The 53,868-nt window shown below is 63.7% G+C and carries 64 protein-coding genes and 1 pseudogene (2 of these 65 only partly in view); 27 read left to right on the forward strand and 38 right to left on the reverse strand.

The window, feature by feature from the left end; all coding sequences use genetic code 11:
* From EJ067_RS25855 to hemF, 5 genes are all read right to left on the reverse strand, one after another.
* Positions 1-512 carry the 5' portion of a S8/S53 family peptidase gene (locus EJ067_RS25855; protein WP_126088013.1) on the reverse strand. The gene continues 469 nt to the left of window position 1, outside the view, so only the first 512 of its 981 coding nucleotides appear in the window; its start codon is at positions 510-512; its stop codon lies off the left edge, out of view.
* An 87-nt stretch (positions 513-599) separates the two neighbouring features.
* Positions 600-1,178, reverse strand: coding sequence for a hypothetical protein (locus EJ067_RS25860; RefSeq protein ID WP_126088014.1), 579 nt, complete (start codon positions 1,176-1,178; stop codon positions 600-602).
* A gap of 372 nt (positions 1,179-1,550) precedes the next feature.
* Positions 1,551-1,736, reverse strand: a complete 186-nt coding sequence (locus EJ067_RS25865; RefSeq protein WP_126088015.1) for a DUF1059 domain-containing protein — start codon at positions 1,734-1,736, stop codon at positions 1,551-1,553.
* Between the two features lie 253 nt (positions 1,737-1,989).
* Positions 1,990-2,442: a DUF1344 domain-containing protein gene (locus tag EJ067_RS35535; protein ID WP_245468042.1), complete on the reverse strand. Its 453-nt coding sequence runs from the start codon at positions 2,440-2,442 to the stop codon at positions 1,990-1,992.
* 50 nt (positions 2,443-2,492) lie between these two features.
* A complete protein-coding gene (gene hemF / locus EJ067_RS25875) occupies positions 2,493-3,407 on the reverse strand; it encodes an oxygen-dependent coproporphyrinogen oxidase (RefSeq protein ID WP_126088016.1) in 915 nt (304 codons plus the stop codon).
* Positions 3,408-3,528: 121 nt separating this feature from the next.
* On the opposite strand from hemF, the gene EJ067_RS25880 reads away from it, so the two are divergent.
* On the forward strand, positions 3,529-3,786 hold the full coding sequence (locus EJ067_RS25880; RefSeq protein ID WP_126088017.1) for a hypothetical protein: 258 nt from the start codon (positions 3,529-3,531) through the stop codon (positions 3,784-3,786).
* A 63-nt stretch (positions 3,787-3,849) separates the two neighbouring features.
* Here EJ067_RS25880 and soxR read toward each other — a convergent pair whose 3' ends face one another.
* Together soxR and EJ067_RS25890 are read right to left on the reverse strand one after the other, a co-directional pair.
* Positions 3,850-4,293, reverse strand: coding sequence for a redox-sensitive transcriptional activator SoxR (soxR, locus tag EJ067_RS25885; protein WP_126088018.1), 444 nt, complete (start codon positions 4,291-4,293; stop codon positions 3,850-3,852).
* A gap of 148 nt (positions 4,294-4,441) precedes the next feature.
* Positions 4,442-4,900, reverse strand: a complete 459-nt coding sequence (locus EJ067_RS25890) for a tRNA (cytidine(34)-2'-O)-methyltransferase (RefSeq protein WP_126088019.1) — start codon at positions 4,898-4,900, stop codon at positions 4,442-4,444.
* 428 nt (positions 4,901-5,328) lie between these two features.
* On the opposite strand from EJ067_RS25890, the gene EJ067_RS25895 reads away from it, so the two are divergent.
* From EJ067_RS25895 to EJ067_RS25910, 4 genes are read left to right on the forward strand one after another with little or no spacing between them, the layout of a single operon-like run.
* Entirely contained in the window at positions 5,329-5,769 is a 441-nt protein-coding gene (locus EJ067_RS25895; protein ID WP_245468043.1) for a hypothetical protein, read from the forward strand.
* Between the two features lie 25 nt (positions 5,770-5,794).
* On the forward strand, positions 5,795-7,675 hold the full coding sequence (locus tag EJ067_RS25900; protein ID WP_126088021.1) for an ABC transporter ATP-binding protein: 1,881 nt from the start codon (positions 5,795-5,797) through the stop codon (positions 7,673-7,675).
* Positions 7,672-9,555 (forward strand): ABC transporter ATP-binding protein, encoded by a 1,884-nt coding sequence (locus tag EJ067_RS25905; RefSeq protein ID WP_126088022.1) that lies wholly within the window; start codon positions 7,672-7,674, stop codon positions 9,553-9,555. The genes EJ067_RS25900 and EJ067_RS25905 overlap by 4 nt, the downstream gene beginning before the upstream one ends.
* Positions 9,556-9,563: 8 nt before the next feature.
* Positions 9,564-9,875, forward strand: a complete 312-nt coding sequence (locus EJ067_RS25910; RefSeq protein ID WP_126088023.1) for a DUF6665 family protein — start codon at positions 9,564-9,566, stop codon at positions 9,873-9,875.
* On the opposite strand, the pseudogene EJ067_RS25915 reads toward EJ067_RS25910, so the two are convergent.
* A pseudogene (locus tag EJ067_RS25915) lies at positions 9,876-10,207 on the reverse strand (cupin domain-containing protein).
* Between the two features lie 372 nt (positions 10,208-10,579).
* Here EJ067_RS25915 and petA point away from each other — a divergent pair.
* The 5 genes from petA to EJ067_RS25940 all read left to right on the forward strand — a co-directional run bounded on the left by petA (position 10,580) and on the right by EJ067_RS25940 (position 14,865).
* Positions 10,580-11,080, forward strand: a complete 501-nt coding sequence (gene petA, locus EJ067_RS25920; RefSeq protein ID WP_245468348.1) for a ubiquinol-cytochrome c reductase iron-sulfur subunit — start codon at positions 10,580-10,582, stop codon at positions 11,078-11,080.
* 16 nt (positions 11,081-11,096) lie between these two features.
* On the forward strand, positions 11,097-12,398 hold the full coding sequence (locus EJ067_RS25925) for a cytochrome b N-terminal domain-containing protein (RefSeq protein WP_126088025.1): 1,302 nt from the start codon (positions 11,097-11,099) through the stop codon (positions 12,396-12,398).
* A 20-nt stretch (positions 12,399-12,418) separates the two neighbouring features.
* On the forward strand, positions 12,419-13,276 hold the full coding sequence (locus tag EJ067_RS25930; protein ID WP_126088026.1) for a cytochrome c1: 858 nt from the start codon (positions 12,419-12,421) through the stop codon (positions 13,274-13,276).
* 141 nt (positions 13,277-13,417) lie between these two features.
* Complete coding sequence (locus EJ067_RS25935) at positions 13,418-14,113, forward strand: phosphatase PAP2 family protein (RefSeq protein WP_126088027.1); 696 nt, start codon at positions 13,418-13,420, stop codon at positions 14,111-14,113.
* 206 nt (positions 14,114-14,319) lie between these two features.
* Positions 14,320-14,865, forward strand: a complete 546-nt coding sequence (locus EJ067_RS25940; RefSeq protein WP_126088028.1) for an adenine phosphoribosyltransferase — start codon at positions 14,320-14,322, stop codon at positions 14,863-14,865.
* Between the two features lie 130 nt (positions 14,866-14,995).
* Here the strand turns inward: EJ067_RS25940 and EJ067_RS25945 are convergent, their stop codons facing one another.
* The 6 genes from EJ067_RS25945 to EJ067_RS25970 form a co-directional block, all read right to left on the reverse strand.
* The gene (locus EJ067_RS25945) at positions 14,996-15,466 is read right to left on the reverse strand and encodes a MaoC family dehydratase (protein ID WP_126088029.1); all 471 of its coding nucleotides are present in this window, start codon (positions 15,464-15,466) and stop codon (positions 14,996-14,998) included.
* Complete coding sequence (locus EJ067_RS25950) at positions 15,463-15,924, reverse strand: MaoC family dehydratase (protein WP_126088030.1); 462 nt, start codon at positions 15,922-15,924, stop codon at positions 15,463-15,465. Before EJ067_RS25950 ends, EJ067_RS25945 begins: the two co-directional genes overlap by 4 nt.
* Before the next feature lie 191 nt (positions 15,925-16,115).
* The gene (gene corA / locus EJ067_RS25955; protein ID WP_126088031.1) at positions 16,116-17,090 is read right to left on the reverse strand and encodes a magnesium/cobalt transporter CorA; all 975 of its coding nucleotides are present in this window, start codon (positions 17,088-17,090) and stop codon (positions 16,116-16,118) included.
* 163 nt (positions 17,091-17,253) lie between these two features.
* Positions 17,254-18,357 (reverse strand): redox-regulated ATPase YchF, encoded by a 1,104-nt coding sequence (ychF, locus tag EJ067_RS25960; protein WP_126088032.1) that lies wholly within the window; start codon positions 18,355-18,357, stop codon positions 17,254-17,256.
* 95 nt (positions 18,358-18,452) lie between these two features.
* Positions 18,453-19,175 (reverse strand): aminoacyl-tRNA hydrolase, encoded by a 723-nt coding sequence (gene pth, locus EJ067_RS25965; RefSeq protein ID WP_126088033.1) that lies wholly within the window; start codon positions 19,173-19,175, stop codon positions 18,453-18,455.
* Positions 19,176-19,195: 20 nt separating this feature from the next.
* On the reverse strand, positions 19,196-19,840 hold the full coding sequence (locus EJ067_RS25970; RefSeq protein WP_126088034.1) for a 50S ribosomal protein L25/general stress protein Ctc: 645 nt from the start codon (positions 19,838-19,840) through the stop codon (positions 19,196-19,198).
* Positions 19,841-20,246: 406 nt separating this feature from the next.
* Here EJ067_RS25970 and EJ067_RS25975 point away from each other — a divergent pair, with 406 nt between their 5' ends.
* The 6 genes from EJ067_RS25975 (at position 20,247) to EJ067_RS26000 (ending at position 25,807) form a co-directional block, all read left to right on the forward strand.
* On the forward strand, positions 20,247-20,912 hold the full coding sequence (locus tag EJ067_RS25975; RefSeq protein WP_126088035.1) for a glutathione S-transferase family protein: 666 nt from the start codon (positions 20,247-20,249) through the stop codon (positions 20,910-20,912).
* 238 nt (positions 20,913-21,150) lie between these two features.
* Complete coding sequence (gene msuE / locus EJ067_RS25980; RefSeq protein ID WP_126088036.1) at positions 21,151-21,708, forward strand: FMN reductase; 558 nt, start codon at positions 21,151-21,153, stop codon at positions 21,706-21,708.
* A 37-nt stretch (positions 21,709-21,745) separates the two neighbouring features.
* On the forward strand, positions 21,746-23,110 hold the full coding sequence (locus EJ067_RS25985; protein WP_126088037.1) for an LLM class flavin-dependent oxidoreductase: 1,365 nt from the start codon (positions 21,746-21,748) through the stop codon (positions 23,108-23,110).
* 24 nt (positions 23,111-23,134) lie between these two features.
* Entirely contained in the window at positions 23,135-23,983 is an 849-nt protein-coding gene (locus EJ067_RS25990; protein ID WP_126088038.1) for an ABC transporter permease, read from the forward strand.
* 46 nt (positions 23,984-24,029) lie between these two features.
* Positions 24,030-25,028, forward strand: a complete 999-nt coding sequence (locus EJ067_RS25995; RefSeq protein WP_126088039.1) for an ABC transporter substrate-binding protein — start codon at positions 24,030-24,032, stop codon at positions 25,026-25,028.
* A 17-nt stretch (positions 25,029-25,045) separates the two neighbouring features.
* Entirely contained in the window at positions 25,046-25,807 is a 762-nt protein-coding gene (locus tag EJ067_RS26000) for an ABC transporter ATP-binding protein (protein ID WP_189510102.1), read from the forward strand.
* A gap of 17 nt (positions 25,808-25,824) precedes the next feature.
* On the opposite strand, the gene EJ067_RS26005 is transcribed toward EJ067_RS26000, so the two are convergent.
* The gene (locus tag EJ067_RS26005; protein WP_126088040.1) at positions 25,825-26,265 is read right to left on the reverse strand and encodes a MarR family transcriptional regulator; all 441 of its coding nucleotides are present in this window, start codon (positions 26,263-26,265) and stop codon (positions 25,825-25,827) included.
* A gap of 146 nt (positions 26,266-26,411) precedes the next feature.
* Between EJ067_RS26005 and EJ067_RS26010 the strand changes: the two genes are divergently transcribed.
* Positions 26,412-27,275 (forward strand): alpha/beta hydrolase, encoded by an 864-nt coding sequence (locus EJ067_RS26010; RefSeq protein ID WP_126088041.1) that lies wholly within the window; start codon positions 26,412-26,414, stop codon positions 27,273-27,275.
* Between the two features lie 83 nt (positions 27,276-27,358).
* Here EJ067_RS26010 and EJ067_RS26015 read toward each other — a convergent pair whose 3' ends face one another.
* Positions 27,359-28,273: an alpha/beta hydrolase gene (locus EJ067_RS26015; RefSeq protein WP_126088042.1), complete on the reverse strand. Its 915-nt coding sequence runs from the start codon at positions 28,271-28,273 to the stop codon at positions 27,359-27,361.
* A 254-nt stretch (positions 28,274-28,527) separates the two neighbouring features.
* Positions 28,528-29,772, reverse strand: a complete 1,245-nt coding sequence (locus tag EJ067_RS26025; protein WP_189510104.1) for an MFS transporter — start codon at positions 29,770-29,772, stop codon at positions 28,528-28,530.
* 126 nt (positions 29,773-29,898) lie between these two features.
* Between EJ067_RS26025 and EJ067_RS26030 the strand changes: the two genes are divergently transcribed.
* Positions 29,899-30,783, forward strand: coding sequence for a helix-turn-helix transcriptional regulator (locus EJ067_RS26030; RefSeq protein WP_126088044.1), 885 nt, complete (start codon positions 29,899-29,901; stop codon positions 30,781-30,783).
* On the opposite strand, the gene EJ067_RS26035 is transcribed toward EJ067_RS26030, so the two are convergent.
* From EJ067_RS26035 to lgt, 6 genes are all read right to left on the reverse strand, one after another.
* Positions 30,780-31,715: a ribose-phosphate pyrophosphokinase gene (locus EJ067_RS26035; protein WP_112098911.1), complete on the reverse strand. Its 936-nt coding sequence runs from the start codon at positions 31,713-31,715 to the stop codon at positions 30,780-30,782. The genes EJ067_RS26030 and EJ067_RS26035 overlap by 4 nt on opposite strands.
* Before the next feature lie 165 nt (positions 31,716-31,880).
* Positions 31,881-32,492, reverse strand: coding sequence for a hypothetical protein (locus EJ067_RS26040; protein ID WP_126088045.1), 612 nt, complete (start codon positions 32,490-32,492; stop codon positions 31,881-31,883).
* Between the two features lie 54 nt (positions 32,493-32,546).
* Positions 32,547-33,698: a Xaa-Pro peptidase family protein gene (locus EJ067_RS26045; protein ID WP_126088046.1), complete on the reverse strand. Its 1,152-nt coding sequence runs from the start codon at positions 33,696-33,698 to the stop codon at positions 32,547-32,549.
* The gene (pgeF, locus tag EJ067_RS26050; RefSeq protein ID WP_126088047.1) at positions 33,698-34,486 is read right to left on the reverse strand and encodes a peptidoglycan editing factor PgeF; all 789 of its coding nucleotides are present in this window, start codon (positions 34,484-34,486) and stop codon (positions 33,698-33,700) included. Before pgeF ends, EJ067_RS26045 begins: the two co-directional genes overlap by 1 nt.
* An 88-nt stretch (positions 34,487-34,574) precedes the next feature.
* On the reverse strand, positions 34,575-35,642 hold the full coding sequence (locus tag EJ067_RS26055; RefSeq protein ID WP_126088048.1) for a class I SAM-dependent methyltransferase: 1,068 nt from the start codon (positions 35,640-35,642) through the stop codon (positions 34,575-34,577).
* Positions 35,639-36,493, reverse strand: a complete 855-nt coding sequence (gene lgt, locus EJ067_RS26060) for a prolipoprotein diacylglyceryl transferase (protein ID WP_126088049.1) — start codon at positions 36,491-36,493, stop codon at positions 35,639-35,641. The genes EJ067_RS26055 and lgt overlap by 4 nt, the downstream gene beginning before the upstream one ends.
* A 133-nt stretch (positions 36,494-36,626) precedes the next feature.
* Here lgt and EJ067_RS26065 point away from each other — a divergent pair, with 133 nt between their 5' ends.
* The 3 genes from EJ067_RS26065 to EJ067_RS26075 all read left to right on the forward strand — a co-directional run bounded on the left by EJ067_RS26065 (position 36,627) and on the right by EJ067_RS26075 (position 38,122).
* On the forward strand, positions 36,627-36,929 hold the full coding sequence (locus EJ067_RS26065; RefSeq protein WP_126088050.1) for an accessory factor UbiK family protein: 303 nt from the start codon (positions 36,627-36,629) through the stop codon (positions 36,927-36,929).
* A 314-nt stretch (positions 36,930-37,243) separates the two neighbouring features.
* The gene (locus EJ067_RS26070; protein ID WP_040970944.1) at positions 37,244-37,744 is read left to right on the forward strand and encodes a YbjN domain-containing protein; all 501 of its coding nucleotides are present in this window, start codon (positions 37,244-37,246) and stop codon (positions 37,742-37,744) included.
* Positions 37,745-37,762: 18 nt separating this feature from the next.
* Entirely contained in the window at positions 37,763-38,122 is a 360-nt protein-coding gene (locus tag EJ067_RS26075) for a tRNA-binding protein (protein WP_126088051.1), read from the forward strand.
* On the opposite strand, the gene EJ067_RS26080 is transcribed toward EJ067_RS26075, so the two are convergent.
* On the reverse strand, positions 38,119-38,721 hold the full coding sequence (locus tag EJ067_RS26080) for an alpha/beta fold hydrolase (protein ID WP_126089745.1): 603 nt from the start codon (positions 38,719-38,721) through the stop codon (positions 38,119-38,121). The genes EJ067_RS26075 and EJ067_RS26080 overlap by 4 nt on opposite strands.
* A 61-nt stretch (positions 38,722-38,782) precedes the next feature.
* On the opposite strand from EJ067_RS26080, the gene EJ067_RS26085 reads away from it, so the two are divergent.
* A complete protein-coding gene (locus EJ067_RS26085) occupies positions 38,783-39,262 on the forward strand; it encodes an Lrp/AsnC family transcriptional regulator (protein WP_126088052.1) in 480 nt (159 codons plus the stop codon).
* 82 nt (positions 39,263-39,344) lie between these two features.
* On the opposite strand, the gene EJ067_RS26090 is transcribed toward EJ067_RS26085, so the two are convergent.
* From EJ067_RS26090 to EJ067_RS26110, 6 genes are all read right to left on the reverse strand, one after another.
* A complete protein-coding gene (locus EJ067_RS26090; protein ID WP_245468044.1) occupies positions 39,345-40,232 on the reverse strand; it encodes a hypothetical protein in 888 nt (295 codons plus the stop codon).
* Positions 40,233-40,587: 355 nt separating this feature from the next.
* The gene (locus EJ067_RS26095) at positions 40,588-41,610 is read right to left on the reverse strand and encodes a glycosyltransferase family 1 protein (RefSeq protein WP_126088054.1); all 1,023 of its coding nucleotides are present in this window, start codon (positions 41,608-41,610) and stop codon (positions 40,588-40,590) included.
* Positions 41,598-41,759 (reverse strand): hypothetical protein, encoded by a 162-nt coding sequence (locus tag EJ067_RS34740; RefSeq protein ID WP_189510106.1) that lies wholly within the window; start codon positions 41,757-41,759, stop codon positions 41,598-41,600. Before EJ067_RS34740 ends, EJ067_RS26095 begins: the two co-directional genes overlap by 13 nt.
* Before the next feature lie 96 nt (positions 41,760-41,855).
* Positions 41,856-43,271: an ATP-binding protein gene (locus EJ067_RS26100; protein WP_126088055.1), complete on the reverse strand. Its 1,416-nt coding sequence runs from the start codon at positions 43,269-43,271 to the stop codon at positions 41,856-41,858.
* Between the two features lie 52 nt (positions 43,272-43,323).
* Positions 43,324-44,043: a response regulator transcription factor gene (locus EJ067_RS26105; protein ID WP_059188911.1), complete on the reverse strand. Its 720-nt coding sequence runs from the start codon at positions 44,041-44,043 to the stop codon at positions 43,324-43,326.
* On the reverse strand, positions 44,030-44,563 hold the full coding sequence (locus EJ067_RS26110) for a MarR family transcriptional regulator (protein ID WP_168247656.1): 534 nt from the start codon (positions 44,561-44,563) through the stop codon (positions 44,030-44,032). Before EJ067_RS26110 ends, EJ067_RS26105 begins: the two co-directional genes overlap by 14 nt.
* A 260-nt stretch (positions 44,564-44,823) precedes the next feature.
* Between EJ067_RS26110 and EJ067_RS26115 the strand changes: the two genes are divergently transcribed.
* From EJ067_RS26115 to EJ067_RS26125, 3 genes are all read left to right on the forward strand, one after another.
* On the forward strand, positions 44,824-45,717 hold the full coding sequence (locus EJ067_RS26115; RefSeq protein WP_126088056.1) for a branched-chain amino acid aminotransferase: 894 nt from the start codon (positions 44,824-44,826) through the stop codon (positions 45,715-45,717).
* A gap of 146 nt (positions 45,718-45,863) precedes the next feature.
* Complete coding sequence (locus tag EJ067_RS26120; RefSeq protein WP_126088057.1) at positions 45,864-46,172, forward strand: hypothetical protein; 309 nt, start codon at positions 45,864-45,866, stop codon at positions 46,170-46,172.
* A 250-nt stretch (positions 46,173-46,422) separates the two neighbouring features.
* Positions 46,423-47,064 (forward strand): MBL fold metallo-hydrolase, encoded by a 642-nt coding sequence (locus EJ067_RS26125; RefSeq protein ID WP_126088058.1) that lies wholly within the window; start codon positions 46,423-46,425, stop codon positions 47,062-47,064.
* Between the two features lie 127 nt (positions 47,065-47,191).
* Here EJ067_RS26125 and EJ067_RS26130 read toward each other — a convergent pair whose 3' ends face one another.
* From EJ067_RS26130 to EJ067_RS26140, 3 genes are all read right to left on the reverse strand, one after another.
* Positions 47,192-47,599, reverse strand: a complete 408-nt coding sequence (locus tag EJ067_RS26130; RefSeq protein WP_126088059.1) for a BA14K family protein — start codon at positions 47,597-47,599, stop codon at positions 47,192-47,194.
* A gap of 188 nt (positions 47,600-47,787) precedes the next feature.
* The gene (locus EJ067_RS26135; protein WP_006202521.1) at positions 47,788-48,000 is read right to left on the reverse strand and encodes a cold-shock protein; all 213 of its coding nucleotides are present in this window, start codon (positions 47,998-48,000) and stop codon (positions 47,788-47,790) included.
* Positions 48,001-48,238: 238 nt separating this feature from the next.
* Positions 48,239-48,451 (reverse strand): cold-shock protein, encoded by a 213-nt coding sequence (locus tag EJ067_RS26140; protein ID WP_006202520.1) that lies wholly within the window; start codon positions 48,449-48,451, stop codon positions 48,239-48,241.
* Positions 48,452-48,914: 463 nt separating this feature from the next.
* Between EJ067_RS26140 and EJ067_RS26145 the strand changes: the two genes are divergently transcribed.
* Entirely contained in the window at positions 48,915-49,307 is a 393-nt protein-coding gene (locus tag EJ067_RS26145) for a Kazal-type serine protease inhibitor domain-containing protein (protein WP_126088060.1), read from the forward strand.
* Between the two features lie 188 nt (positions 49,308-49,495).
* On the forward strand, positions 49,496-51,130 hold the full coding sequence (locus EJ067_RS26150; RefSeq protein WP_126088061.1) for a tetratricopeptide repeat-containing sulfotransferase family protein: 1,635 nt from the start codon (positions 49,496-49,498) through the stop codon (positions 51,128-51,130).
* Between the two features lie 288 nt (positions 51,131-51,418).
* Here EJ067_RS26150 and EJ067_RS26155 read toward each other — a convergent pair whose 3' ends face one another.
* From EJ067_RS26155 to EJ067_RS26175, 5 genes are all read right to left on the reverse strand, one after another.
* On the reverse strand, positions 51,419-51,772 hold the full coding sequence (locus EJ067_RS26155) for a DUF1428 family protein (protein WP_126088062.1): 354 nt from the start codon (positions 51,770-51,772) through the stop codon (positions 51,419-51,421).
* 184 nt (positions 51,773-51,956) lie between these two features.
* A complete protein-coding gene (locus tag EJ067_RS26160; protein WP_126088063.1) occupies positions 51,957-52,376 on the reverse strand; it encodes a glyoxalase/bleomycin resistance/extradiol dioxygenase family protein in 420 nt (139 codons plus the stop codon).
* Positions 52,377-52,521: 145 nt separating this feature from the next.
* A complete protein-coding gene (locus tag EJ067_RS26165; protein ID WP_126088064.1) occupies positions 52,522-52,704 on the reverse strand; it encodes a hypothetical protein in 183 nt (60 codons plus the stop codon).
* A gap of 82 nt (positions 52,705-52,786) precedes the next feature.
* Positions 52,787-53,185, reverse strand: coding sequence for a nuclear transport factor 2 family protein (locus EJ067_RS26170; protein ID WP_126088065.1), 399 nt, complete (start codon positions 53,183-53,185; stop codon positions 52,787-52,789).
* A gap of 134 nt (positions 53,186-53,319) precedes the next feature.
* Positions 53,320-53,868, reverse strand: partial view of an ABC-F family ATP-binding cassette domain-containing protein gene (locus EJ067_RS26175; protein WP_126088066.1) — the end only. Its footprint extends 978 nt past the window's final position; the window shows 549 of its 1,527 coding nt (coding positions 979-1,527); the start codon falls outside the window, past its right edge; it ends in the stop codon at positions 53,320-53,322.

Raw genomic sequence — 53,868 nt, forward strand, 5'->3', positions numbered from 1 at the left:
GAAATGATCGACGCCTCCTCCGGCGCCCAGCCGATCTGGTTCACGCCGTAGCCGGCGCTGGCATACATGCCATAGCTGAGGTTGAGTACGTTGCGGCCGCCCGCCAGCGCAACGACCGAACCAGTCGAGAAATCCTTGGAGCGGATGGTCGCCGCGGGAGCGATCATGCTCGCTTCCTCGCGCGTCCATTCGCCGTGCCGCTGGTATTGCGTGCCGATGCCGAAATTGCCGGAGAAGCGCGATGAACTGCTGAAGTCGTCGACGATGGTGATGGTGACGCCCTTGCCCTTGTAGCCCGCAGCCCATGCCGCGCCGACGTCGGGGCTCATCCAGCTCTGCACCGCTTGCGTCGTTCGCGCGGCCTGTATCTTTGCGCTTACGCAGATGGAGCCGGCGCCGTGGCACAGCGCCGCCGTCTGGTCCGCGTCGAGGGCTTCCTGCGCCGACGCCAGGCATGCCGGTAGAATGGTGAGTGCCGCGGCGATGCCGAACTTCCAGAAATTACCAGTCATGGTCTTACTCCCGGTCAAGCAGGAACGAGGACGGACGATTTGCGAATGCGGAAAGCAGGAAGACCTCGCATGCTGGCCTCCCGGCGGTCAGAAAGTAACACGATAGTTGAGCCACAGGCGCAGCCTCTCGGGTGTTGCGTTAACCAGGTATTTCAGGGTTTCCTCAGGCGCCGTCTCGCCGGCCGCGAGCCGGCAGTTGACGCTGTAGGTGCCCAGATCCCCGTAGTCGGCCACGCAGGGCCTTTCGGTCAGGTTGCCGCCGAAGGTCGAGGTAACCGAAAGAGACAGCGTGCTGTTCGGATTGGGATGTGTCTGGGTAAGGAAGCCAAGCTTAAGGCTCGGCGCAATGCGGTATTTCTCGCCTTCTTCCCCGGTTCCTACGCCCCACAGGATGCCGTTGTTTTCAGTGAGTTGCGTGAGAAAGTCGACGTGAAGGTCGATCCAGGTCGAGCGGTACCATCGATTGAACGAGACCCAGGTCCCATCCTGCAACTCGTAGCCGCCAGTGCCGAGGCCCCTTGCGCGGTCGCTGAGCCATGACCCCTGGTGGATGTTGACAAGCGACGTGGTCATTTCCTGCGCGATTGCCGGCGATGCGCCGAGGAACGCGCACAACAGAAGCGTTGCTGCGCCGGAACCGCTTCGATTGTCGGACTTTTCGCGCATGCGCGAAGCACCCCGCCCCACCGGATCCGGACAGCGCCTTGTGGCAAGCGCCCCTCGGGCAACCGACTGTGACCGGATCATGCGCTCGACGTTCGCACGGAGAACGTTACCGTGGGGTTATCCAAGCTGATACGAATATAAGTTTTTGCTTGAATTCGGCGAAGCAGGGCCGTCGCCGGCGGTCGGGACGCAAGCGAAGCGAGATGCGCTTGGTGCGTTTCACCGTTTCAGGGAAACGGTGAAACGCCCTATCTCCTTGTTTTTACGCAATTCCGGACGGAAAACCGCTCACACTTTTCCTGGAATTGCTCCAAAGGCTGCATTCCGCTCGCCGTCTTTGCTGGTGGTCGCACGAAATGGCGACCGGATGCCTCAGGCCGCGTCGCGGACCTTCTGGATACGCGAGCGGATCGCCTCGATCATGGTCTCGCGGATGATGGTTTCGCCGTGGGTCTCGCGCATGTGCTCGACGGCACGGTGCATGACTTCCGCCTCTTCCTCGGCGCGCGTATGCCAGTCACAGCCAGGGACGAGCGTTCCGCATTGGAATTCCTTCATGGGTTTTCCTTTCCTCGCTGCGTGGCGGTTCAGCCTCGACCGCTCCAGCTATTGTTGCGCAATCCCGCGTGGAAAACCGCCGGGCACTTTTCCCGGAATTGCTCATGTGGACAACCATAACACATGTCGCCGGCTTCGGTTGCGTCAAGAGTCGCGCCGTTCGCAAGCCGGTCGAAGTGCCGACGAAACAGAAAGGCGGAGCTGTGCTGCTCCGCCTCCTTGTTGCCTGATCTCGCTAAAGCCCGACGGGCCGTCACTTCATGATCTTGACGGCCTCGGCAATCTTGTTCTTGCCGCTCACATCCCAGGAAACGCGGACCTTCTCGCCCGGCTTGATGCCCGGATCCTTGAAGGCCTTGGACAGCGTGAAGGTCGATCCGTTGTCCAGAACAAGGCTCATGGCCGTTCCATCAAAGCTCTTGACCGTGCCCGTGGTGTGCTTGACCGCGGCGAACGCGGCGCCACCGGAGGCGAGAAAGGCAGCGGCTGCTGCCGTCACAATAAGCTTGCGCATGGCATGCTCTCCTGGAGTGCGGGCACCGTATGGGAAGGCACCCCTCTCGATCAGGGCCGTCCGGACGCGTCGGGTCGCGGCCCGTGGCAGATGGACCGCCGGCGCATCCCGACCCGGCAACCTTAAATAGATCAATTTTTTCAAAAGGATATTAGACGAAAAAGAAATCGAAGCCGCCACATTGGCCGCCATGTTTCGGCGAATGGGACATCAATGCGGCCGGCGTCCCGCTCACCGGATTTTTACGGCCATCTTACCTCGGGCGGCAGGCTGGACAGGATCGAGGCGACATTGCCGCCGGTCTTCAGGCCGAAGATGGTGCCGCGATCGTGAAGCAAATTGAATTCGACGTAACGGCCGCGCCGGATGAGCTGTTCGTCGCGGTCGCCGTCGGTCCAGTTCTGGTTGAAATTGCCCCGCACCAGATGGGAATAGACGACCAGGAAAGAGCGCCCGACGTCCTGGACGAAATTGAAATCGGCGTCCCAGCCGCCTTTGTCCTCGTCCGAATGCAGCCAGTCGAAGAAGATGCCGCCGACGCCGCGCGGCTCGTCGCGGTGCGGCAGGAAGAAGTACTCGTCGCACCACGCCTTGAATTTCGGGTGATCGGCGACCGCGGCGTTCTTCTCGCAGGCGAACTGCATGGCGCGGTGGAAGGCGAGCGTGTCGGGGTCGTCCTGGGTACGGCGGCGATCGAGAACCGGCGTCAGGTCGGCGCCGCCGCCGAACCAGTGGCGCGTGGTCACGACCATGCGCGTGTTCATGTGCACAGCCGGCACGTTGGGGTTCCAGGGGTGCGCGATCAGCGAAATGCCGCTCGCCCAGAATTGCGGATCCTCCTCGGCGCCCGGGATCTGCTTCCTGAATTCCGGCGAGAATTCGCCGTGGACGGTCGAGGTGTGCACGCCGACCTTCTCGAAGACGCGGCCGCGCATCATCGACATGGTGCCGCCGCCGCCTTTGCCCTCGTCGCGCTCCCAGGGCGTCTTCTCGAAATGACCGGGCGACCATGAGGACAGAGGTCCCTGAAGCTCCTGCTCGATCTGCTCGAACGTGGCGCAGATGCGCTCGCGCAGCGCCTCGAACCAGAGGCGGGCCTTCATCTTCTTCTGCTCGATGTCGGCCGGCAGCCCCACCGGGAGGTCAGGTCGTTCCAATTGCGTCTCCAGCCACGGGCTCGCTTGCCCGACAAATGACTCGTTTTTTCTGCGCGCGATCCCTAATCTCTTAAAGGAAAGGGTCAAGCCCCGTCTGACCAAGGCGCAAAGGAGTTCCTTCGTGCGCACCCCGGCAAGACCGCCGCTGGATGGCTTGAGGAAGAGGCTGGAGCGCTCGCGGGCCGAGCGCGAAAGAGAGCCGCGCGACGGCTTCCTGCGCGAGACCTTCGTCCTGCCGCGCTCGGACGCCCGCCTCAAGGCCAAGGAATGGTTCGAGCGCTTCCCCAAGCAGGCCTACTGGACCGAGATCGAAAGCTGGTTCGAACGGCCGGGCGACGTCATCGAGTTCACAATGCGGCGGCTCCCGGCGGCGGACTAAGGTGTATTGATATTCAGGCGATGCCGGCCTGACCTGAATCTCGACACACCTTGATGCGTACCGTCAGGGCACCAGTAGCCGCCTCGCGCCAGTACCCTCCCGTGCCAGCCGGTCTTCCTTGTTCCTCAGCGGGCACTTGTCGATCGACATGCAGCCGCAGCCGATACAATCCGTCAGCCCGTCGCGCAGCTTCTTCAACTGGGCGATCTTGTGGTCGAGCCCGTCGCGCCAAGCCGTTGAAAGCAGATTCCAATCCTCGCGCGTCGGGGTGCGGCCCTCGGGCAGGGATTGAAGCGCCGCGGCGATCTCGGCGAGCGAGATGCCGACCTCCTGGGCGACGCGGATGATCGCCACCCGCCGCAGCACGTCGCGGCTGTAGCGGCGCTGGTTGCCCGCGGTGCGATGGCTGCGGATCAGCCCGCGTGCCTCGTAGAAATGCAGCGCCGACACCGCCACGCCGCTGCGCATGGCCACCTGGCCGACCGTCAATTCCCGTACCGAAGCCATCTCGCAGTTTCCGCTTGACCTCAAGTTGGGTTGAGCTTGTAGCGAGGAAATCCTGACAAGGCAAATGCAGGAGAAGGCGATGTGCGCCTGGGTGAAAATGACGACAGAAGCGCAGGCAATCCGCGGCAGCGCGGAAGGGCTATCGATCCTATCCGAGCTGGCGGAGCGCTTCGCCGGCGACCATCGCAACCGACAGCGCGACATTGATGCTGCGCGCGCCCGGGCGCATCGCAATGGTCAGTCGCGCATCCGCCGCCTTGTGAACCTCGTCCGGCACGCCGGCGGATTCGCGGCCGAACAGAAGGATGTCGCCGGCGGCGAAAGCAAACTCCGCATAGGCGGTCGGGGCCTTGGTAGTGAGCAGCACAAGGCGGCGCGCGTTCGCCCTGCGCCATTGCTCGAAGGCGTGCCAGTCGGCATGGCGGGCAAGCGCCGCCATTTCGAGATAATCCATGCCGGCCCGTTTCAGCGCCCGGTCGGACAGCGGAAAGCCGGCCGGCTCGATGATGTCGACGCCGAGATCGAGGCAGGCGGCGAAGCGCAGGATTGTTCCGGTGTTGCCGGCGATATCCGGCTGGTAGAGCGCGATGCGGAGACGATCGTTCATTTCCGCATCCTGCTAATAAGTGGCAGATCGGCCACAGGGATCTCCAGCTTTTGGCGATTTCCGGACTGGCGGGTGGCCATTTTCTGCGAAGTCGAGTATATGCCCAACATCGTCAACCCGAACCGAAGGAGGGAGACCACATGATGACCATGCATTTCCAGCTCCTCTCCGGGGCACTTGTGTGCCCAGCGGCGGTTTCGGTACGACGATTCTTCTGACACTTTAAGACCTCATCGCACCGATTCCCGCCGAACCCAGTTTTCGGCTTTCGAAGGAATCTCGCGATGTTTTTCAAACTGCCAAAGGGGCGCGCCGCCCCATCCGAACGTGTCAACGCGGACGCTGGTCGTCGTGTCGAGACCGACGCTTGCCGTCATGCACTGACCGACGCGTTTCCTGCCTCCGGCCGAATGCTGGAGATCGAGTTCGTGTCACCCTTTTTAACGCATTTGCACATGGAGGACGGACCGATGTTCGATCCCTACAAGATACCGGGTTCAAGAAGCCTGCACGAGCGCAAGATGGCGACCTGGGCGCTGCTGATCGGCGAGACCTACTCGTCGGCGGCGCACGCCGAGACGCGCCGGCGTCCGCATCGCGGCATGCTGCCGGACGTCGATTTTTCGCGGGCCGTGCCCGATCCTGGCCGGCCCTCGCTGGTGCGCCGTATCGCAAGGCTGTTCCGGCCGGGCGAGAAAGCGCGGGCTGGCTCCAACGCGGCCTCAGGATCGTCCGGCGAGCCTGTCGGCGAAAAGCCCGCGGCACCCTATATTGCGCGAAGCAGGGCCGGCGATTCGGATGATTCCGTGTCGCCGGCCCGTCGCGCAGCGCGGCCGAACGGCCTTGCCCATCAATCCCGCGCTGCGTGAGCGCATAGACAGCCGAGTGCCTGGAATGTACCGCTGGTTTGAAAAAAAGCTCGATCCGTTTCCCGCCGCGGAGCCGGCCGAGCCGCCGAAGACGCTGGTCGCCTTCTGCGTGCATTATACGCGCGGGGCCTGGCCCTACATCATGCTGGACGCGATTCTGGTGATGGCGATCGCCCTTGCCGAAGTGTGGATGTTCGGTTTCATGGGCCGCATCGTCGACTGGCTGTCGGCGCAGAACCGACAAACCTTCCTGCAAACCGAGAGCTGGAAGCTGGCCGGCATGGCCTTCATCGTCTTGTTTGCGCTGCCGGGCACGGTCTGGGTGCGTTCGTTGTTCAACCAGCAGACGCTGATGGGCAACTATCCCATGCGCATCCGCTGGCAGGTGCATCGCTACCTGCTCAAGCAATCGATGACTTTCTACCAGGACGAATTCGCCGGCCGCATCGCCACCAAGCTGATGCAGACCGCGCTCGCCGTGCGCGACTGCGTCATGAAGGTTGTCGACGTCCTCAACTACGTGATCGTCTACTTCCTCGGCATGCTGTTCATCGTCGGCTCGGCGGACTTGCGGCTGGCCGCACCCTTGGGCGTATGGCTGATCGGCTATATCGCGCTGCTGCGGTATTTTATTCCACGGCTCGGCAAGGTCGGTGAGGAACAGGCCAATGCTCGTTCGACCATGACCGGTCGCGTCGTCGACAGCTATGCCAACATCCAGACGGTGAAGCTGTTTTCCCACGCGCGCCGCGAGGCGGCCTTCGCCAGGGAGGGCATGGCGGGCTTCCTCGAGACGGTCTACCGCTCGATGCGGCTGGTGACCGTGCTCTACGGCCTTCTCTACATCCTGAACGCGCTGTTGCTGTTTTCCGTCACCGCGCTGTCCCTGTGGCTGTGGCTCGGCGATGCGGTGACGATCGGCGCCGTCGCCGTGGTCATCGGCCTGGTGCTCAGGATGTGGGGCATGTCGCAGTGGATCATGTGGGAGATGTCGGGCCTGTTCGAGAACATCGGCACGGTGCAGGACGGCATCCAGTCGATCTCGCTGCCGCGGCTGGTCGAGGATCGCCCGGACGCCAAGGACATCGCCGTCACCCAGGGCGAGATACGCTTCGAGGACATCCGCTTCCACTACGGCAAGCAGAAGGGCGTCATCGAAAACCTCTCGCTTGTCGTGAAGCCGGGCGAGAAGGTCGGCATCGTCGGCCGCTCCGGCGCCGGCAAGTCGACGCTGGTCAACCTGTTGCTGCGCTTCTACGACCTGGAAAGCGGAAGGATCCTCATAGACGGCCAGGAGATCGCAGGCGTGGCGCAGGATTCGTTGCGCACGCAGATCGGCATGGTGACGCAGGACACCTCCCTGCTGCACCGGTCGGTGCGGGAGAACATCCTCTACGGCCGCCCTGACGCGACCGACGAGATGCTGATCGAGGCGGCGCGGCGGGCGGAGGCGCTCGATTTCATCGACGGGCTTTCGGACCACAACGGCCGCAAGGGATTCGATGCCCATGTCGGCGACCGGGGCGTCAAACTGTCCGGCGGCCAGCGGCAGCGCATCGCCATCGCCCGCGTCATGCTGAAGGACGCGCCGATCCTCATCCTCGACGAGGCGACCTCGGCGCTCGATTCGGAAGCCGAGGCGGCGATCCAGGAGAACCTCTACAAGCTGATGCAGGGCAAGACCGTGATTGCGATCGCGCACCGGCTGTCGACCATCGCCGCTATGGACAGGCTCGTCGTCATGGACAAGGGCCGCGTCATCGAGGAAGGGTCGCATGAGGAGCTCGTCGCCAAGGGCGGGCTCTACGCCCAGCTCTGGCAGCGCCAGTCGGGCGGCTTTCTGCTCGACGACGCGCCCGCCGAGGCTGCCAACGACGTTATCGCCAAGGGTGAAGCCGCGGAATGATGAAGGCCGTCTACCGCTGGTTCGAAAGCTGGGTCTACCCGTTCCGCGAGCCCGCGAATCTTCGGCCACCCGGCAGCGTCCGCGGCTTCCTCTGGCACTATGTCGGACAAGCGAAGCTCGCCTTCTTCGCCATGCTGATCATCGGCGGCATCGCGCCGCTGGTCGAGGCCGGGCTGTTCTATTTCGTCGGGCGGCTGGTGGATATCCTCGACCAGCTTCCCGGCGAGCGCAGCTGGCATGCGCTGTGGGCTGCCGCCGGGCCGGAGCTTCTGTTCATGGGCGCGGTGGTGCTGATCATCCGCACGCTGGTGGTCGGCCTGTCGGCGCTGGTCGACGAGCAGACGATCACGCCGGGGTTCTACAATCTGGTGCGCTGGCAGGCGCACCGGCATGTCTCGCGCCAGTCCTATGCCTTCTTCCAGAACGATTTCGCCGGCCGCATCGCCACGAAAGTCTGGCAGGCAGGGCAGGCGACGGGCGACCTGATGGAGAGCTTCATCGAAGTCATCTGGTTCATGATCGTCTACACGGTGACGACGCTGGCGCTGGTGGCTGGCCTCGACCTCAGGCTGGCGGTGCTGGTGGTGATATGGATCGTCGCCTTCGCCTGGCTGGCCAGGCGCTATTTGCCGGCGATTCGCAAGCATGCCGAGGCGACAGCCGAGGCCGGCTCGATGATCACCGGCCGCATCGTCGATTCCTATTCCAACGTGCAGACGCTGAAGCTGTTCGCCGCCGACGGCGACGACCACTATATCCGCAGCGGCTTCGACATCTATCTCAACGCGCTGCGTCCGTTCACCCGCCGGCTGACCGGCGTGCGCATGGCGCTGACGACGCTTTCCGGCATCATGATCACGTCAATCGCGGTCTTCGCCGTCTATCTCTGGGTGGAAGGCTCGATCACCGTCGGCGCCGTCGCTTTCACGCTTTCTCTCGTCCTGCGGCTCAACATGCTGCTGGGACGGGTGATGATGCAGCTCAACAGCATCCTCAGGAATCTCGGCGTGCTGGAGAACTCCAAGGCGCTGATCACGCAGCCGCTCGGCCTGACCGACGCCCCGGGCGCCAAGGAGCTGGTGGTTGCCGGTGGCCGCATCGACCTCAAGAACGTCACCTTCCACTACGGCAAGGGGGCAGGGGTTCTGGACGGCATCGACCTCGTCGTGCGGCCTGGCGAGAAGGTGGGGTTGGTCGGTCCGTCAGGCGCCGGCAAGACGACTTTAGCCAATCTCATCCTGCGCCTCTACGACCTCGAGCGCGGCAGGATCCTGGTCGACGGCCAGGATATCGCCGGCGTGACGCAGAATTCGCTGCGCGCCAATATCGGCGTGGTCAGCCAGGACACCGCACTCTTCCACCGTTCGCTGCGCGACAACATCAAGCTCGGCATGCCGGACGCTACCGACGCTGAGGTGATCGCCGCAGCGCGCAAAGCCGAGGCGCATGATTTCATCATGAGCCTGCGCGACAACCGGGAGCGGGCCGGCTACGAGGCCTATGTCGGCGAGCGCGGCGTGAAGCTCTCCGGCGGCCAGCGCCAGCGGGTGGCGATCGCCCGCCTTTTCCTCAAGGATGCGCCGATCCTCATCCTCGATGAGGCGACGTCGGCGCTCGATTCCGACATCGAGGCGGCGATTCAGGAGAATCTGGTGAGGCTGATGGAGGACAAGACCGTCATCGCCATCGCCCATCGGCTCTCGACCATCGCCGCGCTCGACCGGCTGGTCGTGCTCGACGGCGGGCGCATCGTCGAAGAGGGCACGCATGATGAGCTGGTGGCGCTCGACGGCCTCTATGCGCGGCTCTGGAAACGGCAGTCCGGCGGCTTCCTGTTCAACGAGGAAAGCGTGCTGGAAGAGACGCGCCCGGCGGAGTAGAACGGCTCATGTCGGTCAGAATGCCCAGCAATCTCGGACGGTCAGGCGCGCAGGAGAGCGCGCTCGATCTGCTCGGCCACGAGATCCTCGCCGAAAAGGCGGCAGCGCTTGGCCGCGCCGGCCAGCGCGTCGAGCAAACGCTGGCGAAGCTGCGCGAAAACGGCGAGGGCGGAGATCGCAACCGGCTGCTCAAGGAGGCCGCGGCGGCCGTCCACGGCTATTTCATCCAGCGCGAGCTCTGCGGCTTTCGCAAGCATGACGCCGTGATCCGCGAATACAACATCCCAAGGGCAGTGCTGGTCAGGCTCGGCGCGAGTTAGCTATTCCAGCCATTCGGTGATGAAGCTGCCATTCTCGTGGATGTCGGTGGTCTCGAGCGGACCAGGGCCGACATTGGTGAATTTGTGCGGCGTGTCGGGCGGGACGATGCCGAGGCCTCGATCTTTTGGTCGCCGACCGTGAATAGGGCGGTTCCGGAGCGGATGATAAAGAGCTCGGCATAGGGATGCTTGTGCAGGCGCGGGCCACCGCCGATGTCCGGCAGGTAGTTGAAGATCAGACAGCTTCTGGAGCCGAAGGCACCGCACTGCAGCTCGCCTTGCCAGCGGTCGGGCGCTTCAGCCCATTTGTCGCGGTCGATGACATGCGCCATGGGCGGAGAATAGACCGGGCCAACGAGTGCTGTCGAGGCGGACAAGCACCCGTTTTCGCTTCCGATTTCGCGCTGTTTCATGGCCTCCGCCGGTCTGCCGGCAGTGCGTCCGAGCAAGCCGCGCCACGCAGCCGCGACAATGTGCCCTTGTGCCTTCACGCGTCTGGACAAAAACGGGCTTCACGCATAAACCGAACTCCAAATGCCGGAGGAATTCGCTAGCCTGTTCGCCATGCGCTGTCGGGCCGGCGCGATTGAGCGGGGACAAGGCTCGGCCGCCGGCACGGAAAAAGGCGAAAGGATCAGGCACCCGTGAGCGCAACCGACATCCACGATCCCAACCGTCGCGATTTTCTCTATATCGCCACCGGCATGGCCGGCGTGGTTGGCGCAGGCGCCGTCGCCTGGCCGTTCATCGACCAGATGCAGCCGGATGCTTCGACGCTGGCGCTGGCTTCAGTCGAGGTCGATGTCTCCTCGCTGCAGCCCGGCAGCTCGCTGATCGTCAAGTGGCGCGGCAAGCCGGTCGTGGTGCGCAACCGGACCGAGAAGGAGATGAAGGACGGCGAGGCCGTCAACCTCAACGATCTCAAGGATCCGATCGCCCGTAACGCCAACCTGCCGGCCGATGCGCCGGCGACCGACGCCAACCGCACCACCCCCGGCAAGGAAGCCTGGATGGTGATGGTGCAGGTCTGCACCCATCTCGGTTGCATCCCGCTCGGCCAGGAAGGCGATTTCGGCGGCTGGTTCTGCCCGTGCCACGGCTCGCAGTACGACACCGCCGGCCGCATCCGCAAAGGTCCGGCGCCGGAGAACATGGCGATCCCGGTGTTCAAATTCATTTCCGATACCAAGATCCTTATCGGCTGAGGCAGGGGACATTTCGATGAGCGAGGGACACTCCACCTACACGCCGAAGACGGGCATCGGACGCTGGGTCGACGCGCGCATGCCGCTGCCCCGGCTGGTCTATGACAGCTTCGTCGCCTATCCGGTGCCGCGCAACCTCAACTACATGTGGACGTTCGGCGGCATCCTGTCGGTCATGCTGGCCTCGCAGATCCTGACCGGCATCGTGCTGGCAATGCACTACACCTCCGACACCACGCTCGCGTTCGATTCGGTCGAGAAGATCATGCGCGACGTGAATTCGGGGTGGCTGCTGCGCTATCTCCATTCCAACGGCGCCTCCTTCTTCTTCGTCGCCGTCTACATCCATATCTTCCGCGGGCTGTTCTACGGCTCCTACAAGGCGCCGCGCGAGCTGCTCTGGATCCTCGGCTGCATCATCTACCTCTTGATGATGGCCACCGGCTTCATGGGCTATGTGCTGCCCTGGGGACAGATGAGCTTCTGGGGCGCTACCGTCATCACCGGCTTCTTCAGCGCCATTCCGCTGGTCGGCAACTGGATCCAGGAGCTGCTGCTCGGCGGCTTCGCCGTGGACAACCCGACGCTGAACCGCTTCTTCGCGCTGCACTACCTGCTGCCGTTCATGATCGCCGGCGTCGTCGTGCTGCACATCTGGGCGCTGCATGTCGTCGGCCAGTCGAACCCGACCGGCATCGAGGTCAAGTCGAAGACCGACACCGTCGCCTTCACGCCCTATGCGACCATCAAGGACGCGTTCGGCATGATCGTGTTCCTGTTCTTGTTCGCATATTTCGTCTTCTACCTGCCGAACTATCTCGGCCACCCGGACAACTACACGGTCGCCAACCCGCTGAAGACGCCGGCCCACATCGTTCCGGAATGGTACTTCCTGCCATTCTACGCGATCCTGCGCGCCATCACATTCAACATTGGGCCGATCAACTCCAAGCTCGGCGGCGTGCTGTGCATGTTCGGCGCCATCGCCATGCTGTTCCTGGTGCCGTGGCTCGACACTTCCAAGGTGCGCTCCGCGGTCTACCGGCCCTGGTACAAGCTGTTCTTCTGGCTGTTCGTGGCCGACGCCGTCCTGCTTGGATGGCTGGGCTCGCAGCCGGCAGAAGGCAGCTACGTGTTCATGGCCCAGATGGCGACGCTGTTCTACTTCGCCTTCTTTCTGGTGGTCATGCCGGTGCTCGGCCTGATCGAGACGCCGCGCAGGCTGCCGAATTCGATCACCGAGGCGGTGCTGGAAAAGAACAAGGGCGGCAGCGGACATCCTGCGCGCGCTGCGGCCGCACCGGAAACCAAGGGCTGAGAATCTAAGGGGATTTGGGTATGAAAAAGATTCTCACCTCGCTGGCGCTGCTCGGCCTGGTGGTCGCGGGAACCGCGGCCATCGCGGCCGAAGAGGAACACAACGCGGCCGCGCCGACGCACTTCCCGATCAACGAGCCGAAGGAAATGAGCTGGAGCTTCGCCGGCCCGTTCGGTACCTATGACAAGGCTCAGCTGCAGCGCGGCCTCAAGGTGTACAAGGAAGTCTGCTCGGCCTGCCATTCGATGAACCTGGTGGCGTTCCGCACGCTGGAAGGCCTCGGCTATTCGGAAGGGCAGATCAAGACGCTCGCCGCCGAATACACCATACATGACGGCCCGAACGATGCCGGCGACATGTTCGACCGCCCGGGCAAGCCGTCGGATCACTTCCCGGCGCCGTTCCCGAACGATCAGGCCGCCGCTGCCGCCAATGGCGGCGCCGCGCCGCCCGACATGTCGCTGCTCGCCAAGGCGCGCGGCGTCGAGCGCGGCTTCCCGCGCTTCGTCTTCGACATCTTCACCCAGTATGCCCAGGGCGGCCCGGACTACATCCACTCGCTGCTCACCGGCTACGATCAGACGCCGCCGGCCGGCATGGTGATCCCGGAAGGCACGCACTACAATCCGTATTTCCTGTCCGGCGTGTCGCTGAAGATGCCGAAGCCGCTCTCGGATGGCCAGGTGACCTATGACGATGGCTCGCCGCAGACTGTCGACCAGTATTCGCGCGACGTCGCCTCGTTCCTGATGTGGGCCGCCGAGCCGCATCTCGAGGACCGCAAGAAGACCGGCTTCCGCGTGCTGGTGTTCCTGCTGCTCTTCGGCGCGCTCGTCTACATGACCAAGCGCAAGGTGTGGGCCGACGTGGCGCACTGAGCCACCGAGGATTGCAGGCTTTGAAAGGGGCGCCGAGAGGCGCCCTTTCGCATTTCACGACAGCGTGAGGGTGACGGCCATGTCACATGGCCGTCACCGCGTCCCGCGATCCTGCCTTGCTCTCACAAAAGGATCGCACCCATGAAAAGATTTGCGCCGTTCGCAGCCGCGCTGCTCATCCTTGTCGCCGGTACCGCCGTCCGCGCCGAGGACGCTCAGCCCTTCGTCACCAGCAAGGACATCGACCTGACGATGATCCTGCCGCCGCCGCCAGCCAACGAATCGGCCGAGACGAAGGCCGAACTCGCCGAGGTGCTGACCCTGCAGGTGACGCGGACGCCCGAGATGGAAAAGCGCGCCATTGCCGATGCCGAGGAAAATGTCTGGCGCTTCGCCAACGTCATGGGGCCGAAGTTCAACAAGGAGATGCTGCCGAAGTTCAGCGCCTTCTTCGATCGCGTGGTTGCCACGGAAGGCGCCGTCGTCGACCCTGCCAAGGACGTCTGGAAGCGGCCGCGGCCGCACCAGCTCAGCGATTTGGTCAAGCCCGTGGTGAAGCTGTCGAATTCCGGCTCCTGGCCATCGGGCCATGCGACGGTCGGCACCATGATGGGCATCATCCTGTCCGACATGGTGCCGGAAAAGCGCGCCGAGATCATGGCGCGCGCGGCTGAATATGCCCACAACCGCGTTGTCGGCGGCATCCACTATCCGTCCGACATCGAGATGGGCAAGATTTCCGGCAGTGTGATTGCCGCGGTCCTCCTCGACCGGCCCGACTTCAAGGCTGAGTTCGAAGTGGCGCGCTCCGAGTTGCGTTCCGACCTCGGCATGTGATCCGTCCGTCACCGACGTTTCTGCAAGGGCGCCTGCGAGGCGCCCTTTTCGATGCGGCGCAAGACCGGGGCAAGGCAGGCGATGCCGATCGTGTGCCGGATGCGCTTGTCTCCCGGGCCCCATCGCGGTAGCCGTTGTTGGTTGCGTTGCGCCGGACGCGTCGACGCCGTTCATACCCGACAGCCGGATACGCGGAGCCTCGCCTCATGAAACCCTCGCTCGAAGACACGCTGCTTGCCGCGATCCGCACTATCCCGGACTACCCGAAGCATGGCATCCTGTTTCGCGACATCACCACGCTGCTTGGCGATGCGCGCGCCTTTCGCCGCGCCATCGACGAGCTAGTGCACCCGTATGCCGGCCTGAAGATCGACAAGATCGCCGGCATCGAGGCGCGCGGCTTCATTCTTGGCGGTGCCGTTGCGCACCAGCTTTCGGCAGGCTTCGTGCCGATCCGCAAGAAGGGCAAGCTGCCCTACGAGACGGTGCGCGTCGCCTACAGCCTCGAATACGGTCTGGACGAGATGGAGATGCACAAGGACGGCGTCTCGCCGGGCGAGAAGGTGATCCTGGTCGACGACCTGATCGCCACCGGCGGCACGGCGGAAGCGGCGGTGAAGCTGCTCAGGCAGATCGGCGCCGACATCGTCGCCGCCTGCTTCGTCATCGACCTGCCGGATCTCGGCGGGCGCCAGAAGCTTGAAGCGCTCGGCGTGCCGGTGCGCACGCTGATCGGGTTCGAGGGGCATTAGTCAGTGGTGAGTAGTGAATAGTGAAATAGTAAATAGTAAATAGTAATTAGTGAAGATCGGTATTCGATGGTGAGCGTCGAATTTATCCGCGCTCACTACTCACTACTCACTACTCACCATTCACCATTCACTACTCCACCTTCACCAGCACGGCGCTGTCGAACTCGATGACCTTGTCGCCGGTCGAATCGAAGCCTTCGGAACGCAGCGTGAGCAGGCTCCAGCCGGGGCGCCCGGCAAGCGGGCGATGGGCGAGCGCGGTGCGCGTGAAGGTCACCGTCTCACCGGCATAGACGGGCTTCAGCCATTTGAGGTTGCGGAAGCCCGGCGAGGGGCCGAATTCGGGCTGCGGTCCGGGACCGGTCCAGCGCACGCCCTCGGTCTCCATGCGCTTTTCGAGGTTGTATTTCATCCAGGTGGCGGCGGTGTGCCAGCCGGAGGCGCAGAGGCCGCCAAGCACGCTCTTCCTCGCCGCCTCCTCATCGACATGGAAGACCTGCGGGTCGTATTTCCTGGCGAACGCCTTGATCTCGTCGGCTTCAAACTTGTGCGAGCCGAGGGTGACGGTTTCGCCGATGAGGAAGTATTCGTCGAGTGTCACGCCGCGGCCTCCCGGGTCAGGAACATGCCGCTGTTCTCAAGCTCGAAGACGCATTCACCGCGCTGGTTGAACAGCTCGCTGCGCATGCTGACCAGGCCGAGCTGAGGCCTCGATTTGGACTGGCGCTTGGCAAGCACGGTGACCGTGCCGGTGAGCCGATCACCGGCCAGAACCGGCTTCTTCCATTTCACGTGCTCAATGCCCGGCGAGCCTTGCGAGGTCGAGTCGAGCAGGAAGGCGTCGCACAGCATGCGCATGAACATCGCGCAGGTGTGCCAGCCCGAAGCCGAAAGGCCGCCCAGGATGCTGGCCTTGCCGGCCTCCTCGTCGAGATGCATCGGCTGGGCATCGAACTCGCTGGCGAATTCGATGATCTCGGCCGCGCTTACAGTCTTGCTGCCGAGGTCGAGCGAGGCGCCCTCGACGAAATCCTCGTAGGCCCAGGTCTTTGCGGTCATGTCGGCAATCCGGTGGCGAATGCGTGAAACCCAAGGTTGGGCACCCCGGATGACGGCCCGAGGCAATTTGGTCAAGTCCTTTCTGGTGAGCCAGTCGATGGGGGTGATTGCGGAGAGGCGGATCCGCTCGCTCTCTGTGTTTCACGCAATTCCGGACGGAAAACCGCTGCGCACTTTTCCTGGAATTGCTTTTAGAGCCACCCGCGGCGGCGGAAATACCAGAAGGGCAGGATCGCCGAGACCACCATCAGGCCGATGGCGAAGGGATAGCCGAACTCCCATTTGAGCTCGGGGATGATGTCGAAATTCATGCCGTAGATCGAGGCCACCAGCGTCGGCGGCAGGAAGATGACGGCGGCGACCGAGAAGATCTTGATGATGGCGTTTTGCTCGATCGAGATCATGCCGAGCGTGGCGTCGAGCAGGAAGGAGATCTTCTGCGACAGGAAGGTGGCGTGATCGGCGAGCGACAGCACGTCCCGCGACAGCGTCTTGATGCGGGCCCGCACATCCTTGCTCATCTTGGCCTGGGCCGCGACATGGGCAAGAAAGCCGGCCAGGCGCTGCAGCGAGATCAGGCTGTCGCGGACGGAGGATGCGAGGTCCTCCTTGCGGCCGATGCCTTTCAAGAGCTCCTGGAAATCGCGGTTGCGCTTCGAGGCCTTTGTCGACCGCGCCTCGAAGATGTCGCGCGAGATCGCTTCCACATCGCGCCCGGCGCGCTCGAGGATGTCGGCAAGCCGGTCGACGATCGCTTCCAGCAGGCCGACCAGGATGGTGTCGCCGCTGGTGCAGCCGGTCGCCACCTTTTCGGCGCGCAGCGGAAAGGTCTTGAAGGCCTTCGGCTCGTGATAGCGGATGGTGATCAGCCGGTTGCCGGCAAGCGCGAACGTCACCGGCGACATCAGCGGGTCGTCGGCCTCGGTCTGGGCCGGCAGCACGGCGGTCATGAAGTAGCCGCCGTCCTCGACATAGAGGCGGCTGGAGATCTCGATCTCTTCCATCTCCTCGCGCGTCGGAATGGCGATGCCAAGCCAGCTCTCGATCGCAGCCTCTTCTTCCTTGGTCGGATTGAAGAGGTCGGCCCAGACGACCCTGTCGCCGTCCGCCGCGAGATCGTCGGTGACGCGCAGGCGATCATTGTCCACGACGAAGGCCTTGATCATCGCCGGGTCTCCCTTGCTGGACCAAAGAGGTTCGTCAGGATTGCATGGGCCTCGAGGAGCCCGCGAGCAGCAGCGGATTAGACCCGCGATCCTGCCAGGTCAAGACGCACGGGCGTGCCCGGCGCAAGGCAGGCCGGCCCTGCGACCGATCCGCCGAGGCTTGTCAGGTGTTGAACTTGAACAGCATGATGTCGCCGTCCTGGACGACATACTCCTTGCCTTCGTCGCGCGCCTTGCCGGCTTCCTTGGCCGCCACTTCGCCGCCCAGCGTGACGAAGTCGTTGTAGGAAATCGTCTGGGCGCGGATGAAGCCGCGCTCGAAATCGGTGTGGATGACGCCGGCCGCCTGCGGTGCCTTGTCGCCTTTGTGGATCGTCCAGGCGCGCGTCTCCTTCGGCCCGACGGTGAAATAGGTGATGAGGTGCAGCAGTTCGTAGCCGGCGCGGATCACCTTGTTGAGGCCCGGCTCGTCGAGGCCGAGCGAGGCAAGGAATTCCATCTCCTCATCGTCGGAAAGCTGAGCGACTTCCGCCTCGATCGCCGCCGAGATCACCACCGTGCCGGCGCCTTGCGCGGCCGCCATTGTGTCCACCGCCCTGGTGTGCTCGTTGCCGGTGGCGGCGTCGGCCTCGGCGACGTTGCAGACGTAGAGAACGGGGTGCGACGTCAACAGGTTCAGCCCCTGCAGGATGCGCAGGTCCTCCGCCGCGATGCCCTTGAGCAGGACGCGCGTCGGCTTGCCGGCCTGCAGCAATTCGAGCGCCGCCTCCATCATCGGCAGCACGGCCATCGCTTCCTTGTCCTTGCCGGCGGCGCGCTTGCGGACTTGGACGATACGGCGCTCGAGGCTTTCAAGGTCGGCGAGCATCAGCTCGGTCTCGACCGTCTCGGCGTCGGCGACCGGATCGATGCGGCCCTCGACATGGGTGATGTCGTCATCCTCGAAGCAGCGCAGCACATGGACGATGGCGTCGACCTCGCGGATGTTGGCGAGGAACTGGTTGCCCAGGCCTTCGCCCTTCGAGGCGCCACGCACCAGGCCGGCGATGTCGACGAAGAAGATGCGGGTCGGGATGATCTCCTTCGACTTGCCGATCGCCGCGATCTTCTGCAGACGCGGGTCCGGCACCGCCACCTCGCCGGTGTTCGGCTCGATGGTGCAGAAAGGATAGTTGGCGGCCTGCGCGGCGGCCGTCCTGGTCAACGCGTTGAACAGCGTCGACTTGCCGACGTTGGGCAAGCCAACGATGCCACATTTGAAACCCATGTTCGTCCGGTCCTATCGGGAATTCGAGATTTGGTGAGGGCTATGGGCGAAAGCGCCAACGATCGTCAAGCCCCGGGCCACGATCGTTTTGGCGCTTACTCCTTGCCGAGAAGTTTCTTCAGCATGGCGGCCATCGGGCCGGTCTCGGGAAGCTTGACCGCCGGCTGCTGCGGGTGGGCCTGGCGGATGTGGCTCTTCGCCTTCGGTTCCTTCGGCGGCGGCCGGTCGTCATCGCCGGTCGGCACGAGCTTGTCGCGCAGCGCGAGCGTGATGCGGTTCATGAACGAACTGTCGTCGCCCTTGGCCAGCAAACCTGCGTCATCGGCGATCGCGTCGAGCAACACGTCGAGCCATTCACGGTCGGCCTTGGCGAAGTCGCCGACGACATGGTCGCGCACCATCTCCTTGACGCCGGGATGGCCGACACCGATGCGCACACGGCGGTAATCCTTGCCGACATGCTGGTCGAGTGAGCGGATGCCGTTGTGGCCGCCGGAACCCCCGCCCACCTTGACCCTGACCTTGCCGGCGGCAAGGTCGATCTCGTCGTAGAAGACGGTGAGGGCGGCAGCGTCGAGCTTGTAGAAGCGCAGCGCTTCGCCGACCGACTGTCCGGACAGATTCATGAAGGTCTGCGGCTTGATCAAGAGGACCTTGTCGCCGCCGAGCGTGCCTTCCGAAATCAGCCCCTGGAACTTCTTCGACCAGGGCGAAAAGGAATGGCGGCGGGCAATCGCGTCCGCCGCCATGAAGCCGACATTGTGCCGGTTGTTCTGATATTTCGCGCCCGGATTGCCGAGGCCTGCAAAAACAAGCATCGTCCACTCCAGGCGGAAAATTACTTCTCTTCGGCCTCGGCGGCCTCAGCTTCAGGCGCCGCTGCTTCTACAGTCTCCTCGGTCTCCGGCTTCATTGCCGCGGAGCCGGCGATGGTCGCGATGGTGAAGTCGCGATCGGAGATCACCGGCTTGACGCCGGCCGGCAGGGAAACCGCCGAGATGTGGATCGAGTCGCCGATTTCGGTGCCGGCGAGATCGACGGTGATGAATTCCGGGATCGCATTGGCCGGGCAGTGGAACTCGACTTCGTGACGCACGATGTTGAGCACGCCGCCGCGCTTGATGCCGGGCGACTTCTCTTCATTGATGAAGTGGACGGGCACGTCGACATTGACCTCGGTGTCCTTGCCGATGCGCAGGAAGTCGACATGGACCGGGAAGTCCTTGACCGGATCGAGCTGGAAGTCCTTCGGCAGGACCTGGATCTTCTTGCCGTCGACATCGATCGTGGCGATCGTGGTCAGGAACCCGCCGCCGTGGATCTTGTAGAAGAGGTCCTTGTAGTTGAGCGCAATCGCCAGGGGGGGCTGCTTGTCGCCGTAAATAACTGCAGGCACTTTACCGTTGCGGCGAACTGCACGGGCGGACCCCTTACCGACCTGTTCGCGCGCTTCGGCCTTGAGCTCGTAAGCCTCGTGGCTCATGGCATTTCCTTTCGCGTGTTATGGAGCGTTCGCGGCGGGCAAGCCCATCCGTAAACGTCGAAAGCCGTCGCGGCCTTGCACGATCTGTCCGATGCGTTTGGCGATCCAAATGCGTCTGGGGATCATGCAGGCCTGGCCGGCCTTCCTCCGCGTTGCCTCCAAGGGTGTCTACGCGGGTGGCGGCTCTATAGCGGAAGGCGGCGAGGGGCGCAAGCCATTGAACCGGAAGCCTTGAGCCAAGGTTTACGCAGACATCTGGCCCGACAGGCGGAGCATAAGCGACGCTTCCGGCCGGTGCAAAGTTGGATCCGCGGGTTGCGCCGGGTTTCCGTCTGTATTCGTCATGTCGCATCAGGCAGGTTTCAATCGTCCTTGACAGGCATTCGAAGGACCTTTGGAGATCCACATGAAACTCTTGTTCAGCCGCAATCCCAATCCTCGCCTCGCAGTCGCCACGGCACGCCATCTTAAGGCGCAGATCGCGTTCGAATTCGCCTCGCCGATGGCGCCGGGGCAGGCCGAGCGCTATCGCGCGCTGAACCCCAATCTGACCTTGCCCATACTGGTCGGCCCGGGATGGAGCCTGTGGGAAGCCGACGCCATCGCCTGCCGGCTCTCGCGCGACATGCGTTCCGATTTCTGGCGCAGCGGCGACGACGAACCCGAGATGATCCGCTGGCTAAGCTGGGGCAAGGAGAACTTCGTCAGAGCCACTGACATGGTGCATTTCGAACGTGGCACGAAACAGCGTTGGGGGCTGGGGCCGATCGACAAGGCCCTGGTCGAGGAGGGGCTGAGGCTGTTCCACACGACGGCTGCCATCCTTGATGTCGTGCTTTCGGAAAGGGAGTGGCTGGCAGGCAATTCCGTCTCCTATGCCGACTTCCGCATGGCGACGTTTCTCGCTTTCAACGATGTCGCCAGGTTGCCGCTCGACGGCTATCCGTCCGTCAACCGCTGGTATCGCCGGCTCGAGGACATCGATGCCTGGCGCGATCCGTTCCATGGGTTGGAGGCGCCGCCACTGCCAACGGTCAACAGCGAGGCCGAGCCGGGCCGGGCACCGATTTGAACGGTCGTTTTTGAAGGACCGCCGCAGCGGCGGTCCTTCATTCCGTAGCGGAAATGGCCGATGGCCGCACCGTCCTGCCGGTGCGAGATGGCCCGCACTCCGCAACCGCTGAACCATCGAACGGCGAGAGGACGCAAACTCAATCCCTCCGCCAGGCTCGTTTTGAAATCTTCTCGCTCATTTAATTCTATAAAATCGGTAGTCTTAATGAAGAAATGCCTGCGAGGAGAGACCGGAAATGACGAAGAAGCTGGTGGTGGGGATATCCGGCAACCTGACCCGGCCGTCGAAGACCAAGGCATTCATAAGCCATATTGCCGGCGAGGTGGCAGGCCGGGTGGGCGCGGCCCCGGCAGTCTTCGACATAGAGGATCTCGGTCCATCCTTTCCTCCGGCGCGGCGCCTCGGCGAACTCGACGCGACCGCCCGCGCGATCGTCGATCAACTGGTCAAGGCCGATGTGCTGGTGGCCGGGTCGCCGACTTTCAAAGGTAGTTATACCGGCCTTTTCAAGCACTTGTTCGATCTTCTCGAGCCATCGTCGCTGCGCGGGAAACCGGTCATTCTGGCGGCGACCGGCGGCGGCGAGCGCCATTCGCTGATCGTCGAGCATCAGCTGCGGCCGCTGTTCGGCTTCTTCGAAGCGCTGACCATGCCGACCGCGATCTACGCCTCCGACAAGGATTTTGCCGACGGCGTGCTGATGTCGGAAGCGATCCATGCCCGCTCCCGGCAGGCCGTTGCCGAGGTGTCCCGCTTGGTTGGCGAAACCCGCAGCGTCGGCCTCGCCGCCTGACTCCGAAGCAGTCGTTTTCCCAACGGAAGGATCAGCCATGACCAAATCCAGCCAGCCCAGACAGATCAAGCTCGGCGCCTTCCTGCCGGGCGGCGGCCAGCATGTCGCGGCCTGGCGCCATCCGGACTCGCCGGCCGACGGCGCGACCAATTTCGAGTTTCACAAAAAGCTCGCGCTGACCGCCGAGCGCGGCCTGTTCGATGCCTATTTCCTCGCCGACAACCTGACGGTGGGGCTCGGCGCCCGCGAAGGCGGCAACGCCAAGATCGCGGGGTTCGAGCCGGTGACGCTGTTCGCGGCGCTGGCGCCGCTGACCACGCATCTCGGTTTCATCGCCACAGCCTCGACCAGCTATGAGGAACCATACACGCTCGCCCGCAAGTTCGCTTCGCTCGATCTTTTGTCGAACGGCCGCGCCGGCTGGAACGTCGTGACCTCGGCCGGCGACGACACGGCGCGCAACTTCAATCGCGACGTGCAGCCCAACCATGCCGAGCGCTATGCAAGGGCGCATGAGCATGTCGAAACCGTCAAGGCGCTGTGGGACAGCTGGGAAGACGATGCCTTCATCCGCGACAAGAAGACGGGCCGCTTCTACGACAAGGACAAGCTGCACGACATCAACCACAAGGGCGAGCATTTCAGCGTCAAGGGGCCGCTCAACGTGCCACGTCCGGTGCAAGGGCATCCGGTGGTCGTGCAGGCCGGGCAGTCCGAGGACGGGCGCGGGCTTGCCGCGGCCTCGGCCGAGGTGATCTTCACCGCGCATCAGAACCTTGCTTCGGCGCAGGAATTCTATCGCGACATCAAGGCGCGCGTGGCGGCGGCCGGCCGCGATCCGGCGCAGGTGCTGATCATGCCGGGCGTGGCGCCCTTCGTCGGCCGCACCGAGGAGGAAGCCAGCGCCAAGTACCGGCAATTGAACGACCTGATCCTGCCTGAGGACGGCGTGGCGCTGCTCAACGCGCTAGCCGGCCAGACGCTCGACCTCAGGGACTATCCGCTCGACGGGCCACTGCCGGTAGCCAAGGAAACCGAAGGCATGAAGAGCCGGCAGGCGCTGATCCGCCGGATCGCCGACGAGCACAATTTCACGATCCGTCAGCTCTACCAGTGGGTGGCAACCGCGCGGGGTCATTACACGGTGATCGGCAGCGCCACCCAGATCGCCGATCAGCTGGAGGAATGGTTCAGCAGTGAAGCCGCCGACGGCTTCAATATCCTGCCGCCCTGGCTGCCCGGCGCGCTCGACGATTTCGTCGACCTGGTGATCCCCGAACTGCAGCGCCGCGGCCTGTTCCGCACTGCCTATGAAGGCAGGACGCTGCGCGAGAATCTCGGCCTCAGGCGGCCGCAGAACCCCTGGACGGCCGCGCGTTCGGCCGTGCTCGCCGCCGAATGATCCTCTGAAAGGAAAGGCAAGACGATGACTTTGCAGGACATCGAACGTCCAATCGGCATCGGCAGGCGCAATGGCGGCAACGGCTTCGGCACCGAGGCCGTGCGGCTGGCCAGTCGCGCCTCGGCGCGGATCCTGTCGCGCTATGGCGTGCTTCTCGGCTTCCTCGCGCTCTGGCAGGTGGCGGCGAGCGCCGACTGGGTCAACGCGGCGGTGCTGCCGCCGATCGCCACGATTGTCGCAGCGCTGTGGAAGGGTCTCGCCGGCGGCAGCCTGCTCGGCGACATCGCCATCAGCCTGCAGCGCGCCGGCCTTGCCTTCGCGGCGGCTGTCGTCGTCGCCATCCCGCTCGGCCTCGTGATGGGTCAGATGCGGGCGGTCGAAACCGCGTTGGACCCGATCCTGCAGCTCTTCCGCCAGACCTCGGCGCTGGCGCTCTATCCGGTGTTCATCCTGCTCCTGGGCCTGGGCGAGGCCTCCAAGGTGTTCGTCATCTTCTGGGCGACGCTGTTCCCGCTGCTGCTCAACACCATCAGCGGGGTCAAGGAGGTCGACCCGAAGCTGCTCGAGATGGCGCGCGTCTACGGCGCCCGGCGGCTGACCATATTCCGCCGCGTCGTGCTGCCGGGGGCCGTGCCCTCGATCTTCGTCGGCTTGAGGCTGGGGGCCACCACTGCGCTGCTGCTCCTGATCGCCTCGGAAATGATCGGCGCCAACAAGGGCATCGGCTTCCAGGTGATGAACGCGCAGTACAACTTCCAGATCCCGCTGATGTTCGCGGCGATTATCATCCTCGCAGCGCTCGGCCTGATCGCCAACCAGGCGCTGGTCGGCCTGCAGCGGCGGCTCTGCCGCTGGAGCAGCGCCGTCGGCTGAGAACCAATCCTTCACCGTGACTCCTGAAACCATGAAAGGCCGGACCATGACCATCACACGCCGTTCGCTTCTCCTGCGTGCCCCGATCGCCGCCGGCATCATCGCCGCGGGCCTGCCTTCGATCGCGCGCTCGCAATCCGCTTCCGTCAAGATCCGCTACCTCGCCAGCCGCGGCGGCATCTCCCCGCATGAGCTCGCCGACGAGCTAGGCTATTTCAAGGGCCTCGGCATCGAGCTCGAAAATGTCGGCTATTCCGGCGGCGGCCCGGAATCGCTGTTCGCGCTTGCCTCCGGCAGCGTCGATCTGGGTTCGGCCGCGACGCCGGCCGTGATCAACTCGATCGCCGGCGGCAACGACTTCGTCGCCGCCTATCCGAGCAACGGCATCAACAGCCAAGTGAAAAGCGTCTTCTACGTGCTCGAGGACAGCCCGATCAAATCGATCGCCGACATCGCCGGCAAGACGATCTCGGTCAACACGCTCGGCGCCCATCTCGACTATACAGTGCGCGAGGCGTTGCGTGGCGCTGGCCTGCCGCCGGATGCCGCCAAACTGATGGTGGTGCCCGGGCCGCAGCTCGAGCAGACGTTGCGCTCGCGTCAGGTCGATGTCGCGGGCCTCGGCTACTGGCAGGCGACCTTCGCAGGCCAGCTGGTCGCCAATGGCGGCGTGCGCGGCGTGTTCAACGACACCGATGTGCTCGGCGAGATCGCCGGCGGTTTCATCGTGCTGCGGCGCGATTTCATCGCCGCCAATCCCGACGCCGCCCGCAACTTCGTCGAGCAATCGGCGCGGGCCTCAGACTGGTCACGGCAAAATCCCGACGAGGCGCGCAAGGTGGTCGCCGACGTCCTCAACAAACGCGGCGAGAATGGCGAGCTGGCGCGCTACTGGACCGGTTTCGGCCTGCGTGAGAAGGCGGCGGTCAGTCACCGCGACGTCGACTTCTGGGTGGCCATTCTCGAGCGCGACGGCCGTCTGCCGAAAGGCAAGCTCAAGGCCGCCGACATCCTCTACCGCCCAGGCGAAACCAAGACCAACTGAGCATGGAGGTGCAAGCGATGGCCACGGTACGCGGCGGTGAGGTCACGATACGCGACCTGTCGAAATCCTTCAGCCTCGGCGGGCGCAAGCTTGCCGTGCTGCGCTCGCTCAACCTCGACATTCGTTCGGGTGAGTGCCTGGTCATCGTCGGCGCCAGCGGCTCCGGCAAGACAACGCTGCTGCGCATCCTGGCCGGGCTGGAGCGGGCCGATGGCGGCGCCGTCGCCATCGGCGGGAGAGAGATCGAGGGCGTCGGCGAGGAACGGGCGGTGATCTTTCAGGAGCCGCGCCTGCTGCCCTGGCTGACCGTGCTCGGCAACGTCGCTTTCGGCCTCGAAGTGCGCGGCGTGCCCAAGGCGGAAGCCGAGGAACAGGCGCGATTCTACATTGCGCTGGTCGGCCTGGCCGAATTCAGTGATGCCTATCCTAGGCAGCTTTCCGGCGGCATGGCGCAGCGCGTCGGCATCGCGCGGGCGCTGACGGTGCAGCCCGAGATCCTGCTGCTCGACGAGCCCTTAGGCGCCCTCGACGCCATGACCAAGATCTCCATGCAGGAGGAACTGGCGCGCATCTGGAACGAGCAGAACGTCACCATGGTGGTGGTCACCCACGACCTTGAAGAGGCGATCTATCTCGCCGACCGGGTGCTGATCCTGCCCAGGGAGAAAGGCGGCGCGGCGCGGCTCATCGATGTCGACCTGCCACGGCCGCGCGAGCGCAGCGAAAGCCGTTTTGTGCGCTACCGCGAGGCGCTGCTGCGCGAGTTCGGTCTACATTAGATCACAGCACGCAAGCGTCAGCCGGCGTCGGCCAAGTCCCCTTTCAACGCATTGCGCAGCGCCTGGACCTGCCGGTTCAGGGCATCGAGCTCGTCCAGCGTCATGCCAGAGCGTTCGATCAGGGTCTCGTTCAAGCAATTGCACTGGACGAGCAGCGCCCGTCCGGCGGCGGTCAGGTCGACCTGCACCTGGCGTTCGTCGGTCTGGCTGCGGTGCCGGGTGACCAGGCCAGCCTGTTCCATGCGTTTCACCAGCGGCGTGATGGTGCTCGATTCCAGGGCGAGCCGCTGCGCGATGCTGCCGACCGACATGCCGTCGGCCTCGCCCAGCGCGTTGAGCACCAGATATTGCGGATAGGTGATCCCCATCTCGTCAAGCATGGGCTTGTAGGTACGATTGATTGTCATGCTGGTGGCGTAAAGCGTGAAACAGAGCTGATTGTCCAAGGGAAGAGGCACGACGCGTTCCTTTTGCCGACTGAGCACTGAATATGTACCACGGAAAATGTTATCGTGATATATATTTTTGTGGACAAGCGGGCTCGATGGCATTACGGATATCGTTATCGCGATATTGCTTATCGCGAAAATAATAGGAGATGGAGATGACTGAAGCTTCGCAGACCAAGGCCGGCTCCGGCAGCGGCACGATCACCACCAAGGACGGAACGCAGATCTACTACAAGGACTGGGGGACCGGCCAGCCGATCGTCTTCCATCACGGCTGGCCGCTGAGCAGCGACGACTGGGACGCCCAGATGCTGTTCTTCCTGGCACAAGGCTACCGCGTCATCCCCCATGACCGCCGCGGCCACGGCCGCTCCAGCCAGACGGACACCGGCAACGAGATGGACACCTATGCCGCCGATGTGGCGGCGCTTGTTTCGCATCTCGACCTCAAGGACGCCATCCATGTCGGCCATTCGACCGGCGGCGGCGAGGTGGCGCGCTATGTCGCGCAATACGGTTCCGGCGGCCGCGTCGCCAAGGCGGTGCTGATCGGCGCGGTGCCGCCGATCATGCTCAAGACCGATGCCAATCCCGGCGGCCTGCCGATCGAGGTGTTCGACGGATTCCGCGCGGCGCTGACGGCCAACCGCGCCCAGTTCTTCCGCGACGTTCCGGCCGGCCCATTTTACGGCTTCAACCGTCCGGGCGCGACGGTGTCGGAGGGCGTGATCGACAATTGGTGGCGCCAGGGCATGATGGGCGGCGCCAAGGCGCACTACGACTGCATCAAGGCGTTCTCGGAAACCGACTTCACCGAGGACCTGAAGAAGATTGAGGTGCCGGTGCTGGTCATGCATGGCGACGACGACCAGATCGTGCCGATCGCCGATTCCGCGCTGCTTGCGATCAAGCTGCTCAAGAAGGGCGAGCTCAAGGTCTACAAGGGTCTTCCGCACGGCATGGCGACCACCCATGCGGACGTGATCAACGCGGACCTCTTGGCGTTCTTCAAGGCCTAGAATCGTCCAGTTGGATAGACAAGGCACCCGCCGTCAGGCGGGTGTCTTTGTACTTTCATCGACAATGTCCGCGGGACAAGTGCCTATCTGGCCAGAAAACCAGTGATCAGCTTGACGGTGGCGTCGGGGTTTTCCTCCATGATCCAATGACCGGAGTTGGGCACGATGCCGCCTGTGACATCGGTCGCAACAAGCCGCAAGATATCGGCCTGCGTGGTGCCGGCGGACTTTTCCCCGCCAACAGCCAGCACCGGCATGGTCAGCTTGCCGCCAGCGGCGAGCATCGCCTGGTTGTCGATCGCGTCCTGATCAAAGGCCTTGAACTGCTCGAAAGCGTCATGCATCGCATGCGGGCGTGCATAGAGTTTGGCATAGTGCTTGCGCGTGGCCTCATCGATCCTCTTCGGGTCGGCCGACAGTTCGTTGTAGAAGCGGTCGAGATAGATGCGCTCGCGCCCCGCGACCAGCCGCTCCATATCCGGGCCACGGAAGTTGAAGTGCCAAAGCAGCGGGCTTTGCTTGATCTTTTCCCACTCACCTATTCCGGGCAGCGGCGCATCGATGATGACCCATTTGGTGATGCGCTTGGGATATTGCGCAGCAAGCGCATAGCCGACCATGTTGCCGATGTCGTGCGTGACCAGATCTGCCTTGTCGATCTTCAAGGCATCCAGCACGCCGGCGATATCGACGGCCTGGTTCTTCTTGGTGTAGCCCGCTTCAGGGTGAGCGGACAGACCCATGCCGCGCAGGTCCGGCACGATGACAGTATGGTCCTTTGCGAGCGCCGCCGCCGCCGCGCCCCACATGTCTCCAGTATCGGCAAAGCCGTGCAGCAGCACGACCGCGGGACCTTTGCCGCCGACGCGCACATAGAGGCTCGTGCTGTTGGTTTCGACGGACTGCGTCTTGAAACCGGGCGGAAAAGGAACGATGCGTGCCGTAGCCGGCAAGGTTACAAGAAGCACGCCCAACACGGCCAACACGATCTTGCGCATATCATTCTCCAGAGACATTGAGTTATCTGCGGCAGCGTCGCCCGCGCACGCGTTTCGAACACTAGAACAGTTCATCGTTTCACGGAAACGCTGAACTGCTCTAACTATTTGTTTTTACGCAATTCCAGACGGAAAACCGTTACACACTTTTCCTGGAATTGCTCTAACAGGCTTTTCACCTGGCGTGTGGGGAGGAATCGATAAGGGCGCGGCAGCTGCCATGCCCTTATTCATGTCCTGAAGATCGGCGGTTTTTAACTGGCAGCCGCGTGCGCCTTCCTAGCTTCATTCATGTTCGGCAGGAACACCGTCAGCAGGCCGAGCAAGGGCAGGTAGGAGCAGATCTGGTAGACGAAGTCGATGCCCTTCAAGTCGGCGATGACGCCGAGCACTGCGGCCGCGATGCCGCCCATGCCGAAGGCGAAGCCGAAGAAGATGCCGGCGATCATGCCGACGCGGCCGGGCACCAGTTCCTGCGCGAAGACGACGATGTTGGAGAAGGCGGACGACAGGATGAGGCCGATCAGCACTGTGAGCACCATCGTCCATTCCAGATTGGCGTAGGGCAGGGCCAGCGTGAAGGGCAGCACGCCGACGATCGAGAACCAGATCATCGCCTTCTGTCCGTAGCGGTCGCCAAACGGACCGCCGAGCAGGATGCCCAGCGCGGAAGCGCCGAGAAACAGGAACAGCATCACCTGCGACATCTGCACCGAAACGCCGAACTTATGGATGGCATAGAAGGTGTAGTAGCTGGAGAGCGAGGCGATATAGGCGTTCTTGGTCAACACCAGAAGCGTCAGCACCGCCAAAGCCCACATGACCTTGCTGCGCGGGAAGGGCGAGACATGGGCCGCCTGCTTGCGGGTGGCCATCGAGGCGCGCAGCCGGCTGTACCAGCCGCCGACCTGCCACAGCACGACGATGCCGATCAGTGAGCCGACGGCGAACCAGGAAATGCTGGTCTGGCCGAACGGCACGACGATGAAGGCGGCGAGCAACGGTCCCATCGCCTGGCCGAAATTGCCGCCGACCTGGAACAGCGACTGCGCCAGGCCGAAGCGGCCGCCGGAGGCGAAGCGAGCGATGCGCGAGGATTCCGGATGGAAGATCGCCGAGCCGATGCCGATCAGCGAGGCGCCGATGAGCAGCAGCCAGTAGTGGCCGGCATGAGCAAGCACCACCAGCCCGACCAGCGACGAGGCCATGCCCCAGGGCAAGGAATAGGGCATCGGCCGCTTGTCGGTGATCATGCCGATCACCGGCTGCAGCAGCGAGGCCGTCACCTGGAAGGTGAAGGTCAAAAGGCCGATCTGCCAGAAATCGAGACCATAATTGTCCTTGAGCAGCGGATAGATAGCCGAAAGCAGCGACTGCATGATGTCGTTGACGCAGTGGCAGAAGCTCACCGCGAGAATGACGGTGAAGGCCGTCGCTTGCGCCGAGATGTTGCTTGCCGTCGCCGGTGCGGCGACGGACGTGGCTGTCGTATCGGTCAAGGCAATGCTCCGTGGTCTTTTTGGCGGCGAGCCGCAGGCAGTCTTGGGACGCTTGCCTTATAGTCTGCTTGAATGGCGACTTCTTTCGTGGTTTGGTCCAATAGTTTCGCAAGTGGGCCACATCCGATGCCGCATGGCCGGGAAATCTTCAGGGGTGACGCCGCCGAGCTCGGCCGGCTGCACGAAAGCCGCTGGCAGTGGCTGGAAGAGGCGGTCGGACCGGCGGTCGCGCTGCCGACCGAATATCCCGACGGCTACCACGTGCCGCTGCATCGCCACAACCGCAGCCAATTGTTGCATGCGCTGGTCGGCGTGGTGCTGGTGACGACGAAGCACGGCCGCTGGATGGTGCCGCCCGACCATGCGATGTGGATACCGGCCGGCATCGAGCATTCCGTCGAGATGCTGGGCGATGTCTCGATGCGCTCGGTCTATGTGGTGCCGGACGCCATTCCCGGACTGCCGGAGGGACTTCGCGTCGTCGGCATCACCGAATTGATGCACAGCCTGATCGTGGAATCGGAGAAGCTGCCGCAGGGCGGCGAGCTCGAAGGACGCGCCGGGCTGATCATGGGGCTTTTGCTGCACGAGATCCCGAACCTGCCGGAACGGCCGCTCGGCCTGCCTTTCCCGTCGGACCCGAAGCTCGCTGCGCTCTGCCGGCGCTTTGTGGCGGCACCGTCGCCGCATGCCACGATCGACGAATGGGCGGATGCCGCGGGCATGAGCCGGCGCTCCTTCACCCGCGCCTTCCATCGCCAGACCGGGCTGTCGCTGTCGACATGGCGCCAGCAGGCCTGCCTGTTCGCTGCGCTGCCGAGGCTCGCCGACGGCGAACCGATCACACGCGTGGCGCTCGACCTCGGCTACGACAGCGTGCCGGCCTTCATCACCATGTTCAAGCGCATGTTAGGCGCCTCGCCGCGCGGCTATATGCGCGGCGCGCGCGAGGCGGGCGAGGGGACAAAGCGGCCGAGCGGTCCGGTCCGTACCGGAACCCCCGCGGTTTAGTCGAACAGGCTCGAGACCGATTCCTCGGTGGCTGTGCGCGAGATCGCCTCGCCCATCAGGTCGGCGATCGAGATGACGCGGATGTTGGGCGCGTCGAGCACGGCCTGGCTCGGCTGGATGGAATCGGTGATCACCAGTTCCTGCAGCTTCGAGCCGGCGATGCGGGCGACGGCGCCGCCCGAGAGCACGCCATGGGTGATGTAGGCGGTGACGCTGGTCGCGCCGTTGGCGAGCAACGCATCGGCCGCGTTGCAGAGCGTGCCGCCGGAATCGACGATGTCGTCGATCAAGAGGCAGTCCTTGCCGGCCACGGCGCCAATGATGTTCATGACCTCGGATTCGCCGGGGCGCTCACGGCGCTTGTCGACAATGGCGAGCTGAGCGTCGAAGCGCTTGGCCAGCGCGCGCGCCCGCACCACGCCGCCGATGTCGGGCGACACCACCACGACGTTGCCGAGCTGCTTGTATTTCGCCTTCACGTCGCGGGCCATCACCGGCACCGAGAACAGATTGTCGGTCGGGATGTCGAAGAAGCCCTGGATCTGGCCGGCATGCAGGTCGAGCGTCAACACGCGGTCGGCGCCGGCGCGGGTGATCATGTTGGCGACGAGCTTGGCCGAGATCGGCGTACGGCCGGAAGCGCGGCGGTCCTGCCTGGCGTAGCCGAAATAGGGGATGACCGCCGTGATGCGCCTTGCCGAGGAGCGCATGAAGGCGTCCATCATGATGAGCAGTTCCATCAGGTGGTCGTTGGTCGGATAGGAGGTCGACTGCAGGATGAAGACATCCTCGCCGCGCACGTTCTCCTGGATCTCGACGAAGATCTCCTGATCGGCGAAACGCCTGACGCTGGCCTTACCCAGCGGAATGTTGAGATAGCGAGCGACCGCTTCGGCCAGCACCCTGTTGGAATTGCCCGCGAAAAGCTTCATGCACCGTTCCTGGTGAAGGATGGAGAGACCAGACAGACTCTCATGAGCCTTTGATGCGGGCTTTTAGCGGCCCGCGCCGGTATTGCAAGCCTCGTGATCGGGAATCCTTCGACAAGGCGCAACAAAGGCCCGCTGCATCGCAAGCCGGCAACACAACAGATCGCACTAGCCGGCGCCACCGCTGCCGAGCCACGCCGTGAACTGGTCGATCGTCTGATCGGCGATCGCCTGCATGGTCGCGGGCGCGACCGACGACCAGCCCTCGGCGCTGCCGACGGAAGGCGCCTTCTGCTGGCCGTTGATGCGATGCAGGCGGTTGCCCGACGGGTCGTAGACGTCCCAGACATAGATGACGGTGGTGTCCTTGCCCTCGGTCATCGTCGAAAAATAACCTTTCAGCACATGCGTCGCGGTCTGGTCGGTGCTGCCGACGAGCGTCACGCCGCGCTGCCTGGCGCGCGCCTGCAGTTCCGCTGTCAGCGGCGCCGCGGCCTCCACGGAGGCGCCGACGATCGGCGCCACCTGCAGGCGGGTCTTGGCAAGGGCGGCGGTCTGGGCCGGCGTGGCGGATGCCGAGGCTGCCGCCGTCGCCGCGGGAGCCGGCGAGGTCGTGGTCGGGGACGTGGTGGCCGATGTACCTTGGGTGGCCGGCAGAGCCTGGGCCGAATCCGCCGGCGGCTTGACCGCGGAAGGATCGAGGACGTCCTTGGCGTTGGTGCAAGCGGCAAGCGCCAGCGCCGCAAGCAATGACACGGTCGTCACCTGCGATCGTCTCATTTGCCTGAAAACTCCCTGCTGACGACGCCCCCGCGTGAACCAATCATTATGGATTCACTGTACGATCAAGTCGAGATCATCGCGGGAGAGCGGCTTCGGCGCCGATTCCGTGGTGAGGTAGGTGCGGCCAAGCGTCATCGCGGTTTCGGTTTCGGAATCCATGATGATCATGTGCGCGAACAGCGTCATATTGGGCGCGATCGGCTCCGGATTGCCCTGGTAGAACATCGGCATATCCATCCAGGATGGCGTGAAGCGGGCGCCGACCGAGTAGCCGCAGGCATTCAGCCGGTGCTTGGTCAGATTATGCGCCTCGAGCGTGCGGGCATGCGCGTCGAAAACGTCACCGAAACTGTTGCCCGGTGTCATCGCCTTCTCGACCGCGAGCAGCGCGGCGCGGGCAGCATCGAACAGCTCCTGATGGCGCTTCGAGACCTTGCCGGTCAAAACCGTGCGCATCATCGGAGCGTGGTAGTGATGGAAGACGCCCGCCCATTCGAGCGTCAGCTGGTCGTTCTTGGTAAGCTTACGGCGCCCGGCCTTGTAGCGGCAAAGCAAGGCGTCGGCGCCGGAACCGATGATGTACTCGTTGGCTGGATAGTCGCCGCCGCCGGCAAAAACGGCACCTTGCATGGCGGCAAGGACAAGGCCCTCGTCGCCGCCCTGTTTGATCAGCGGCAAGGCGGCATCGAGCGCATCGTCGGACAGACCTGCCGCCTTTTCCGCCTTGGCGATCTCGGCCGGGCTCTTGAAGAGCCGCAGCCGGCCGACGATGCCGGACGCATCGGCGATCTGGCCGAAGGTCTGCAGCTGCTCGTCCACGCGGCGGCCATTGTAGGCGGTCAGGCCATGCGTGTCGTATTCGACGCCGATGCGGGCGCCAAGCAGATCGAGGTCGTTGAGCAGGTTGCGCAGGTCGATCGCGGGATTGGCGCCGTCGCGATCGGTCCACAACATGATGTTCTCGATGGTCGAGGTGTGGCGCGCTTGTCTCAGGTCGGCCGAGCGGGTGAGCAGCACCATCGAGCCGTCGGCCTTCACCACCAGGCACTGGAAGAAGCAGAAGCCGAACGTGTCGTAGCCGGTCAGCCAGTACATGCTCTCCTGCGCGAACAGAAGCACGGCGTCGAGCTTCTTCTCGGCCATCTCGATCAGCAGCCGGTCGCGCCGCGCGTCGAATTCCGAACGTTCGAAATGCAGCGCCATTACTCTTTCTCCAGAACGATTGCAGAAACCTGGCGCCCGTAATCCGCTTCCTTGCGGTGAGTGGTGCGCCGGTAGGAATAGAAAAGATCTTTTTCCGCGTAAGTGCAGCGGCCGAGGCCTTCCGCGGTCACGCCGGCGCTCAGCAGCCGGTCGACCGTATATCGGTTGAGGTCGAACATCGAGTGGCCGGGACTGGCCGACGGCCTGAAATAGCGCTTATTGCCGGCGTCGGCCTCGACGAAGCGGGCGACGAATTCGGGCCCGACCTCGTAATTGTCGGGACCGATGGAAGGGCCGAGCACGGCGACGATGCGCCCGCGGCGGGCGCCGAGACCTTCCATCGCGGCGATGGTGTTTTCGAGCACGCCGGTGAATGCGCCTTTCCAGCCGGCGTGTGCCGCGCCGATGACACGGGCCTCGGCGTCGGCGAACAAGACCGGGCCGCAATCGGCCGTGGAGGCGCCGACGGCGATCCCTGGCCGGTCGGTGACGATGGCATCGGCCTTGGGGCGAGGGCTCGCGAAAGGCTCCCTGGCGATGACGACATCGGGGGAATGGACCTGGTGCGCGGTGAGGAGATGATCTGCCGGCACGCCCATCCAGTCGGCAACACGGCGACGGTTCTCGGCGACCAGTGTCTGGTCGTCACTTGAGCCCGTGCCGATGTTGAGGCCCTGGAAGATGCCGCCGGAGACGCCGCCAATACGGGTGAAGTAACCGTGACGGATGCCCTGGGCCCTCTCAAGCAGAGGCGAGCGTACTGGATCGGGTCTGGTCTGATTCAGCATGGATGGGTTTGTTGTCCGCGCGGGCCGTTTCGTCAAGGCGAGTTTCGGGCAAGTGGCAGGACCAGCTTGCACGGGTTGGTTGCCGATGTCAGCCCGTTTTCGCCGCCGGCTTGATCGTCATCACCTTGAACAGCTTACCCATTGCATCGGGGCCGGCGAGGCGTTCGACGGCGTCGGAAATCGTCTGCCGCTCGCTGTCGTCGGCCTTTGCGCCGAGTGCGCCGGCGCGCTCGAGCAGACCCAAGCCGAGCAGGAATTCGCCCTGCGTGGTCAGTTCCGCGTCGAGGCCGCGCGCGCGGGCGCCTGCGGCAAGCGCCGCGAAATCGACATGCGCGGTGAGATCGGCCTCGCCGGGATTGGCCAGCACGTCTTCGTGACCATGCCTGCGCAGGGCCTGCAATGTGTCGCCGATGCCGGGCTGAAGATGGCCGTAGTCGACGAACAGCCCGGCGCCGCCATGGCCGGCGATGCGCTCGGCAATTGCGGCCATCAGCGCAGCGCGGGCCGGCGACACCTCGATGATCGCGCCTTGCGGCGCGTCCGCCGCGCCCGACGGCAGCAGCGTCGGGTCGACGGAGCCGGCGCCGGCGAAGAAGTGGAGATTGTCGGCCTCGTCGAGGCCGACCATGCGTTCGCGCCAGCCCGAGCCGACATAGACGAACTGGCGGATCGGCACGGCGTCGAACAGCTCGTTGCCGACGATGAACAGCGGCTGCCGCGGCAGCGTGTCGATGGTCTGGTGCCAGCTCAGGGCCGAGCTCTGGCCGGCAAGCGTCGCTTGCTGGATTTCGGTCAGGCGCGGACTGGTCTCGACCATGGCAAAGGAAGCGCCGGCGGCAAGCGCCGGGTCGAGCCGCGACCAGACGCGAAGCATGTCCTTCATCAGCGTGCCGCGCCCGGGGCCGATCTCGGCGAAGGTCACGGCAAGCGGCCGGCCGGCGCCCTGCCAGGCCTGGTAAAGCCAGACAGCGATGAGCTCGCCGAACATCTGGCTGACCTCCGGCGCGGTGACGAAGTCGCCGGCGGCGCCGAAGGGCTCGCGCGTGGTGTAATAACCATTCTCGGGATCGAACAGGCAGAGCGCCATATACTCGCTGACCGGGATCGGCCCCACGGCGCCGATCAGGCCGACGATGCGCTCCTTCAGCCGGGTCATGCCGGCTGCGTTTGCGTCATCGGCTTTGCCGTCGCCATCGCCCAGATGCCGGCGAGCACCATGGGCGTGGACAGGATCATGCCCATGGTCAGCCAGTTGGTGCCGAGCAGATAGCCGAGCTGCTGGTCGGGCTCGCGAAAGAACTCGACGAAGATGCGCGACAGGCCATAGCCGCAGATGAAGGCGCCGCCGACGAAGCGCGGCGTCTTCAGCTTCAGGCGCGAATGGGTGAGGAAGCGCAGCACCAGGAACAGCACAAGGCCTTCGAGCAGCGCTTCATAGAGCTGGCTGGGATGGCGGGTAAACGGGCCGCCATTGGGGAATTCGATCGCCCAGGGCACGTCCGACGGGCGGCCCCAGAGCTCCGAATTGATGAAATTGGCGACGCGCACCAGCCCGAGTCCGACCGGCACGCCGGCAGAGACGACATCGAACAGCGTCCAGGTGTGGATGCCGCGCTTTAGCGAGAACAAAGTCATGGCGAGGATGACGCCGAGCAGCCCGCCATGGAACGACATGCCCCCCTGCCAGACGGCAAAGACGTCGAGCGGATGCGCGATGTAGCGCGGCAGGTCGTAGAAGAGCACGTAACCGGTGCGTCCGCCGAGCACCACGCCGATTGCCGCCCAGACGATGAAATCGTCGAGGTCCTCCGGCTTCATAGGCAGCCTGCGGTCCGGCCAAAGGCCGGGGTTGGTGGCGAGCCGCTTGGCGTACCACCAGGCAAAGAGGATGCCGACGATGTAGCCGACGCCATACCAATGCACGGCCAGCGGTCCGATGTGGACGATGACCGGATCGATGTTGGGGAAGGGCAGGGAGGCCAGCGGCAAGAGGAAGTATTCGCTCAAACTGGGATCCCCCGGTTGCGGTCGTCTATCGGGCGCGGACCATGCGGCAGGGTTTTGGCGGGGTCAAGGCAAGGCTTCGCTTGCATTCCGCACTGCGCGCCACTACGTCAAATCCAGCAAGCGAGGATCTGCCATGTCGAACGGACCGAACCGCATTCTCGATGAGTTCGCCAAGCTGATGACGGACGCGGCGGGCGCCGCTCAGGGCGTTCGGCGCGAGATGGAGACTGCTTTCCGCAGCCAGGCGGAGCGGCTGCTCAACTCCATGGATGTGGTGCAGCGCGAGGAGTTCGAGGCGGCGCGGGAGATGGCCGTCAAGGCCAGGGAAGACAACATCCAGCTTGCGGCGCGCATCGAGGCGCTCGAGGCGAAGCTCGCCGAACTGACCGGGCAGGCCGCACCGGCGCCTGCGGCGAAGCCCAGATCAAAAAAATAATCGTAAACTTTTCCACAAAGCGCGATCCGAAAAATCGCTTTGCCGTGAATCGCTTACCGGCATTGCATGAATCTTTTTGACAGCGCCTTTCCACATGCGAATGACGCAGTGCGAAAAATTGGGCTGTTCACGCGACTCCCGATCAATAGACTGAATTTGTTGCATGATTCGGAGCACGGATCATGCGCCGGGCGGTTGGGTCCGGTTGGGGTCTTTGCGTTTGGAAAGCCCTGGCCGTCCGAGTTCTAGACAAGATTGTTCGTCGTGTGTGCCCCGCGGAGCGTGTGGCGCTCCCCTGAACACAGGAAGCATTCATGGAACTCCTCGAACTCGAATTCTCCCGCGAAATCCACCCGGTGGATGTCATCGAGCAGGTGGCCCACAACAATGACTGGTCCTTCGAACGCGCCGGCGACGACGAGATCTCGATTTCGGTGACCGGCAGCTGGACCGACTATCACGTCTCCTTCTCCTGGATGGAGGATTTCGAGGCGCTCCATCTGGCCTGCGCCTTCGACATCAAGGTGCCGGAAACGCGCGCGCTCGAAGTGATGCGGCTCCTGTCGCTGATCAATGAGCAGATGCTGTTCGGTCATTTCGACCTGTGGGAGCAGGAAGGCGCGATCATGTTCCGGCAGTCGCTGCTGCTTGCCGGCGGGGTCGAGCCTTCCAGCCAGCAGGTCGAGGTGCTCTTGTCCTCGGCGCTCGAAGCCTGCGAATGCTATTTCCAGGCCTTCCAGTTCGTCGTCTGGTCGGGTACATCGGCCAAGGACGCGCTGTCCAGCGTGCTCTTCGAGACCCATGGAAACGCCTGAGCGAAGCCCACACTGCCGATGAGTTCCAGCAGCGAGCGCAAGCCCGAGATCGGCTTTGCCGATTTCGACCGTGTCGACATCCGTGCGGGCACGATCGTCGAGGCCGAGCCTTTCCCGGAAGCGCGCAAGCCGGCAATCAAATTGAAGATCGATTTCGGCCCGGCCATCGGGGTGAAGAAGTCATCTGCGCAGATCACCAAATACTATGCGCCGGAGACGCTGATCGGCCGGCAGGTGTTCGCGGTGGTGAATTTCCCGCCACGCCAGATCGGCCCATTCATGTCGGAAGTGCTGACGCTTGGCTTCCCGGATGAAGAGGGCGCCGTCGTGCTCGGCGCCATCGAGCGCAAGGTGCCGGACGGCGGGCGATTGTTTTAGCCTCGCCGGTCGACGCCGTTGGCGAACTCTCTCAGCAGGCGCAAACCTTCCGGCCAGTCGTCTAGACCGCTTGCGGCGTTGATGTGCCCCAGCGCGCTCAACTCGATGAACCGGCTTGCCCATTGCTTGGCGCGGCACCGCTGATAGTTGACGCTACCGAAAGGATCGTTGCCGCTGGCGACGATCAGCGATGGGAAGCGCAGCGGCGCGGCGGGCGTGGCGGTGAAGCTTGCCGCCGCCTGCACGGGGAATGCAGCCGATTGGGGATCCGGGACCGAAACGAGAAAGGCGCCGGCGGCAGCAAGATTCGAACGCGCGCTCCAATTCGCGACGAGCAGGCAGGCGAGGCTGTGCGCAACGAGAATGCAGGACGGGCCGGCCTCCCCGACCGCCTCGTCGAGCGCGTCGATCCATTGCTCAAGAACGGGCGCGTCCCAGCTTGCCGGGCGAAAACGGCGCATTGCCGGATCGCTACGCTCCCATAGGGTCTGCCAATGTCGTTCGCCCGAGCCGCCGATGCCTGGCAATATAACGAAGCGCCTCATGATCTTTCCTTCTCCGCTTCCCCTTCGATCTGCAGCCATTGTGCCTGCTTGCATGAGGTCGAGGAACAAGGAATTATCGGAGATATTCCACTGCAGCCGATGGATTGAAGGCAGGATGTCATTTCAAGCGCTGATTCCGCTCGACGAAACCGATATGTCGATCATCGAAGCGCTACAGGAGAACGGCAGGCTCGCCATATCCGAACTCGGCCGCCGCATCGGTCTCTCCCAGCCTGCGACCTCGGAGCGGGTCAAACGCCTCGAGGAGCGCGGTGTCATTTCTGGCTACCACGCGGTCGTGGATGCCAAGAAACTCGGGCTCGGCATGATGGCGGTCATCAGGGTTCGCACGACCCATGAAAATATCCAACGCTGCCTGCGGCAGTTTTCCGAGATGCCTCAGATCCTGGAAGTCCATCGCGTGACTGGCGAGGATTGTTTCGTTCTGAAGGTGATTGTGCCGTCGCCGGAGCGACTGGAGAGTATCGTCGATGCGGTCGCACGCCATGGTGCCGTCACTACCTCGCTCGTCCTGCGCTCCGAGCCGGTGAAGATTTTGAGCAGAGATTTGCTGAGGGCCGCGGGCCTGAACTGACGGCGGGAAAGGCGCTACGCCGCCAGGCTTGCGCGGCATTCCCGACGCTTGCCGAGCGCAGCCGGGACGCCTCGCAGGCGCATCATGGCGCCGCAGCCGACCGATTTGAAGCGACGGCTGATGGCCGAAACGCGCCGAGAATGGTTCCGACCGTTGCGGCCGAGAGCACAAGATGCAGGACGTCGAACGGCCAGGCCAGTCCGAAATGCATCAGCATAAGGTTCAAGAAGGAAGGCGACGCGCCATCCGCGGGAATCAGGATCAAGCCTACGGCGAGGCCCAGCCCATATTTGAGTATGGCAACTGCTGCGAAAACGATGAACATTATGGCGACGAAACGCAGACGATTGCCGTCGAGCGCGCGCCAGCACCCGACTGGATCAAACGATCCCGTCCAGAGAAAATCGCCGACAAAGAGATATGCCCAGGCAAGTATGAAACCGCCCACAAGCATGTTGAAGACTCCCCTCGCCATCGCCCAGGACGCGACGTCCTCGGGGCTGAGCGGCTGGTCATGCGTGGCCAGCAGGCCGGCAACAAACAGTCTGTGCTCGCCGGCGACCGCAAAGCCGCAAAAAAGCTGGACGGCCGCGAGAACCAACGCAGCCAAAAGAATCCGTTGGCCGAGTTCAAAGCGCACGCCCGGGATAGCGAAGCGTTTGACACGCTCAATGCCGCGCCGAACAACGATATGGCCGTGCTCGGGCGCGTTAACCATGCGGTCGAGAACGAACGCAAAGACCATCGCCGAGAACGGCGCGGCAACGACGGCGGAAAGCCAAGTCCTGGGGGCAAAGCCTCGCGAGAGGAGCCAGGTAGGCACCTGCTCCGGATCGACAAAAAGAATAAGGGTAAGCACCGCCAGACAGAGCGTCGTCAGAAAGCAGGGAAACCAGGCGGCCACGAAGAGCGGCCAGGCATTCGCGCGGCAATAGCCGAACACCCTCGCAACCGTCTTGCCGATGCGCAAGACGCGGCGCTTCCGCGATACGGCAGGCAACTCGTCCAGCGTTGAAATCGGCGTCACCCCCCGCAGGGAACTACACAGGCAGAATAATGCACCGTAAGGCACTGTTGCACAAGCTGTCGCAAGAAGCGCGTTCACAGGGACTAAAGCTCGCCGGCGAACGATCTCTCAACATCTCAAAAATTCACGCGGAAGACTTGCCCAAAGCCACTGGCAACGTGTCGAAGCTCCGGATTTCCTGAGGAGATGAACGCGTGGGCGGCATTGAAGAGGCCAACAATTGCGGCCGGAGCGCTGTCGATTGTTTTGGCCTTCGTCATCCACGCGGAGCGGGCGCGCAGAGCCGCGGATGCGGGTGTCAGGCCGCCAGCTTGCGCGGCATCCCCAGCGCTTCCTCGACCACGTCGAGGAACATCTCGGCGCAGGCCTTCCAGCTGTAACGCATGGCGCGCTGGCGCGCCTCTGCGCGGTCGATATGGAGGGCCTTGAGCGCGGCCTCGCCCAGATCCTCGGACACGGCCCCGCCAACGCCGTCGCCGACGATGTCGATCGGTCCCGTCACCGGATAGGCGGCCACCGGCGTGCCGCTGGCCAAAGCCTCGATGATGACGTTGCCGAACGTGTCGGTGCGGCTCGGAAAGACGAAGACGTCGGCCGAGGCATAGATTTCCGCCAGTTCGTCGTTCGGGCGGTGGCCGAGGAAATGCACGTTCGGATAGCGGGCCTTGAGCTTCGCCAGTTCCGGTCCTTCGCCGACCACCACCTTGCTGCCGGGGAGATCGAGGTCTAGGAAGGCGGTCAGGTTCTTTTCGATCGCGACGCGGCCGACGCAAAGGAAGACGGGGCGGGGGAAGCTCGTCTCCTTGCGCTTGTCCGGCCGGAAATGATCGGTGTCGACGCCGCGCGTCCAGGGTCTCAGCTTGTTGAAGCCGCGCGAGGCAAGGTCGTCCGCCAGCGACTGCGTGGCGACAAGCGTGCCTTGTCCGGAATTGTGGAAGTCGCGCAGCCAGTTGTAGGCCCAGCTCTCCGGCACCGGCAGGCGGGCGCTGAGATATTCGGGAAATCGCGTGTGATAGCTGGTGGTGAAGGGGCGCCCGGCCTTGCGGCAATAGCGGCGCGCCATGATACCCAGCGGTCCTTCGGTGACGATGTGGATATGGTCGGCCTTGCGCGCATCGATCAGGCGCGCGACATGACCTGGGGTCGTCAACGCGAGCCGAATGTCCGGATAGGTCGGCAGCGGCAAGGTGCGGAAGATGTTCGGCGTCAGGAAATCGACCTGGACGTCGTAGGTTTTCAACGTTTCGGTCAACCGCTCCAGCGTGTGGACCACGCCGTTGACCTGCGGCCGCCATGCATCAGTGACCATCAGGATTCGCATGACGATCCCTTGGAGAGGTTCTTGAGCGCGGCCGCGCGGTGGCGGGACGGCAACCAGGCAGCAGCTCGCGCCTCGCTCCAGCGCACCCGGGCAGGTACGGGATCGAAGCGGGGCGGCATGGCCGAATCGCTAAAGGTCGCGCGCTTCATGCGCGCTCTTGACCATGATTTCATGACGGGCGGATGAAGCTGTAATTTTGATTGGGCATGATCTCGCCCGAACTTTCGGTTCGGGATCATGCTCGATTATGCGGGAACCTTGATCACGGCGCGCAGGCCGCCGAGCGGGCTGTCTTCAAGCATGATGTCGCCGCCATGGCTGCGGGCGATGTCGCGAGCGATCGACAGGCCGAGCCCGGTGCCGCTGGCATCGAGGTTGCGCGCCTCGTCGAGCCGCAGGAACGGCTTGAACACCTCTTCGCGCTTGTCGGGCGCGATGCCGGGGCCGTTGTCATCGATGGTGACGGTCAGCGAGCCGCGACTGTGATCGGCATGGACCTCGACCGCTTTGGCATAGCGGAAGGCATTGCCGATGACGTTGGACATCAGCCTGGCAAAGGCGTTCGGCCGCACATGCACGGTCGGATCGCCGGTCAGTGTCGTCGACAGCTTGCATTTGCGCAGCTGCGCCTCCTCGCCAAGCTTCTGGAAATAGGCGTCGAGATCGAAGCGGCCGGTGTCTTCCGCCGCCTCGCCGCGGGCAAAGGAAAGATAGCCTTCCAGCATCGATTGCATGTCGTCGATGTCCTGGTTGAGGGCGGCTTTGGTTTCCGATTTGCCGCCGGCCAGCGCCAGCTGCAGCTTGAAGCGGGTCAGAATGGTCCTGAGGTCGTGGCTGACGCCGGTCAGCATGGCGGTGCGCTGCTCGATCTGGCGCTCGATGCGCTCGCGCATCTGGATGAAGGCGAAGCCGGCGCGGCGGACTTCCTCCGCGCCGCGCGGCCGGAAATCGCGGGGCATCGGTCGCCCCTTGCCGAAGCTTTCGGCGGCTTCGGCAAGGGTGAGGATCGGCCTGATCTGGTTGCGCAGGAAGGGGATGGCGATCATCAAGAGCACCAGCGAGGTGCCGACCATCCAGATCAGGAAGATGTGGGTGTTCGAGGCATAGGCCTGGCTGCGGCGCACGAAGACGCGCAGCACCTTGCCTTCGAGCTGGACGCGGACCTCGACGACGTTGGAGTTGCCGACCGTGTCGATCCAGAAGGGGCGGTTGATCTGCCTGGTGATCTCCGACGACAGCGCCGTGTCGAGGATCGAGAAGAATGGCTTAGGCCCGGGCGGCGGCAGCGGATCGGGCGGCAGCAGATCCACTTTCAGCTGCATGCGGTCCTGGGCGATGCGGATGATGTTGGCGTAGTCGGCGTCGTGCGGATAGGTCTCCATCATGTCGATGATGGCAGCGATGTCGGCGATCGTCGCCTGCGACAGGCGCTGGGTGACCGTCTGCCAGTGGCGCTCCATGAAGACGAAGGCGACAACCGACTGCAGAAGGATCATCGGCGCGATGACGATGATGAGGGAGCGGGCATAAAGCCGCTTCGGCATGTAGAGCGCGACCAGGCGCCAGAACCGGTTCCAGGCGCGCGGCATCGCTCTTAGCGTCCGCAATGCGAGATCGCCGAGACCGCCTCCTTTGGGCTGTTCCAGTTGCGTGGTCGCCATTCGCCCTTCCGCTCGTCGACGGCCGTTGAGCAAACGGCCGGCGAGGAGCATTTTATTCGACGCTGAGCCGATACCCAATACCGCGTACGGTCTGCAGCCAAACCGGATTGGACGGATCGCGCTCGATCTTGCGGCGCAGCCGGTTGATCTGGACATCGATGGTGCGCTCGCCGACATCCGATTCGTCGCCGACAAGTTCGTGCCGCGGTATGGTTTCGCCGGCACGCGCCGCGAAGATCGCCAGGATCTCCTGCTCGCGGTCGGTCAGCTTCAGCGCCTCGCCGCCGCGCTTCAGCTCGCGCTTGGCGATCTGGAACGTGTAGGGGCCGAAGACGAGCTGCTCGACCTTCGGCGTCGCCGCAGGGCCGCCGCGGCGCAGGATGTTGTTGATGCGCAGGATGAGCTCGCGCGGATCGAAAGGCTTCGGCAGATAGTCGTCGGCGCCGGCCTCGAGCCCGGTGATGCGGCTGTCGGTCTCCGACAGCGCCGTCAGCATCAGGATCGGCACGTTCTTCTCGGCCCGCAGCGCCTTGGTGAGGTCGACGCCGGTTTCGCCAGGCATCATGACGTCGAGCACAAGCAGGTCGAAGTCGAGCCCCGCCAGCTTGCGCCGGGCCTCGCCGGAATTGCCGGCGACGGTGACCCGAAAACCGTTCTCGGACAAATATTGCTTGAGCAGATTGCGGATGCGGGTGTCGTCATCGACCACCAGCAGATGCGGCGCATCATCGCCGGGCGCTGCCGGATGATCAACCTTCTCAGTGGTCTCCATTTTTCTTCCCCGATGTTTGCGCAGGCACAATGTTGATCTGCGCCCTTAGTTCCGGATTGACCATCGCCTCCAGGAATCTTTCGATCGAGGCGCGTTCGGTGGTCCCGGAATCTTCCAATGCAGCACGGATGCGGCGCGACTGTGGCCGCGCCAGCGCCAATGCCAGCGCGCGGCCCTTGGCGGTCGGATAGAGCTCGCGCTGCCGACGGTCGCGCGGACCTTGCACCTGGACAATATGGTCCGTGTCGATCAGCTGCTTCAACACCCGCGCCAGGCTCTGCTTGGTGATCTTCAGCACATCAAGCAACTCGGCAACCGTGAGTCCTGGCCTGCGGTTGACGAAATGCAGCACGCGATGATGGGCGCGGCCGAAGCCGTAATCGGCAAGGATCTGGTCTGGATCGGAGGTGAAGTCGCGATAGGCGAAGAAAAACAGCTCGATGATGGCAAAGTCGATGCCGTCCTCGTCGGAGATCGCCGTCCTGATCGGTTTTCCGGTTGCGGGGCTTCGATCCGTCATCATTTCTCCCTGCCAAGCGGGAATTATGTCAGTACTGTTGACGTAATTTCCCGGCAATGATAATTTTTGACAAGCTTTTCGGCGGATTGCGAACGAAAAGGCAAGCGGAGGCCGTTTTTCCGGAACTTCCTGAGTTTGCCAAGGATTGAATATCCGCCTAGGTTTCCAGGTACCGGCGGCGTTTCGGACCCTGTGGCGCGGCTGACGCGAAACGCCATATGACACAACGATTTGCGGGCGTCCGCCCGCGGGAGGTTTCCATGGCATCCGTTCCTTTCGACCAACTGGACGGCTTCATCTGGATGAACGGCGAGTTCGTCAATTGGGCCGACGCCAAGATCCATGTGCTGACCCACGGCCTGCACTATGCCAGCGCCGTCTTCGAGGGCGAGCGCGCCTATGGCGGCCAGATCTTCAAGCTGACCGAGCACAATGAGCGCCTGCATGAATCGGCGCGCATGCTCGGCTTCAAGATTCCCTATGCGGTCGCCGAGATCGACGAGGCCTGCCGCACGCTTCTGAAGAAGCAGGGTTTCCAGGACGCCTATGTGCGCCCGATCGCCTGGCGCGGCAGCGAGCAGATGGGCGTCTCGGCGCAGAACAACCGCATCAACTGCGCCATCGCCATCTGGCAGTGGCCGAGCTATTTCGACCCGGCGCAGAAGCTGAAGGGCATCCGTCTCGACATCGCCGAATGGCGCCGGCCCGACCCGCGCACCGCGCCGTCGAAGTCCAAGGCCGCCGGCCTCTACATGATCTGCACGCTCTCCAAGCATGCGGCCGAGGCCAAGGGCTATGCCGATGCCATGATGCTCGACTGGCGCGGCCAGGTAGCGGAGGCCACCGGCGCCAACATCTTCTTCGTCAAGGACGGCAAGATCCATACGCCGACGCCCGACTGCTTCCTCGACGGCATCACCCGCCGCACCGTGATCGGCCTGGCCAAGGACCGCGGTTTGGAGGTGATCGAGCGCGCCATCATGCCGGAGGAACTCGAAGGCTTCGAGCAGTGCTTCCTCACCGGCACGGCCGCGGAAGTCACTCCTGTTTCGGAGATCGGACCGTACCGATTCGAGGTCGGCGAGATCGCCAAGACGTTGATGAACGACTATTCTGCTGCAGTGCAACCAAAGCATGCCATCGCCGCAGAATAGCGATAGTCACAGCTTTTTTGTGCAATAGGGGCGGTTTTCGGGCCGCCCCTTTTATTTAAGCGCCTGTGCATTTGACTTTGGAACCATTCAGCGTCTCATGATGGCGTCGGCCCGACGAGGCTGGCGGCTATGGAGGGACTAAGTACATGGATACGAACACGCTCGTCGCTATCGTTGTACAAGTGATTGCGGGTGTAATCGGTGGTCAGGCAGTTGGGGTGGCGCTGAAGCAGGCAGCGATGGGCCAGCTGACCAAAATCCTTGCAGGCGCGATCGGCGGCGTTGGCGGAGCGGCCATTCTCGGCAGCCTGCTCGGCGGCGGCACGGTCGATCCGGCAGCGGCCGCGGCGGCGGCCGGCAGCGCGTTCAACCTGCCGAACCTCGCCGGCGGCGTTGGCGGTGGTGCGATCCTGACCGGCATCATCGGCGCGGTCATGAACGCGATGAAGAAATAGGCCGGATACCTTTCGGGCCTGCGCCATGGGCGGCTGCGGCCGCCCATTCTTTTTCAATCATTTTCCGGCGGCTGCGGCCGCCCATTCTTTTTCAATCATTTTCCGGCGGCTGCGGCCGCCCATTCTTTTTCAATCATTTTCTGGCGGCTACGGCCGCCCATTTCTTTTCGAGGATCATTCGCTCCGGCTGGACGGTGGACGCAGTCCGCCGTGTTCTCTACATCATGGCGACACTTCGAAAGGGACAGCCATGGGTCAGCTCAATGCCGGCATCGTGCCGGTCACGCCCTTCCAGCAGAACTGCACCATCCTGTTCGACATGGACGACAGGAACGGCGTCGTCGTCGATCCCGGCGGCGATGTCGACAAGATACTGGCAGTACTGAAGGACAACGGGATCACCGCGCAGGCGATCTGGATCACCCACGGCCATATCGATCACGCCGGCGGCGCGATGGAACTGAAGGACGCGCTCGGCATCGACATCATCGGCCCGCATGAGGCCGATCGGCCGCTGCTTGCCAACCTCGAGAACCAGGCCAGGCGTTTCGGCCTTACCGACCCGGTGCGCAATTGCGTTCCGGACCGTTTCCTCAGTGAGGGCGAGACGGTCTCGTTCGGCGAGCATGTGTTCGAGGTGCTGCATTGTCCGGGGCACGCGCCGGGCCATGTTGTCTACTACAACCGCGCGGCCAAATTCGCCCATGTCGGCGACGTGCTGTTTCGCGGCTCGATCGGTCGCACCGATCTGCCGGGCGGCGACCACGCCGCGCTGATCGCCTCGATCAAGGACAAGCTCCTGCCGCTCGGCGACGATATCGGCTTCATCTGCGGCCACGGTCCAGGCGGCCGGTTGGGCGAGGAGCGCCGCACCAATCCTTTCCTGGTCTGAGCTTCACAGGCAAAAGAAAAGCGCCGCTGAGAGGCGGCGCTTTTGCCTGGGACAGGGAACCCAAGGGTTAGTCTAGACGCAATTCCGAACGGCAAACCGATTCACACTTTTCCTGGAATTGCTCCGGTTAGTTGGCGACGCAGAAGTGCTGCTCGCCGTCATTGCCGGTGAAGGTGCCGGTGCGCGAGTTGAAGGTGCGATAGCGGTCCGAGCAGTACTCGTACCAGTCACGGGTCCACGGCTCGGCATAGCGGTCGGCATAGACGACGCGCGGCTGCACGTAATAGCGGCGGACGGGCCGGTCGACATAATAGCCGTCATCATAGGCCGGATCGTAGTATCTCGGCCCGGGGTTGCTGAGCGCGCTGCCGATCAGGGCGCCTGCCGCAAGCCCGACAACGCCGGCAGCAATGGCGTCGCCATTGTGGTGATGACGATGCCAGCGCCAGTCGTCAGCATTGGCCGCCGAGAAGGTGGCCAAAGTGGTCGCGGCAATGCCGGCGGTCAGGATGGCGGTCTTGAGAATTCGGTTCATTTCGGTCTCCTTCGCGCCGGCCCGCGTATTTTTCAGGGGATGCGGGTCGGCTTTAGCAAAGGTTAATAGAAGACCGTGGCTGAACGGAGGCTGAACGGAATTGGGCAAACGATTTCGCGGCTCGAACAACATTGCGAGCTCTGCGGGGGGCGTCCCGCAGCCTCCGTCGGATCTGTCTTGAGCCGGCTTTAGCCGATAGACAGATTGACGGCCTTCGGACCCTTGCCGCGCTTGTCCGGCTCGGTGTCGAATGTCACTTTCTGCCCATCCTCAAGACCGGGAAGGCCCGACGCCTGCACGGCCGAAATATGGACGAAGACATCCTTCGCGCCATCGTCGGGCGTGATGAAGCCGAAGCCCTTGGCATGGTTGAAGAATTTGACGGTGCCGGTCTGCGGCATGGGAAACTCCTTTGATCCCATCATGTCAGTCTCGGGCCGGCAAACTGCCCGAGAGGAAATTTGTCCTTTATTTTAGCGCTATCGGCAAGAGAAAGTTTTCGCCTGCCAATCGCACTATTTGCCGGACAAAAAGAGGGCGCGACGGAACCGTCGCGCCCTCGAAACTCAAGCTTCTTGCGAAGCCAATTCATGGACCTGCCACGCTATTCATCAGCTGAGAACAGGCAGCTTCGCCTGCTCAGGCAGCGCGCAGGTTGACCGCCTTCGGGCCCTTGCCCATGCGGTCCGGCTCGACGTCGAAGGTGACCTTCTGGCCGTCGACGAGCGTGCGCAGGCCCGAGGCCTCGATCGCGGAGATGTGGACGAACACGTCCTTGGCGCCGCCGTCAGGCGTGATGAAGCCGAAGCCTTTGGTGGCGTTAAAGAACTTTACGGTGCCGGTCTGGGCCATGGGGAAACTCCTTCACCCGTATCAGTCTCGTGGGCTCGCCCGCGGCCTTGCGCCTTGGGCCAGTCCAGATGGTTGCTTCGGCAGTCATGCATCCGCGCATGGTCAAAGCCCCCGCCGAAAAACGGGGCCGTCAGAGATTCACACTATCGGGGAAAGGTCGTCCAAAACGTGCCGCTCTCCGGGTCGCAAATGCCCGAACGGCAAATTTATTACACGGAAACGTGATAGTTGCAAGATAGGGCCGCGGGCGGCCCTCGGCGCGTCCAACGCAAGGCATCGATAGACCCGGCGCCATGACCGGTCATCGGCCAGAAAAGAACCAGGCATAGGCCAGCGCCGGAGCCAGTCCGCAACGGACTTTCGGCTCGGATAATGCACAAGCCGGGGTTGCGTTCGAACCCAGAATGGCGAGGATTGCGCAAGTTGGCGCGGTCGCGCCTGAGCGAGGATCGGAGCGGGCCTTATGCGATTTCTTGCGGCAATCGTCTCGCGGCAGGGCCTTGTCGCCCTGCTCCTGTCCGCCTTGTTGGCGGCCTGCACGGTCGTGGTCGACGATGGACCGCGCCCACGCCCGCCGAGACCGCATCCGCAGCTCTGCACCATGCAGTACGAACCGGTCTGCGCCCGGCGCGGCGGCGACCGCCAGACCTTCGCCAATGCCTGCCAGGCGGAGAGGGCAGGGTATCGCATCGTGCGCGACGGTCCTTGCCGGGACGGTGGCGGCGGCGAGCAGACCTTCTGCACCCGCGAATATGCGCCGGTCTGCGCCAGGCGCCACGGCGAGGTTCGCACCTTCCCCAATGCCTGCGAGGCCCGCGCGGCGGACTATCGCATCATCGGCGACGGGCCGTGCTAGGGAGGCCGGGTTTATGTTCCGCTTTGCGGGCAATCCGTCGGTGCGCCAAGCGCACCCTTGAATCTCCCGCTCGCTTGGCTTAGGTCCGGCGGACCAACAAGCACGGCAGGTTTCCCATTAACAGAGATCAGAGAAGAGCGGCGAACGCGGGCGGCAAGCCAGGATCGGCAAGTCCGCTCGATCCCTATGTGCAGCGGGCGCTGCAACTGCACCAGGCAGGGCGCCGCCAGGAAGCGGAGTCGCTTTACCGGCAGGTGCTGGGGCAGCAGCCGAACCATGCCGCCGCGCTGCATTTCCTCGGGCTTCTGCTGCACCAAACTGGCCGCAGCGACGAGGGGCTCGACTTCATCGAGCAGTCGGTGACGCTGCAGCCCAGGAACGCAGATTTCCTCAACAATATGGGCACGGTCATGCGCGACCTGGGTCGCGTCGCCGCAGCCGTCGATTTCTTCCGCGGCGCGGTGGATATCCGCCCGGAGCAGCTTGCCGCTCGCGACAATCTCGGCTCGTCGCTGAAGCAGCTCGGCCAGTTCGAGGCCGCCGAGGAGATCTATCGCGGCACCATCGGCCGCAATCCGTTCCATGTCCGCGCCCGCATCGGCCTGGCCGAAACGCTGCAGGAGGCCGGGCGACTGGACGAGGCGATTGCGCTCTTCCGCGAGTCGCTGTCGATCCGGCCCAAGGATGCGGAGCTGCTCTATGGGCTCGGCGTCGCCATGATGGAGAAGGGCAAGCTCACCGAAGCCGCCGATCTTGCCCGCCAGGCGGTGGCGATCGCTCCCGCCATGGCGAAGGCCTGGCTTCTGCTGACCCAGGTCAAGCGCCAGACCGAGCGCGACCCAGAGCTTGCGAGCATGGAGGCCGAGCACGCCAAGGCGCCGCAGGACAGCCTTGCGCGCATGCAGCTTTCCTTCGGCCTCGGCAAGGCCAATGACGACCTGAAGGACTATGGCCGCGCCTTCGACTATTTCGCCGAGGGCAACACGATCCGCCGCAAGGGGATCGACTACGACCCGGTGCGGACGCGCGACGAGTTCGAGGCGATGAAGGCGGTCTTCGACAAGGCTTTCTTCGAGAAGCACAGGCCGAGCGACATTTCCGACGACACGCCGATCTTCGTCGTGGGCATGCCGCGTTCCGGCACGACCCTGGTCGAGCAGATCATCGCCAGCCATCCCCAGGTCTTCGGCGCCGGCGAGCTCAGCATCCTGAAGACAGCGGTCGGCAAGCAGTTTCCGATGAGCATGCCGGGCGGCTTCCCCTGGGGGATCGCCGACATGCCGGACAAAGCCTTCGCCGAGGCGGGGCAGGCCTACCTCGACATGCTGCACGCCCGCTATCCGGGCTCCCGCCATGTCACCGACAAGATGCCGGGCAACTTCCTGCTGGTCGGCTTCCTGCACATGATGCTGCCGAAGGCCAAGATCGTGCATTGCGCGCGCGACGCGGCAGCCACCTGCCTGTCGATCTTCAAGGTGCATTTCCGCGGCGACAGCCACCGCTATGGCTACGATCTCGGCGAGCTCGCCGATTTCCATAACCTCTACGCCGACATCATGGCGCATTGGCATAAGGTGCTGCCCGGCGTCGTCCACGATGTCCGCTATGAGGATTTCGTCGCCGACCAGGAAGGGCAGACGCGGGCGCTGACGGCGCATCTCGGCCTGCCTTGGGACGATAAGGTGCTGTCCTTCCACGAGACCGATCGGCCGGTGCGCACGGCCTCCGCCGCGCAGGTGCGCCAGCCGATGTATCAGGGCTCGGTCGACCTGTGGAAGCGGTATGGCGACAGGCTGAAGCCGCTGCTCGACAAGCTGGGCTAGTACACCGCCTGCTGGTTGACGACAGCCCTCCCAGCTTCGTCATCCACGGGCGGAGCGGGAGCGAAGCGGACGCGCAGACCCGAGGATCCATTCCGTGACCTCGCGCGAAGAGCAAAGGCGGCGCAGAACAGAGGTCGTTCTGCATCGCTGCAACGTTCATAGGTAACGGAATGGATCCTCGGGTCTGCGCCGCGTCGCTTCGCTCCTTGCTTCGCCCGTGGATGACGACCTGACGAGCGTTTCGGCCAATCGCAAAGGGTCGCAATGTGCCAACCTTTGCGCTGCACCTCAAAGCTCGATGAACGTCTGGAAGCCGCCGAAGATCATGCGCTTGCCGTCGAACGGCATTGTCGGCCAGTCCATCTTGAGACGCTCGTCGGCCATCACTTTCGCCATGACCGCGTCGCGGCTCTGCCTGGATTCGTAGACGACCCAGGCGAAGATGACGATCTCGTCGTCCTTCGCCTGCACGGCGCGCGGGAACGAGGTCAACTCGCCATAGGGCACATCGTCGCCGATGCATTCGACATAGGCGAGCGCGCCGTACTCCTTCCAGATAGCGCCGGCATTGGTAGCCATCTTCTTGTACGCATCGAGATTTGCCTTCGGCACTGCGAGCACGAAGCCATCGACATAGGACATGGTGATCTCCTTGGTTGGGCTCGGCTCTCCCTTCTCCCCTGTGGGAGAAGGTGGCCGAGCGAAGCTCGGTCGGATGAGGGGTGCTCCAGCTTGGCGCCAAGTTACCCCTCACCCGGATTGCCAGCCGAATCGCGAAGGGCAATTCGGGGCAATCCGACCTCTCCCACAGGGGGAGAGGCAGGCTTCAGCCCTTCACCGGCGCGTTCATCGCCCAGGCGACGCCCAAGGGATCCTTCACCTGGCCCCAGCGGTCGCCCCAGAACATGACCTGCAGCGGCGTGACGACTTCGCAGCCGGCATCCACCGCGCGCTGCCACCAGCCATCGATGTCGTCGCTGCCGAGATGGAGCTGCAGCACGTAGCCCTGCGCCGCCTGGTGCGGATGGCCGTGCTCGGGATAGGCGTCGCCCAGCATCAGCGTCGAGCCGTTGACGTAGAGATGGATATGCATGGTGCGGCCCTTGTCGTCCGGCGGATAGGCAAAGACTTCATCGGCCCCGAACGCCTTCTTGTAGAACTCGGCAGCCTTGATGGCGCCGTCGACCTGCAGATAGGGGGTCAATCCGCCAAGCACTTTGGCGCGGGGTGGGGTCTGGTCGGTCATTTCACGTCTCCTCTTCACCGGATGATTTTGGCGTTGCGATCAAAAGACGGACGAGACGACCGCAATCCTACACGGATCGCAAATTTTTTAGGCAGCCGAGCAACCGCCGAAGCGGGTGACCGTCGCATCGGTCGATCGGCCACCCTCAAATGACCTTGCTCGAGAAGGTGGCCGTGCGGCGGCTGTTCGGCGTATCGAGAATTTCCGGAAAGCCGATGTCCTTGCGCAGGTCGGCCGGCAGTGAAAGCAGGATGCGTTCGCTGCGGTAGCGGGCGCGCGCGGCGGCATATTGGGTGGCGATGCGGCCGATGGATGACAGGATCGACATGACGAACTCTCCCTGGTTGATGCCGGCATCATTGTGTCGGCATCCCAAGGACGGGGCGGGAATTCGTAATCCGACAGATCGCTTAATTTTTTTTCAGTACCGATGCTGCCAGCGCTGTGTCGTAATACTCCACCGCTTCGACGATTTGGCCGTCGCGTATCGTCCAGAAATTGGCGGTGCGGAACACGACCTCTTCTCCGGTGGAGCGGCGCGTCAGATGAATCTCGACCTGTGCCGCGACCTTGTCTCCACCGTCGATGATTTCGAGCGGCTTATAGCTCCGGTATTCGAATTCGCTGTTCAATGCCATAAGCCGCGCCAGGAATTCGTCCTTGCCGCGCGCGGCGCCGGCGTAATGCGAATGCTTCGGGTCGGCGACCCATATGAACTCCACATCGTCGGCGCAGTTGGCAAGCGCGCCCCTGATGTCGCGGTTCGCATAGGCATCATAGAAATTGCTGACGAGATCCACTGCACGCATGGCCCTTTCCTCCCATGGCTGAGCTGCCCAGCATGCGCCTTTTTCGGTCCGTGGAAAAGTATCGCCGTGCCGCCAATACTTTTCGTGGGGCCGGCGGTATTGCGCAATGTCGGCCCGGCAAATGTATTGTCGCCTCAGCTGGGCATGTCGGCGACCAGATGGAAGAACTCTTCCGGACTGTCGACTTCGGTCAGCCGACGCTTGTCGATCAGCCAGAAGCGGTTGCCGACCGCGCGGATGAAGGAGCGGTCGTGCGAGGCGAGAAGGCAGCTCGCCTGATGCTTCAGCAGCTCCTCTTCCAGCGCTTCCTGGCCGTCGATGTCGAGGTGGTTGGTCGGCTCGTCGAGGAGATAGAAGTTGGGGTTGGTGAGCCTGAGCACCAGCATCATCAGCCTCGATCTCTGCCCGCCCGACAACGCGGCGATCCTTTTGTCCTGCATTTCGATCGCGACGCCGGCGCCGGCGAGAAGCGAACGGGCGCGCTGCTCGCCGACCTCGAAGCGGCGCGAGACCATCGTCAGCGGCGTGTCGTCGCCGCCGATGCCCGACAGCGCCTGGTCGCTGTAGCCGAGCACGGTCGATGGCGTCACCTTGACGTTCGGCGCCGTCCCGGGCTCGGCGATGGCGGTACGGATCATCGCGATGAAGCGGGTCTTGCCGACGCCGTTGCGGCCGAGCAGCAC

This window comes from Mesorhizobium sp. M1D.F.Ca.ET.043.01.1.1 (assembly GCF_003952385.1).
Lineage (GTDB): Bacteria > Pseudomonadota > Alphaproteobacteria > Rhizobiales > Rhizobiaceae > Mesorhizobium.

Excerpts from the sequence above, each read along its gene's own strand:
- EJ067_RS25995 (WP_126088039.1), top strand. The coding sequence starts at position 24,030 with ATGACCATCACACGCCGTTCGCTTCTCCTGCGTGCCCCGATCGCCGCC.
- EJ067_RS25935 (WP_126088027.1), top strand. The coding sequence starts at position 13,418 with ATGAAAAGATTTGCGCCGTTCGCAGCCGCGCTGCTCATCCTTGTCGCC.
- EJ067_RS35535 (WP_245468042.1), bottom strand. The coding sequence starts at position 2,442 with ATGGCGGCCAATGTGGCGGCTTCGATTTCTTTTTCGTCTAATATCCTT.
- EJ067_RS26165 (WP_126088064.1), bottom strand. The coding sequence starts at position 52,704 with ATGTCGATCCTGTCATCCATCGGCCGCATCGCCACCCAATATGCCGCC.
- EJ067_RS26160 (WP_126088063.1), bottom strand. The coding sequence starts at position 52,376 with ATGACCGACCAGACCCCACCCCGCGCCAAAGTGCTTGGCGGATTGACC.
- pth (WP_126088033.1), bottom strand. The coding sequence starts at position 19,175 with ATGCTTGTTTTTGCAGGCCTCGGCAATCCGGGCGCGAAATATCAGAAC.
- EJ067_RS26030 (WP_126088044.1), top strand. The coding sequence starts at position 29,899 with ATGCCGCATGGCCGGGAAATCTTCAGGGGTGACGCCGCCGAGCTCGGC.
- EJ067_RS26075 (WP_126088051.1), top strand. The coding sequence starts at position 37,763 with ATGAGTTCCAGCAGCGAGCGCAAGCCCGAGATCGGCTTTGCCGATTTC.
- EJ067_RS26055 (WP_126088048.1), bottom strand. The coding sequence starts at position 35,642 with ATGACCCGGCTGAAGGAGCGCATCGTCGGCCTGATCGGCGCCGTGGGG.
- petA (WP_245468348.1), top strand. The coding sequence starts at position 10,580 with ATGGCCGGCGTGGTTGGCGCAGGCGCCGTCGCCTGGCCGTTCATCGAC.
- EJ067_RS26035 (WP_112098911.1), bottom strand. The coding sequence starts at position 31,715 with ATGAAGCTTTTCGCGGGCAATTCCAACAGGGTGCTGGCCGAAGCGGTC.
- corA (WP_126088031.1), bottom strand. The coding sequence starts at position 17,090 with ATGATCAAGGCCTTCGTCGTGGACAATGATCGCCTGCGCGTCACCGAC.
- EJ067_RS26040 (WP_126088045.1), bottom strand. The coding sequence starts at position 32,492 with ATGAGACGATCGCAGGTGACGACCGTGTCATTGCTTGCGGCGCTGGCG.
- EJ067_RS25985 (WP_126088037.1), top strand. The coding sequence starts at position 21,746 with ATGACCAAATCCAGCCAGCCCAGACAGATCAAGCTCGGCGCCTTCCTG.
- EJ067_RS26155 (WP_126088062.1), bottom strand. The coding sequence starts at position 51,772 with ATGTCCTATGTCGATGGCTTCGTGCTCGCAGTGCCGAAGGCAAATCTC.
- EJ067_RS25860 (WP_126088014.1), bottom strand. The coding sequence starts at position 1,178 with ATGCGCGAAAAGTCCGACAATCGAAGCGGTTCCGGCGCAGCAACGCTT.
- ychF (WP_126088032.1), bottom strand. The coding sequence starts at position 18,357 with ATGGGTTTCAAATGTGGCATCGTTGGCTTGCCCAACGTCGGCAAGTCG.
- EJ067_RS26120 (WP_126088057.1), top strand. The coding sequence starts at position 45,864 with ATGGATACGAACACGCTCGTCGCTATCGTTGTACAAGTGATTGCGGGT.
- EJ067_RS25930 (WP_126088026.1), top strand. The coding sequence starts at position 12,419 with ATGAAAAAGATTCTCACCTCGCTGGCGCTGCTCGGCCTGGTGGTCGCG.
- EJ067_RS26045 (WP_126088046.1), bottom strand. The coding sequence starts at position 33,698 with ATGGCGCTGCATTTCGAACGTTCGGAATTCGACGCGCGGCGCGACCGG.
- EJ067_RS25970 (WP_126088034.1), bottom strand. The coding sequence starts at position 19,840 with ATGAGCCACGAGGCTTACGAGCTCAAGGCCGAAGCGCGCGAACAGGTC.
- EJ067_RS25865 (WP_126088015.1), bottom strand. The coding sequence starts at position 1,736 with ATGAAGGAATTCCAATGCGGAACGCTCGTCCCTGGCTGTGACTGGCAT.
- EJ067_RS26085 (WP_126088052.1), top strand. The coding sequence starts at position 38,783 with ATGTCATTTCAAGCGCTGATTCCGCTCGACGAAACCGATATGTCGATC.
- EJ067_RS26105 (WP_059188911.1), bottom strand. The coding sequence starts at position 44,043 with ATGGAGACCACTGAGAAGGTTGATCATCCGGCAGCGCCCGGCGATGAT.
- EJ067_RS26000 (WP_189510102.1), top strand. The coding sequence starts at position 25,046 with ATGGCCACGGTACGCGGCGGTGAGGTCACGATACGCGACCTGTCGAAA.
- pgeF (WP_126088047.1), bottom strand. The coding sequence starts at position 34,486 with ATGCTGAATCAGACCAGACCCGATCCAGTACGCTCGCCTCTGCTTGAG.
- EJ067_RS26125 (WP_126088058.1), top strand. The coding sequence starts at position 46,423 with ATGGGTCAGCTCAATGCCGGCATCGTGCCGGTCACGCCCTTCCAGCAG.
- EJ067_RS25890 (WP_126088019.1), bottom strand. The coding sequence starts at position 4,900 with ATGAACGATCGTCTCCGCATCGCGCTCTACCAGCCGGATATCGCCGGC.
- EJ067_RS26130 (WP_126088059.1), bottom strand. The coding sequence starts at position 47,599 with ATGAACCGAATTCTCAAGACCGCCATCCTGACCGCCGGCATTGCCGCG.
- EJ067_RS25905 (WP_126088022.1), top strand. The coding sequence starts at position 7,672 with ATGATGAAGGCCGTCTACCGCTGGTTCGAAAGCTGGGTCTACCCGTTC.
- EJ067_RS26140 (WP_006202520.1), bottom strand. The coding sequence starts at position 48,451 with ATGGCCCAGACCGGCACCGTAAAGTTCTTTAACGCCACCAAAGGCTTC.
- EJ067_RS26170 (WP_126088065.1), bottom strand. The coding sequence starts at position 53,185 with ATGCGTGCAGTGGATCTCGTCAGCAATTTCTATGATGCCTATGCGAAC.
- EJ067_RS25975 (WP_126088035.1), top strand. The coding sequence starts at position 20,247 with ATGAAACTCTTGTTCAGCCGCAATCCCAATCCTCGCCTCGCAGTCGCC.
- EJ067_RS26070 (WP_040970944.1), top strand. The coding sequence starts at position 37,244 with ATGGAACTCCTCGAACTCGAATTCTCCCGCGAAATCCACCCGGTGGAT.
- soxR (WP_126088018.1), bottom strand. The coding sequence starts at position 4,293 with ATGGCTTCGGTACGGGAATTGACGGTCGGCCAGGTGGCCATGCGCAGC.
- EJ067_RS26110 (WP_168247656.1), bottom strand. The coding sequence starts at position 44,563 with ATGACGGATCGAAGCCCCGCAACCGGAAAACCGATCAGGACGGCGATC.
- EJ067_RS26080 (WP_126089745.1), bottom strand. The coding sequence starts at position 38,721 with ATGCAAGCAGGCACAATGGCTGCAGATCGAAGGGGAAGCGGAGAAGGA.
- EJ067_RS25925 (WP_126088025.1), top strand. The coding sequence starts at position 11,097 with ATGAGCGAGGGACACTCCACCTACACGCCGAAGACGGGCATCGGACGC.
- EJ067_RS34740 (WP_189510106.1), bottom strand. The coding sequence starts at position 41,759 with ATGAAGCGCGCGACCTTTAGCGATTCGGCCATGCCGCCCCGCTTCGAT.
- EJ067_RS26095 (WP_126088054.1), bottom strand. The coding sequence starts at position 41,610 with ATGCGAATCCTGATGGTCACTGATGCATGGCGGCCGCAGGTCAACGGC.
- EJ067_RS26015 (WP_126088042.1), bottom strand. The coding sequence starts at position 28,273 with ATGCGCAAGATCGTGTTGGCCGTGTTGGGCGTGCTTCTTGTAACCTTG.
- EJ067_RS26115 (WP_126088056.1), top strand. The coding sequence starts at position 44,824 with ATGGCATCCGTTCCTTTCGACCAACTGGACGGCTTCATCTGGATGAAC.
- EJ067_RS25900 (WP_126088021.1), top strand. The coding sequence starts at position 5,795 with ATGTACCGCTGGTTTGAAAAAAAGCTCGATCCGTTTCCCGCCGCGGAG.
- msuE (WP_126088036.1), top strand. The coding sequence starts at position 21,151 with ATGACGAAGAAGCTGGTGGTGGGGATATCCGGCAACCTGACCCGGCCG.
- EJ067_RS26065 (WP_126088050.1), top strand. The coding sequence starts at position 36,627 with ATGTCGAACGGACCGAACCGCATTCTCGATGAGTTCGCCAAGCTGATG.
- EJ067_RS26145 (WP_126088060.1), top strand. The coding sequence starts at position 48,915 with ATGCGATTTCTTGCGGCAATCGTCTCGCGGCAGGGCCTTGTCGCCCTG.
- EJ067_RS25910 (WP_126088023.1), top strand. The coding sequence starts at position 9,564 with ATGTCGGTCAGAATGCCCAGCAATCTCGGACGGTCAGGCGCGCAGGAG.
- EJ067_RS26100 (WP_126088055.1), bottom strand. The coding sequence starts at position 43,271 with ATGGCGACCACGCAACTGGAACAGCCCAAAGGAGGCGGTCTCGGCGAT.
- EJ067_RS26010 (WP_126088041.1), top strand. The coding sequence starts at position 26,412 with ATGACTGAAGCTTCGCAGACCAAGGCCGGCTCCGGCAGCGGCACGATC.
- EJ067_RS25950 (WP_126088030.1), bottom strand. The coding sequence starts at position 15,924 with ATGACCGCAAAGACCTGGGCCTACGAGGATTTCGTCGAGGGCGCCTCG.
- EJ067_RS25990 (WP_126088038.1), top strand. The coding sequence starts at position 23,135 with ATGACTTTGCAGGACATCGAACGTCCAATCGGCATCGGCAGGCGCAAT.
- EJ067_RS25940 (WP_126088028.1), top strand. The coding sequence starts at position 14,320 with ATGAAACCCTCGCTCGAAGACACGCTGCTTGCCGCGATCCGCACTATC.
- EJ067_RS26135 (WP_006202521.1), bottom strand. The coding sequence starts at position 48,000 with ATGCCGCAGACCGGCACCGTCAAATTCTTCAACCATGCCAAGGGCTTC.